We start from the raw sequence: 57,671 nt of genomic DNA, 5'->3' as shown, positions 1-57,671 counted from the left end.
GGCAGTGGTCTGATATGCGGCATTACCTGGTGCTGAAGCCCGGCGTCGATTACAAAAAGCTTGAAAGCAAATTCCCCGCGTTCAGCGAACGTTACTTCAAGGGCGACAAAGTTTCGGGCAGTGTTGAAAAATTCTACCTGCAGCCGTTGCGGGAGGCGCACCTGTACTCCGACTATGAATACGACATCGCCAAAAAGGCCAGTGGCAAAGCTGTTTGGGCTATGCTGGTGGTGGCCATTTTTATTCTCTTCATCGCCTGGGTGAACTACATCAACCTGACCACGTCACGGGCGCTCGAACGGGCCAAAGAAGTAGGCCTGCGGAAAGTAATGGGTGCATTGAAAAGCCAGTTGATCAAACAATTCATTTTCGAATCGATGCTGCTCAGCGTCATTGCCTTCCTCATCGCGTTACTCCTGGCGCAGCTCCTCCAAACATCATTCAATCAGTTGGTAGGCACAGAGCTCTCGTTGTGGAAGGTGATTGGAGAGGCCGATGCCTTCACCATCGCTGTATTATGCACGGTGCTCATAGCGGGCATCCTGTTATCTGGATTTTACCCCGCTTTCGTATTGTCCTCTTATCAGCCCGTTACGGTGTTGAAGGGTAGGTTCATACGGTCTTCATCAGGCAACCTGATGCGAAAGGCGCTGGTGGTGTTCCAGTTCACCGCTTCCGTGGCGTTGATCACCAGCACCCTTATTGTCTCAAAGCAGATAAAATTCATGAATGAAACGGACCTTGGTATCGACCTTGGCCAGATCCTGGTGGTGCGCAACCCTGAGCGCACGCCCTATGACTCCACTTTCATCAGCAGGGTAGAAAGTTTCAAGGACCGCCTTACGCAGCTCGACGGCGTTACCTCTGCCGCTACGTCGGGACCGCTGCCAGGCAGGAGGTTGGGAAGGACGTTCGACATCCGGTTGAAAGATGGTGCCGGAACGGAGCACTATACCATGAGCCAATTCCAATGCGACTATGACTTTTTCGATACGTATAAAATTCCGCTCCTGGCTGGCAGGAAGTTTCTGGCCAGTGACCACAACGTTAACTGGGACAAGATCAACACGGTGGTTGTGAACCGTAACGCAACGGCCCTGCTGGGCTTCGAACGCCCGCAGGACATCGTTGGGCGGCAGATGACTTTCTGGGGGCGCGACTGGAACGTGGTGGGTGTGGTCGGTGACTTTCACCAGGAATCGCTTCGCAGTCCGATGGAACCCTTGTTTTTTATACCTGCGTACGGAAGGAACGCTACGTCCATACGACTGAGCACCAATGACTATCAACAGCTGATCCCCGCCATCGAGTCGGCCTTCAAAGAATTTTTTCCCGATAACATCTTCGAATATTTCTTTATCGAGGACCGGTACAAGCAACAGTACAGCGATGAGGATCGTTTTGCCAAAGTGGTGAACATTTTTACAGTGCTCGCCATCATCGTCTCGTGCCTTGGTCTTATCGGGTTGTCATCATACGCCGCGGTGCAGCGCACGAAGGAGATCGGGATCCGAAAAGTACTGGGCGCGTCGGTAGCCAACATACTTTCCATGCTCTCGCTCGATTTTGTAAAGCTTGTCGCCGTCGCCATTGTGCTGTCGATCCCGATCGCCTATTACTTCATGCAGAACTGGCTCGCTACCTACGCCTATAAGATCGCGTTAAGCTGGACAGTTTTTATCCTTCCCATTGTGCTGATCCTGTCGATCACCATTGTTACCGTGAGCTCACAGATCATCAAGGTGGCGTTGTCGAATCCTTCCAGGAGTTTGAGGCATGAGTAAAAAAGAAGTCAGGAGCCAGGAGTAAGGAGTCAGGAGGCCTTCGAATTCAGTGTTGTGTGTGATAAGCTGCGGACTGCGAATTAAGCAGAATGCAGGAGCGCTCTTGAGACGCTGGTGGTCAAAATAAAAAGGGTGGAACCAGTCCACCCTTTTTATTTTCCGAAGCTTCTAAATTATTTCAAGCTAAGTTTTTTCACAAGGCTGCCGTGGTGATAGTTGTTGCTACCCCTCGCCATAGTGCCCTTCGAATCACGCGCAGTGCTCATCCTGCTTCCTGCAGTAGGTTTTGTGATAGGTGAAATATTGGAGTATGCTCCGCCGCTTGTGACAAAGGTCTGAACAACCTGTGTGGTGCTCAGGTCTGTCCACTTGTTCTTGTTGGCAGCAGTATAGCTACCGGTAAAGACCTGGAAGCCGGCTTCCGGTTCAATGGCACCGTTAACAAGGTCGATGAACCTTACGGTGAAATTAAGCGGGTCAAGTGTTCCATCATAATACGTATAGCTCATGCCGTATGCTGCATTGCCCCAGGCTTTGGGGAAGAACACAAACTCGGGCCCCGAGTTGGTTTCCTGCACCGATCCGTTGAAGATATCAGCTTCCCAATTGTTGACCGTGGCTCCAATCCTTACCAACAAGTCCATGTCAGCGTAAGCCGTACTGGTGGGTGCGGGCCAGTAAAGGGCAACGATCAAACCATCTTCCTGGTTAATGGTGATCTTTACTTCGTCGTCGCGGGTAAGCTCGATGCCTTCAGTGGCGCTTTCGAGCTGGATCTCGATCGTTTCAGGATCTTCGATAAACGAATCAGAAAGCAGGTCTATTTTTATAACACCTTTTGATTGGCCTTTATCGATATTGATCTCTCCCGGATCCTCGGTGATCTCATAATCGTATGCCTGATTGCCGCTGATAGTAGCCTTGTCGACGGCAGTTCCGTCAAGTGTATATTCGATCGATATATCTTTGGGCGCGGGCTTATCAAGTGAAACTTCGACTTCAATGGTTCCGTCGGATTCCTTCACCGTCATCGTGGCAGCGGAAACAGAGACCTTCGGCTTCACCGGCGGGTCATCATCCTTGCAGGACGACAGCGCTACACCCAACACAACGACCGTAGCCAGGGATGATAAATACGTAATTGATTTTTGCATGACTGTATGGTTAATATAAAAATGGAGACTATTCAATGTCTTTTCTGATGAAAGCAGTGTGTTTTTAATGCAAACAGGATCAGAAATTAGCTTATTTCAATTATAAGTTATTCGATTTCGGCCTATAAAACAAATCCGTCAATCACCATTAATTTTTTTATCAGATCCGCTGGAATGCAAAGCTCCATCCGCTGCAGGGGTTGTACAGCTCGTAGAACTGGTCGTCCAGCTTATATATATAGGCCTTTCCGCCCTGCATGAGCAGATCAAGATACTTCTGCATGTTGTTGACATCGGCGTCTGTATCAGGGTTCCGCACAAAGAAAACATCCGGGTCAAACACCAGCTCCACGGCATTGCCTGCATACGTTGCCGTATACCTTTTTACCGCGATGGAAGTTGTTTCGTCGTCGTTCTGGAACAGAAACCCGACAGCGCTCAGGTTTTCGGTGGTGGAGATCGCGTAATCATTGTAGATCACCATCACCAGTGCGCCTTTGAGATCCTGCACGATCTGGCTGGCTGCCCTCTGGCCGTTCTCGTTGATGATGTTCTGGACGTCGGCAATATAGATCTCGGCGCTTGTTTTGAACGAGGCACCGTTGTTGTTGAACAGGGTGGTTTCCATTGAAACCTTGTCGTTGGATGACGTCACGCCGCTGAACACCGGGGCCGCCTGGGTGGCCGGAGGGCAGTAGCTCGCCATGGTCTCCGTCAGTGTATTCAGGTACAGGCTCTTGAGCACAATGTTATTGCCGTTGAAAGTGGTGCGCAGGGGTGTATCGAACACAATGGAATCCCTCCTGAGGGTATACGGTGTGGTCAGGGTCAGCGCCTGGCCTGTTGCTGTGCTGCTCTTGAGCGATATGTAGTTGAACTCCGCCACGCGTTTGAAGGCATCGATGGAAAAATAGATGGCAAGGTCCTTATCGGTGTACGCTATTCTCACCGAAGAGAATGATCCGAAGAAATTCAGTGGCTCCCCGAACTTGTCGAGGTTGAGAGACATGTTTTTCGCCAGGAATGACTTTTCATTCTGGGCCGCTTGCTGGAAAACGATTATGGTAGGATTGGCGATGTCAGTTTTGCTTTTGAATACCAGGGCATTGTCAGGCGTCTTGTTCACGTAGTTGAATTCGTACTCGGCGCCGAAGGTTGCCTGCTCCTGCTCGAACAGGAAGCTGAAGAACGAATAGGTCTCGAAGATCAGCTCCAGGCCCAGTGAACTGTCGATGCGATAGCTGATGGTCTGCGTCTGGAATTCTCCACTGTTGGCACCGAGGTCGGTCTCGATGGTCACCTTATTATTGGCTTCGAACTTCATGATCACAAAGTATGACCCGGCACCGTCAACGGGCTTGTAGCTTACTTTCCATCCGTGGGGCGGTGCGATGAGGTCTGCCTTCAATGCAGCGATTGCTTCCGCGGCCCTTTCATCAGCGGTCTTGTCGAATACGTTGATGTCGTCATCATCATCGCACGAGATCATCATGATGACGGCAAACAGGAGGATATTGTAAATTACTTTCTTCATGACTATAATTTTGCCTGGATCAACGCTCTTACCTGCAGCAGGTCAACGCCGGTGTTGGTTTTGTAATGGGCAAGGATCGCGTTGTATTTTCTTCTCAGCTTGGCCCTTCCTTCGTTCCGCGCGATACAATCGACATCGGCGCAAACTTCATCGTTGATGAACCGGTCATAAAAATCGGGACGGAATAACAGGAAGGCCACTACCTCGGCGAAATCTTCGTTGAATGTGCTGGTGCCGTAGGGTGAAACAAAACCTCTTTCGAGCGCTTCGTCGTCAGTGAGGTTGTACCATGAGCCCAGCGACGTGTAGCCCTGGGGAGAGATCTCCTGCCAGTTGGGCGGCAGGTTGTAACGCTGGTGCATGATGTGTGCAAACTCGTGATAGATGGTGCCCAGCTGCCGGAAGATCCACGCTTCGTTATCCCTGTCGATAAAATTCACTTCCGTGAGCGTGATCCGCGCGCCCGCATCGGCGGTTCCCAGTGTAACGGTACCGTCGGCGTTGTAAATGGTAGAGCCGATGAAGATCACCTCCGCCGGCACGTGTGCCCTGAAGAATGCATTGCCGCTGGGAACGCTCACAAAAGGTTGCACCCAGAACTCCGTAAGGAAATTGAGCATGGGCTGCACCACCTCCAGTCGGGGAGGAGCTACCCGCTTGGTCTGGTCAACGTACCGGTCTACATATTTATAACGCACCGCCACACCATACTCATCGATAAAGTTGGTCTGTATGTACTGGTCCAACGGCTCTTCCGAGAAGGGCTGTTCCTTAACGGGACTCTCCACACTCTCATCAGGGTAACATGACATGGCCACGCCAAGCACCCCTATGAAGAACATTGATATAATCTTTCTTTTCATTTTCGTCTTCTCAATTTTTTTTAACAACAGCCCTTTGAGGGTTCGGAACCTCAAAAGGGTTGGTTTAGTTACCTCGGATTAGGTTTCAGCCCTCCGATATCAATAGCCGCCTGCGGGATCTGCAGCACTTTCCTTTCGTCGTCCTCTTCCAGCGTGATCGTGCTTCCATCCTGCAACACGTGTGTCACCGGGATCTTGAAACGTTTTAAGTCAAACCATTTCAAACCTTCGTGCATGAACTCCTTGGTGCGTTCACTGTAGATGTATTCCAGCGTAATGGCCCGGTCGAAGCTGCTGCTGCTACCGGCGCCGTAATATTGTCTTAGCCTCTGGATGGTGAGTGTAGGGACAGTGGTACCGTTGGGCCTGTAACGTTTGGTAGCCAGGTACTGAAGGTCAGCGATCGCCTGGCTCACCCGGTTTTGGTTCACGTAACATTCGGCCCTGTTCAGCAACACCTCTTCGCCCCTGAAGGCCAGGGCAATGGTGTAGTTCAGCCCTACGTTAGAGGTGAGGCTGGAGCGCTCGAACAGGAACTCGAATTTGGTGGCGGAGAGTCCGTTCTCCCCAGCAACCCATGCCGGATCCTGCCGCTCGTCTGTAAGGCCCCAGGGATTACTTTCGTAGATCTCCGAATACAGGTCGCGCGACGGCCAGTGGCCCAGGTTGGGCAAGTGGAAATTAGACACCTGCCTGATCAGTAAAAGATTGCTGTTGTCATTGGGAGAGTGATACAACCTGATGTAGTCTTCGGTGTTGATCCTTTGCTGCAGCAGTGCCGGAATGTCTTTTACGTAAATGCTGGGATCGGCGCCGAGCAGCTCGTTGCTGTACTTCAGGCAATTGGTGTAGTCAGCCTTGAACAGGTAGAAACGTGAAGCGAATGCCAGCGCCGCGTTGCGGGTGAAATGGTATTTACCGGAGTTGGCGTAATAGCTGTCGTCAACAAGGTTCAGGCCTTCCAGCAGGTCGTCTTCTATTTCGTCATACACGTCTTCTACGTTGAGGCGCGTATATTTTTTGATGAATTCCGTCTCGGGTTCTTTCACGTAAGGGATGCCGAGGTCGTCGTCTGCAGTCTGGCGGTTGAAATGTTTGGCGAAAAGATTCACCAGCATAAAATGTCCGTACGCGCGGGTGAGCAGCGCTTCTGCTTTTACAGCGTCTTTCCGTGCCTGGTCACCGGGCAGGTTGTCGATCACGGCCAGCACCTCGTTGGAGTGGGCAATGGCATCGTAGGTCGAGGTCCAGAAGTTGCTCGGTGTATCCTGGTTGATGCCGGTAAAATCCTGCCAGTTGAAAGCCTGGTTGTGCTCTACAAGCTTGGTGGTGCCAAAGGTGAAGGCAACGTTGTCGCTCATCCATTCGGTGAATGAATAGCTGGCGCTGGAGTATGCGTTGGTCAGCAACTGTGCCGCTTTGGTCACATTGTTCAGTTCCACGCGGTTATCCGGATTCTCTTCCAGATAATCACCACATCCGGCAAAAGCCACCAGTCCAATGATTACGAAGACTGTCTTTACGTCCCTCCTGAAGAGGGACCCGTTTTTCCTCCGGAAAAACGAGGGAGTTATGACCTTATCTTTCATCACCTCTTAAAATCCTATGGTTATTGCTGTTGTGATCAAACGGGGTTGTGGCAGCGCAACGCCTCCTGCCTGGAAAAACTCAGGGTCTTGCCCGTTCAGTTTTTTATCTGAATAGAGCAGGGCGAGGTTCTGTGCCTCAACGGTGATTGACGCGTTGGTAGCGCGGATCTTCTTCGCCCATGCGCCCGGAAGACCATATGCCAGCCGCACGGACTTGAGCCTCACGTAAGTACCATCAGCGATCCTTGCAGTACTCTTGTTATACAGATCGTAGGCGCTCTGGTAATCAGGGTTCTCGGTTGTGAGCACCCGCTGGTCGAGGATCACCGGTATGGTTGTATACCGTTCGTCGCCAGGCACCATCCAGCGGTTCACAAAACTTCTCGACAGTGAGCTGAAGTCTGTATACCGCGGGCTGAACGCATCGTCGAGCCTGATCTTGTAATCGAATTTGTACGAGAGGAATACGTTCAGGGTAAATCCTTTATAGCTGAAAGTGTTGTTCAGGCCACCGGCGCCCCGTGGCTCGGCCGGGCCTTCATATTTGAGGATATCCCTGAGGTTGTCCCGGTCCTGCAGATCGTAGTTGTATACTACTTCTCCTGTGCCATCATAGAAGGTGGGGATCCCGCGGGCATCGAGGCCGGCGAAGCGTGTGGAGAACAGGCCTCTTCTCGGACCTCCCAGTATCGCGGCACCACCCTGTACGATGGCGTCGCCGAGGCGGGGGTTGAAATCGAGCCGTGTGATCCTGTCGCGGTTGTAACCAACGTTGAAGCTGGTGCTCCAGGTGAAATCTTTCAACTTCACGTTTACGGTGTTGATGGCAAATTCAAACCCTTCTGTTTTCATGTCGGCATAGTTGCCGTATTTGTAAGCATTGCCACCCACGCCGCTGGTCTGCAGCAAACCGATGAGATCGAAACAATTTCTCCTGTAAAAATCGAGGGTACCAGAGACCCTGTTGCCGAAGATGCCGTAGTCGATACCGGCGTTGAACTCGTTCAGCTTTTCCCAGGTAAGGTTTGAGTTCTCGAGGTCCTGGATATAGAGGTACGACTCTACATCGGTAGGCCTTAACGTGACACCTGAGCGCAGGTTGAGCAGCGCGCTGGTGTTGGGACCGAGGTTGGCGGTTAGGCCGTAGGTAGCTCTCACCTTGAGATAATCGAGCCACGACAGGCTGATGAACGATTCTTTGTCTATGTTCCAGGCACCGCTCACGTTCCAGGTGGGCAGGTAGCGGGCCGTTTTACTTTTTCCGAGGCGGTTCGAGCCGTCATAGCGTACCGTTCCATTGAAGACGTATTTCTCATTGAAGGAATAGGCTCCGTTCAGGAACAGACCCGCAAAACGTTCGCGGTCCGTGCCGATGGCGTAAGTTCTGATACCCTGGCGGTTGAGGAAGTCGATCATGGCCGGATCGATGTTCACGATGCCACCGTTCTCATACACCACGCCGATGCCGTCAACCCTGCGGCCGAAACGGTTGGTGAACTTGATCTCCTGGCCCGCCAGCACGTTGATGCTGTGCACGCTGTTGAGGGTGTGTGACCATTCGAGACTGTTGCGGATGTAATAGTTTTTCAGCTCGTCTTCATTCACATTGTTGAAACCTCCTTCGGGAAGCACCACCTTGGGTTGCGAGCCCGGATCGTCCGGATCGCGGAACAGCAGCGGGTTGGCATCCTGGATGTACTGCGTATCATCTGCCCGGTAAGCTTCGGCCTGGTTCGAATATTCATGGATCACGTGCTCCCGACGCGTGGTGGCATAGCGGCCCTGCAGTGTGCTTCTGAACGTGAGGTTCTCCAGGATATTGAAGTTGAGATCGGCCTGGGTGGCGATGTCGGCCACCGTGATGTTGATGTAGTTCAGCTGCAGCTCGCGCAGGATGTTGAACGGCGCATAGTTACGCCTGAAGTATTCAAGGTTGCCATTGCTGTCGTACGGGCGTATGGAACGACTCGTGTTCAGCGCATAGCTGAGCGGATTGATATCGAAGTCCCTTCTGAACCTTCCGGTGATCGGATCGAAATCGCGGTTCTGTGTGCCGGGCACTTTCTGATCCCTGAAGTTGGCCGTGAGCTTGAGGTCGAGGTGGAATTTTTTCGAAAAGATAAAGCTGTTCTTGGCGGTGCCGGCATACCGTTTCACATTGTCGGCAATGGTCTGGCCGTTGTCGTGCAGGTAGCTGAGCGAGTAGTAGCTGTTGTGTTTTTCCGTACCCGAGGTGAGGCTCACCGCATGTTGCTGCTGCAGTGACATATCATTGAAGAGCACATCGAACCAGTCTGTATTGGCGGTCTCATACTGATTGAGGAATTGTTCGTTCAGCCCGCCGTTCGGTCCCCACGGGATCTGGTGGTCGGAGATCAGCGAGAACATCTTGCCCATGGCGCCGTAATTCTGCGCGCGTACCGAAGTGGTGATGTCGATCAATCCTTTCTCGTACATCTCCCGGTATACCGACATCTCGTCTACGGAGTTCATGATGTCAAACCGTTTGTAGGTAGGGCGCAGGTTAAAAGAAAAGTTGCCGGAATAGTTCACTTTGGTCACACCGCTCTTGCCACGTTTGGTGGTGATCACGATTACGCCGTTTTTGGCGCGGGTTCCATACAACGCGGTGGCAGAAGCGTCTTTCAGCACCTGGAATGATTCAATATCGTCGGGGTTGAGGCCTGCGATGGATGATGCCGTGAGCGTGTTGGCATTGCCGGTGATGATATCGTCTGCGCTCACTGCACTCAGGTCTTCGAGGATCACACCATCGATCACCATGAGCGGCTGGGTGTCGCCATTGATGGAGGTATTGCCACGGATGCGGATCTTCGGTGTTGTGCCGAAAGTACCCGACACGTTGTCTACGGTGACGCCAGCCACGCGGCCTTCCAGCATCCGGCCCGCATCAGACATACCGGGACTCCTGATCTCGCTCATTTTCACATTGGCCGATGAGCCCGTGAACAGCTTGCGCTCAACTTCCTGGAAGCCGGTGACCACCACTTCTTCCAGCACCTTGGAATCTTCTTCCAGCACAATGGAGAGTGATGTTTGGTTCGTGAGCACAACCTCCTGTGTTTTGTAACCCACAAAGGAGATCACGAGCGCGGCGCCAGGATCGGCCTCGATGGTGAACCTTCCGTCAACATCGGTAATGCTGCCCAGCGTGGTGTTCTTCACCACAACGTTTACACCCGGCAGACCGTCAGGGGCTGTGAGTGATGTTATCCTGCCGGACACCTGCCGGCTTTGCGCCAGGGTAACGGAGTAAAAAAGAACTATTAAAAAGGTCAGTAAAGGTCTCCTCATAGGCCAGAATCCAAGTAAGCTAAAGATAAATATTTAGAAAGAAAGAACAAGAAACCACATGGTAACTTCCGGGTTAAATTGAACTTTAAGCTGTCAGGCGATGGTTGGGGTACGAGGTACGGTTTGTGCTTCGCACTGTCTACGATCTGGAGCTACGTACCTCGTAATTCGTACCTTCTGTCTGTCCTGAATCAAAACGTTTGCAGTTCTAAGATTATATAATTTATGATGAAATAAAAGCAATTGAGACGAGCAACCGGTTTATACCCCTGATTGCGTTAAAAATGTCCATCAGTTGGTTGGTGTTGAGTAAAGTATAGCAATGGGCCCGTACGTGGCACTGTGGTGTGCTAACGATACTGTACAGATACAGATTTACCGGGCAAACACCGGATGAAGATGGGATGAATACTGAATGAAGATGGGATGAATACTGAATGAAGATGGGATGAATGTCTGTATAAGGTCTCTATAAGGACTGTATAAGGTCTTTATAAAGTCTGCACAAGATCGCTAAAAGATCTGTGTAGGGCCTGGGATTTTTTGTGGTATTGAATTGATATCCAGGTACTTTATGAAGCATAAGGTACAAAAAGAATTCCGTAAAGCCCGCTGGTATTGGGGAAATTTCCTGCCTTAAAAATTCTCTCCTCGCGCGGAAGTTTCTTCCGTGCGCCTTTAAAAACCTCGTTCGATAGCAAAGCCTCCGTTGGGGAACTTAGTTCCCGCCACCCGAACGCCTTAAGTTGATTCAGCATCCGAAAATTTGCTGCTATTAAATCAAAAAAATTGAAATAGTTTTGACCTTATGTGCTATCACAAATCCCTCTTTGCAACCTATGACGACCTGATGGAGCATTATGCGGCTTCGTTCGAGTCCATTACAGAAGAGCTGGAGATCATCAAAGAACGGTTCAGCATCCTGATGTCGAAGGATGTGAAAACGAGCCCCTTCACAAAAGAGGAGTCCGAAGAGCTGAAGTGGTGTGAACGATCGCTGAAAAGCTTTACGGGCAATGCCTATGAAAGATTTCACGAGAACGGCTACGAATACCTGCCTGCTCCCGTGATCACCGCCGGGGCGCCCGAAACGTTCAAGCTGTTCCGGTGGGGACTGATCCCCTTCAACATCGCCGACAGGACAACAGCCTACGCACTGCGGCAGAAGACGCTGAACTGTATCGCTGAAGAAATGTACGAGAAGCCAGCCTACATGCAGGCAGCAAAAAACGGGCAGCGGTGCCTGATCCCCATCTCCGGATTTTATGAGTGGCGATGGCTCGATCCCAATGGCAACAACAAGATCCCGTACTTTATCTCCCATCGCGAACGTTCACTGCTCTCCCTGGCAGGCATCTACAGTCGCTGGAAAGATCAGAGCACAGGGCAATACTATTATTCGTATTCTGTGCTCACCACCAAAGCCAACCCGATGATGGAGTACGTTCACAACATGAAGAAGCGTATGCCGGTGGTCATTCCCCGGGAGTATGAGAAGGACTGGCTCAGTCGCAATCTGTCGAAAGATGATGTGCTGGCGTTATGTCAGCCCGTACAGAACGATCTGCTGAAGGCGCACACCGTATCGAAGCTGATCACCTCGAAGAAAGTGGAGACGAATGTGAGGGATGCGCTTCGGTTCCATGAGTATGATGGGGTTGTGAGGGCAGAGCTTTGAGGTGGTTGCCGGTTGCCTGTTGCCGGTTTAAGACGTGCGCGGACTACACGATGCGTCTGCATATCAACGTGATGTGTAACACGTCAAATGACGCAGCACCCGCACCAACTGGCTACCGGCAACTGGCAACTGGTAACCATTTTGGTCGCGTGCGCACGATATTATCCGCAGGCGAACGCCAGGTATAGGCTCAAGTTGAATAGGGCGCAGATTCAACCGCTTTTAATGTGGCACCAATCTTGACATAGTGCCCGCACCGAAACCGGTAAATTATACCTATCTATATCTTAAGACCGACGATGATCTTCAATTATTTCAAAATCGCCTGGAGAGGCCTGCGGAACAATACAATCTTTTCTGTTATCAACATCACTGGGCTCGCCGCCGGCGCAGGCGTGGTGATGCTGATAGGCATGTGGATCTACGATGAATTGCATTTTAACCGGTATCACAAGAATTACGAACACATAGCCCAGGTGATGCGGCATTCCACCAGCAACGACGAGATCAGCACCCGCGAGTCAATGCCCATACCACTGCGTGATGCGCTTGGAAACAAGTACCAGGATGAATTCAAACACATTGTTCTGGCAACGCCAGTGGCAGATCACATTTTAGCGTTCGCCGATCAGAAGTTTACGGTGAAGGGACGGTTTATGGAGCCTGCAACGCCCGAGATGCTTTCCTTCGAAATGTTGAGAGGATCCTCCGCCGGCCTGAAAAACCTTTCGTCGATCATGCTTTCAGAGTCGTTATCGAAAACGCTTTTCAGCGACAGGGACCCAGTCGGCAAAACACTGATGATCGATAATAAAATGGAGGCCATCGTTACGGGAGTCTACAAGGACCTGCCTTACAATTCACGGTTCAGGGACCTCGCGTTCGTTGCGCCATGGCAGCTCCATCTTTCAAACAACGAATCGGCACAGAAAGCCCAGCAGAATTGGGGAAGAAACTCGTTTGAGATCTACGTGGAAATTGCTGGCAACGCCCAGATTGCAAGCATCAATGACAAGATCCGCAATATCGTACGCGACCACACAGACCCCAAGCTGGCGGAGATGAGGAAGCCCGAAGTGTTCCTGTATCCCATGAGCCGCTGGCATCTGCACTCTGAGTGGAAAAATGGCGTGAACGTCGGCGGGCGTATTCAGTTTGTTTGGTTCTTCGGGACCATCGCTGGTTTTGTGTTGTTGCTGGCCTGCATCAATTTTATGAACCTGAGCACGGCCCGTTCTGAGAAGCGTGCCAAAGAGGTGGGCATCCGCAAGGTAGTCGGCTCAGCCAGAAGCCAGCTGATGAAACAGTTTTTCAGCGAATCGATCCTGCTGGCCACGATTGGTTTTGTTTTCGCGTTGATCCTGGTGGAATTCACGTTACCATTCTTCAACGAGTTGGCCGATAAGCGGATGAGCCTGATGTGGTCAGAGCCGTGGTTCTGGATTACTGGATTGGGCTTTACGTTGTTCACGGGGCTGATCGCGGGAAGTTATCCTGCATTATACCTGTCATCATTCCGTCCTATCAAAGTGCTGAGGGGAACTGTGCACCTGGGACGTTTTGCTGCCACTCCCCGGAAGGCGCTGGTGATTTTGCAATTCACGGTTTCCACATCGCTGATCATCGGAACCATGGTTGTTCATAACCAGATCCAGTTTGCCAAAGATCGCCCTGTAGGTTACAACCGCGATGGCTTGTTGATCATTCCGATGTCGACACCCGAAACGCATAAGCACTACGAGTCGATCCGGAGCGAGTTACTTGAAACAGGGGTAGTGATAGACGTTGCAGCATCGCAGAATCCTACGACAGAAGTGTGGGATACGAGGAATGGTTTTATTTGGTCGGGCGATGATTCGAACCGCGAGACCAGGTTTGCAACCATGGCCGTAACACACGAATATGGAAAAACCGTAGGCTGGAAATTCAGTGCAGGCAGGGATTTCTCCAAAGACTTCTCAACTGATCTTTCCACGAGCCTGGTTTTGAATGCGGCGGCTGCCAAAGAGATGGGGTTTGAAAATCCGATCGGTCAAAGCGTGTGGTGGGGTGGGGGAGGTGATGAGCTGAAGATCATAGGTGTGATCGACGATATGCTCATGACTTCACCGTATGATCCCGTTGAGCCCACGATCTTTTACCTGAACTACGACAACGCGAACTTTATCAATGTAAAGATCGATCCCGCAGCAGGTGCGCATGATGCCCTCGCCAGGATCGGTAACGTATTCAAAAAATATAATCCTTCCGCGCCCTTCGATTATAAGTTTGCTGAGCAGGAGTATGCGCTGAAATTTGCCGGCGAAGAACGGATCGGTAAGCTTACCAACGTTTTCACAGCCCTGGCGATCTTTATCAGCTGCCTGGGCATTTTTGGCCTGGCCTCTTTTATCGCTGAACAGCGCACGCGCGAGATCGGCATCCGGAAAATTTTAGGAGCCTCCGTATTCAGCCTGTGGAAACTGTTGTCGCGCGACTTCGTATGGCTGGTGCTGATCTCATGCCTGATAGCCATACCGGTATCCAATTATCTGCTCGGCCAGTGGCTGCTCAAATATCAATACAGAACTGAGATGGGTTGGTGGATCTTCGCTATTGCCAGCGCCGGCGCGTTGACCATTACACTGTTAACGGTGAGCTTCCAGGCAATAAAAGCTGCGGTGGTTCATCCTGCCAGGAGTTTGAAGGTGGAATAGTCCAGTTGCCGGTTGCCAGTTGCCGGTTTCGGACGAGCACTGATTACACGATGTGGTTTTGAACTTCAGTCCCTTCAAAATGGGAAGATAATCACGAATGTATACTTGTCTATACCTAACAGCGTGTTGAAAGGAGTTATTTAGGTATTAGTGGTATACGCTTTATTACATGATAGCCATAACGTTGTGTCGTATCATTTTCCGAAAAGTAATAGCATCAATATGACAAAGTAATCTAAGGACGCTTGATGAAAAGCTTTAATACGGGCCCTCGTTTCTGATATGATCCTTTTGTTAAAATTTACCTTCTTTTAGCGCAGACGTAGAAATTATTACCTCGTTAAAAAACAGTAGCCATAGTGTTGTAACTTTTATTTCAATAAAAAACACAACACTATGAAAACAAAAAAACTACTCTTTATCGCCGGTGCAGCGATGATGTTAACTGGCCATCTTTACGCGCAGAATACTGATTATGGAACCGGTGCAGGTAATGCAGGCAATTTTAACACATCTATTGGTTATCAGGCTGGTGACGTTGTAACTGGAACTAACAATACGTTCGTAGGCCATGAGGCGGGAAAGGCTAATACCACAGGATTCGCCAATTCATTCATTGGATTTAGGGCTGGTTTGAAAAATACTACGGGATCAAATAATACCTTTTTTGGGTCTTCAACCGGTATGGAGAACACGACCGGGCAGAACAATTCTGCATTTGGTTCTGCTGCCGGCGTATCGAATACAACAGGGATCGAAAACGCCTTTTTTGGATTTTCTACCGGTACTTTGAATCAAACCGGCAATTGGAATGCATTTTTTGGGATGAGAGCGGGGTTTTTGAATATATCTGGGTCCTATAATGTATTTCTGGGGCGCTATGCTGGTTTTAATAATAATGGAGATGGAAATGTGTTCATTGGTAACGAATCTGGCTACAATGAGACCTCAGCCAATAATCGGCTAATTATCAACAATGGCCCGTCATCCGTTAATCCTTTAGTCTACGGTAATTTCAGCACGGGGCAGTTGGGTATTGGTACAAGTACGCTTGGTACTTATGCATTAAGTGTAAACGGAGATGCTTTTGCTACAGGATTATGGGTAAGTTCAGATAAACGTTTTAAAAAGAATGAACAACGCATTACGCATGCGCTCGAAAAGATCAATAGCGTACAAGGAGTTAATTATGAGTTCAACAAAGAAGTCACGGCTTCGCGGAAAGTGGCAGATGGGATTCAAGCTGGGTTTATAGCGCAGGACCTGCAAAAGGTATTTCCGGAACTGGTCCACGAGGACGGACAGGGATATTTGGCAGTCAATTATCAAGGCATGATCCCGGTACTCCTGGAAGCGATCAAGGACCTGTCTAAAGAAGTGGATGCGTTAAAATCTGAACTATCCGTAAAAGGAGAATTGTCATCATTGAGGCAGGTCGGTACCGTGTTACAGCAGAATCATCCCAACCCGTTCAATCAGAGTACCCGAATTGAATATGAGTTTCCGGAAGGCTCACAGGGCACACTTTACATATTTGATCTGCAGGGCCGCCAGATAAGCTCTTATCCGCGTCTTAGCCCAGGCAGGGGCGAACTAACCATCGAAGGTAGCACGTTACAGCCGGGCCTTTATTATTACAGCCTTGTAGTAGACGGAAAACAGGTGGACACTAAATCTTTGATGCTTACTAGATAATTCTTGGAACGTGTAGTTGCTTGAAAGACACCGAACTAACCGGCCAACCGGCAACCGGCAACCGGCAACAAAAAAGAGAGGCCGCCTTTCGACAGCCTCTCTTTCTCTATAATCACTGATCTTCTTACGCAAGCTCCCTCAGATCCACCGGCACAACTCTCGAGATGCCTTTCTCCACCATGGTGATACCGTAGATCACGTCGGTAGAAGACATCGTACGCTTGTTGTGGGTCACGATCACGAACTGGCTGTCTTTGCTGAAGTTGCGGATGATGTTATTGAACTTGTCGATGTTGGCATCGTCGAGTGGCGCATCCACCTCATCAAAGATACAGAACGGTGCAGGTTTCAACAGATACATGGAGAAGAGCAGGGCCGTGGCCGTGAGCGTCTTTTCCCCTCCTGAAAGCTGGTTGATGGTCAGCGGACGTTTTCCTTTAGGCTTCGCGATGATGTCGATATCGGAATCAAGCGGTTTGCTTGGATCGGTAAGCTTCAGGTCGCATTCGTCGCCTTCGGTGAACAGCGAGCGGAATACGCGGATGAAGTGTTCCTTGATCTTGTTGAAAGCATCCAGGAATGTCTCGCTGGCCACACCCTCGATCTCGCTGATGGTATTGTAAAGTGACTCCTTCGCTTTCAGCAGGTCTTCTTTCTGCGCGAGGATAAAGTCGTTGCGTTGTTTGATCTCCGTATAAGCTTCCATGGCCATGGGATTGATGGGGCCCATGTTGTCGAGCTTCTCACGGATCTTCTTCACGTCGCTCAGCAGCTTGTCCTCGTCGAGTTTGGCGAGGGCTTCAGATTCTTCCGGTGAGCTCTGGCCCATAACGGAGTCGAGGTCCACATTGAACTCAACAGACAACCTTTCTTTCACGGAGTTGAGCTGCAGCTTGCTTTCGTTGAGGGAGTTCTGAAGCTCCATCAGCAGGCTGTCGATGCTCTGGCGGGTATGCGATACTTCGCGCAGCTCTTTCTCCACCGTGTCGATGGTGCCGCGTGATTCGTAGTATTCTTTTTCTGCTTCGCTGAGGCCTTTTTCCATTTCCTCCTTCTCCTCGTACATGCCCAGCAGCTCGTCGTCGTTGGTCTCGGTGCTGTCAGCGATCTTCCTGATCTCCTGCTCGTTTTTGGTGAGCTCTTCTTCGTTCGCCTGCACGCGCTGGCTGCTCTGGTCCATGGACTCCTGCTTGAAGCGGATCTCCTGGTCGATGCTCTTCACGCGGTTCTCCTGCTGGTGGAAGAAGATATTCTGCTCGTTGAAGGCCGCTGATTTCTGGCTCAGCAGCTCGCTGTTGGAGGCCAGCCTTTCCGTGAGGGCTGAAAGTTTGTTCTCTGCTTCCTGGAAATCGTGCTGCGCTTTCTGCGCTTTCGGTTTCAGGTCGTCAAGCTCTTTCAGCAGCGTGTCGATCTTTTCGAGGATATCTTCGCGGCGCAGGTCGGCGTTGCTGAGCATTTGCGAGAACTGCTCGCGTTTGGTGCGCACAGAAACGTATTCTTCATTTACCTGGCGGATGGTGTTCTGCAGCGCTTCGATCTCGTGGCGCAGCTTGTTGTTGCGCAGCTTCTCCAGGTCGCCCTGCTTTTCTACCAGGCTGATCCGGATCTCGTCGAGCTTTACAGTAAGCTCTTTGATCTCTTTCTCGAGCTTCTCGAGGTTCTTCGCGCGGCCGATCTTCTTACCTTCGAACAACCCTACGGAACCACCGGAGATGCTGAACTTGCGGCGTGTGAGCTTGCCGCTCTTGGTGATGAAGGTATTCTCGTCGGTAGCGGGTATGTTCTTGATGTCGCCTTCATAGATATAAACGCGATCGAGAATATACGTCATCAGCTTGCGGTACTTCGGATCGAACTCGATGATCTGCGTGGCCGGGAAAGCGTTGGAATAGATGCGAGACGAGCTCGATTCGAATTTTTCGAAAGCATCCAGGATAAAGAAGTGCGCTTTTCCCTTGGAAGCATCGCTGAGGATGTTGATGGCCTCGTACGCTTCCGATTCGTGTTCAACGATATAGTAGTTAAGGTAGGGCTCGAGGTAGTTCTCGATGGCCACCCGGTATTCTTCTGATGTGGTGAGGATGTCTGAGAGGAGCGGCGCATTCTTGGCCACTTTCTTTTTGAGGAACTTGATGGCCTCGGGAAATCCTTCCAGGTTCTCTACCAGTGATTTGGTGAGGTTGTATTCGTTCTGGCGCGCATCCAGCTTGCGGCTGGTCACGTTCATCTCCTCGCGGATCATGTCGATGGTCTTCTCCAGCGACAGGGTACGGTTCTGCGCTTCCTCTTCGGCCTTCTTCAGGTTTTCGAGCTCTTCGGTCCTGGTGTTGACGTCTTCTTGTAACACTACCAGCTTCTTTTCAAACTCCATGAGGCTGGCGCTCTGCTGGCTGGTGTCGGTGGCGGTGCGTTCGAGCTCTTGCTTGAACGACGACACCTGGATCTCGCGGATCTCCACGCCCTTGTTGATCTGGAAGCTTTCTTCCTGGCGCTCGCGCTGCACCTGACGCAGGCCATCAGACTCTGCCTGCAGCGAAGTGGTCTTCAGCTTCTGCTCTTCGTATTCCGCTTTCAGGTGGTCGAGCTTCTGGTTGATCTCGTTGAGAATGTCCTGGGCGGAAGCTTTCTCAGCTTCAAGGCTCTGGATGCTGAAGCGTGCGCGTTCGTTGCTTTTCTTGTCTTGTTCGATCTGCTCGCGCAGGCCGTTGGCACGGTCGTTCAGGTATTTCAGCCTTTCGTTCTTGATCTGCTTTTCGCTTTCGTAAGCACGGATCTTCGAGACGAATTCGTTGATGGCCTTCTGCCGTGACGACAGTGTTTTCTCTTTAAGGATGAGCTCGGCTTTTGCTTTTTCGATGGCAGCTTCCTTTTCTGCGATGCCCGAAGTAAGCGCAAGCTTGCGGTCGTTCTCGGCTTCAATGCGCTGGCTGATGGTATTGAACTTGTCTTTCTGCTTGTTCACCACCACCTTGGCCAAGTTGATGCTTTTCTCCTTGTAGTCTTCTTTGATCTTGTAGTAGTTCTCGGTCTGCTTGGCCTGCTTCTCGAGACTTTTCATGTTCTTTTCGATCTCGAAGAGCAGGTCCTCCACGCGCTCCAGGTCGGCGTCGGTATCTTCAAGCTTCTTGAGTGTTTCCTTCTTGCGTTTCTTGAATTTCGAAATGCCGGCCGCTTCCTCGAACAACGTTCTGCGGCTGTTGTCACGGTCGTTGAGCAGGTCGTCAACCATGCCGAGCTCGATGATGGCGTAGCTGTTGGAGGCAACACCGGTATCCATGAACAGGTTGGTGATATCCTTGAGACGGCACACCACGCCATTCAGCAGGTATTCGCTTTCACCCGAGCGGTAGAGACGGCGCGTGATGGTGATCTGTGAATATTCTGTTGGAAGGATGTTCTTGGTGTTATTTATGGTCAGCGCTACTTCGGCCATCTGCTGAGGCGAACGCTGGCTGGTGCCATTAAAAATGACGTTCTCCATCTTCTCCGATCGCAAGGCACTGGTCTTCTGCTCACCCAATACCCAGCGGATGGAATCAACAACGTTTGACTTCCCGCAGCCATTGGGCCCGACAATTCCTGTGATCCCCTCGTCAAAATTGATAACAACTTTGTCGGCAAAACTCTTGAAGCCTTTAATCTCCAGTTTCGCTAATTGCATGCTCTTAAGTGGTTGTAGTGGTTAAAAAGTTCTCTGTGAATGTGCCCGCCCTCCGATCCCGTGAAGCACGGAATCTTGCGAGATTCCCGGCTACTTTCTAGAGATAAGTCGGCAAAGATAAGTCACTGCCTCCGGCAATTCAAAATAAAAATCCGGGATTCCGAAACTTGGTGGAAAATCGGCGATAGAATCCAGGAAATAGCGTTTTTCAATTATTTTACTAATTTTGTTTAATGGAACTTCAGCATTGGATATACCTGATCATAGGCATCATCTATCTGGTGAGCAGGGCTTTAAAGAAGTCGCAGGGGCAGCAGCCCTCTGATGTTCCGGACTACAAGCCTGACCGTCAGGTCAATTACGATTCAACGCCACCGCCAAAACCGGTTAATCAGCCCAAGGCGTTAACCTTTGAGGAATTGTTGCGGGAGATCACGGAGGCAAAGCAACCCAAACCACCTGTTTTTGAGCCCGCCCAGCTGAAGCCGACACCTGCCTATGTCGATTATGATGATCAGGTAGGAGAGGAGGAGCAGGACCTGGAAGATGTCAATTACAACTATCGCAAGAAAGACAGGTTGTATGCTGACTATGAAGAAGCAAAACGCCAGGCTTTCTTACGTCCTTCGCTGGAAGAGACGATGAACATCAAAGATACGAAGGTTGAGTTCGGTAAGTTCAAGGTCTTTGAACAAGTGCAGCAACGCAATTTATTGGAAGAATACACAAAAGATTTTCAGGATCCTGAGGGATTCAAGAAAGCGGTCGTCATGAGCGAGATCCTGAATAGAAAGTTTTCGTACTGAAAAACTTATTTTTTAAACTAAATATTACCTGAAACAGAGTAAGGTACTTTTTAAAGGCGGCATGCTGTCAGCAGTGTCCATATTTGGATGATAACCGGTTACTATATTTTTTAATTGGATATCTATCAGCATGCCTGAATAGGATCATGGCGTCAATGTTAACATACCAACTACCAATGGCATCTTGCGTTCGTAAGAGACTTTTTCTACTGGCTGCATTTTTTCTTCTATGGGGCGCAGCGAGGAGTCAGACGATTAATTATAAGAGTTCAACAATGAACATTGACATAACTGTTTTGAATCCCTGCGACGGGTCTTCAAACGGTTCTGTTATTTTTAAAGTAAATGCTGCGAATGGTGGCGTGGCTACATTGGCCTTTGTTTTTGACGGAACGGATGAGTCCACAAGTTTCCCCGTAGCAAGCATTCCTGTTGGAAATTCTTTTACTTATAACCCAGGAACTTCGATAAGCGGTAACTATGATTTCTTTATCTCAGACAATGCGTCAGTAATTCGAACACCGCGCTACGGTGGCAGTTACCCAAGATTTCCATTGGTTAATCTACCAACAATTACCTCTATTACCACAGGTACCACTGACTTATTCAACGAGTCCTGCTCCCCCTTGTCAGGTCAAATAGAGATTCAATTCTCGGGTGGGTCGATCACTTATCCTGGCTTTACACCTCCAGCCATGACACCACCCGCAGCGGTTACTTCAGTTCCTGCTGGCGGATCATTTAAGGTAACATGGAGTTCAGACAATTCACTGACGGGTCTCCCGTTGGTCTCGAACTCGGTTACGGGTACAACGCCTATCACGCTTAACCTCGCCAATCAGCTCACTGCCGCAGGATTTCCGACAACAGCATTGCCAGGCGGCGTCTACACTGTATTGATCGAAGACAACTATTCCGACTGCTCATACACCCAAAACTTCACTGTGGTGGATGACGTGCCGAACCCGTTCACCATCTCAACAGCAGACGCAGCCCTTTGTGAGGGTGAAGACTTTTCGATGCAGATCGATAACCCTTCAGACCCGGGCGTAACGTACGAAGTACTGGATGGAACAGGTCCTTCCGCACCGGTCATTGCCACGGTTATGGGTACAGGCGGCGCAGTGGTTGTGCCTCCGATCTCAGGACTTTCCGTAGGCACGCACACCATCCGGGTAAAAGCTTCCTTGTCTTCCTGTACACCAGTTTTCAATGACGCACCGAATATCACCGTAGTAGTTACGGCGCTTCCCACGGTAGCGGCATCAGGTGCCACCATCTGTAGCGGAGACGCAACCAATATTGCCATCACCACCCCCAACGGCCTGGCGACAAGCTTTGACTGGATCATTCAAAGCAACCCCGGCGGTGTAACGGGCGCAGTTGCCGGCTCCGGCAGCACCATCGCGCAGACGCTGACCAACCCGACCACCACGGCGCAAACCGTTACTTACAGGATCACGCCCCACAGTGCAGCCTGTAATGGTACACCGATCGATATTAATGTGATCGTTAATCCGAGACCCACGATACTGGCTACTCCCGCCGCACAAACGATCTGCTCTGGAGATGCTACCGCCATTGCACTGAGCAACCCCAACAGCGTACCGGGTACTACCATCAGCTGGACTGTGGTACAGTCTGGTGTAACGGGTGCAACCGCGGGTACTGGCACATCCATCGCACAGACGCTGACCACCACAGGAGCGGCTCAAGGCACAGCCACGTATACTGTGACCGCAACTGCAGGAACGTGCAGCAGCTCGGTGAATGTGGTTGTAACCGTAAATCCGATTCCGAATGTTGCAGCATCCGGCGCGACGATCTGTAGCGGAGATGCGACCAATATTGCCATCACCAGCCCGAACGGCCTGGCCACAAGCTTTGACTGGATCATCCAGAACAACCCGGGTGGTGTAACTGGTGCTGTCGCAGGCTCGGGGAGCACGATCGCTCAGACACTGACGAACCCGACCAACGTTGCGCAGACCGTGACTTACAGGATCACGCCGCACACTGCTTCGTGCGCTGGCGCTCCACTTGATATTAATGTGATCGTGAACCCCAGGCCCACGATACTGGCTACCCCGGCCGCACAAACGATCTGTTCAGGAGATGCTACCGCCATTACGTTGAGCAATCCTAACAACGTGGCAGGTACAACCATCACCTGGACTGTAGTACAGTCTGGTGTAACCGGTGCCACCGCAGGTAGTGGTACCTCGATCGCACAGACCCTTACCACCACAGGAGCGGTTCAGGGCACAGCAGCGTATACTGTGACTGCTACCGCCGGAACCTGCAGCAGCTCAGTGAACGTAATTGTAACGGTGAATCCGTTGCCGAACGTTGCCGCATCAGGCGCTACTATTTGTAGCGGAGATGCAACCAACATTGCCATCACCAGTCCGAACGGTCTTGCCACAAGCTTCGATTGGATCATCCAGAATAATCCGGGTGGTGTAACGGGTGCCGCAGCAGGTTCGGGCAGCACCATTGCCCAGACGCTGACCAACCCGACCAACACAGCACAGACCGTCACTTACAGGATCACACCCCACGTCGGCTCGTGCAACGGCGCGCCACTCGATATTAATGTGATCGTGAGCCCGCGGCCTACGATACTGGCCACACCCGCAGCACAAACCATTTGCTCCGGCGATGCTACTGCCATCACGCTGAGCAATCCCAACAACGTAGCAGGAACAACGATCAGCTGGACGGTAGTACAATCCGGCGTGACCGGCGCCACGGCAGGCAGTGGCACCTCTATTACACAGACATTGACCACCACCGCCGCGGTACAGGGAACCGCTACTTATACGGTTACAGCTACTGCAGGATCTTGCAGCAGCACAACGACCGTGATCGTAACGGTAAACCCGTTGCCGGATGTTGCCGCCTCTGGTGCTACGATCTGTAGCGGGGATGCAACCAACATTGCTATCACCAGTCCGAACGGCGTGGCCACGAGCTTCACGTGGGTTATTCAAAACAACCCGGGTGGTGTAACGGGCGCAGCAGCCGGCACTGGCAATACCATCGCGCAGACACTGACCAACCCTACTAATACAGCACAAACCGTTACTTACAGGATCACGCCACACGCGGGCTCCTGCAACGGCGCTTTTATAGACATCAACGTGATCGTGAGCCCGAGGCCTACTGTACTGGCTACGCCGGCCGCACAAACGATCTGCTCTGGAGACGCTACTGGCATCACGCTGAGTAACCCCAATAACGTAGCGGGTACCACCATCAGCTGGACGGTAGTACAATCCGGCGTGACCGGCGCAACCGCAGGCAGTGGTACCTCTATTGCACAGACATTAACAACCACAGGCGCAGCGCAGGGAACGGCAACTTATACTATTACCGCCACCGCAGGAACCTGTAGCAGTACAACTACAGTAGTGGTTACGGTTAACCCGATTCCGGATGTGGCCGCCTCCGGTGCTACCATCTGTAGCGGAGATGCCACCAACATCGCCATCACCAGCCCGAACGGTGTTGCCACAAGTTTCACCTGGATTATTCAAAGCAATGCTGGTGGTGTAACAGGCGCGTCAGCCGGCACCGGTAACACCATCGCGCAAACGCTGACCAATCCTACAAACACAGCGCAAACTGTTACGTACAGGATCACACCGCATGCAGCAGGATGTGACGGTACTTTTATAGATATCAACGTGATCGTGAACCCGAAGCCTACAGTTCTGGCTGCCCCCACGGCACAATCGATCTGTTCGGGAGATGCTACAGCCATTACCCTGAGCAATCCCAACAACGTGGCAGGTACTACCATCACCTGGACTGTAGTACAGTCTGGCGTGACCGGTGCAACAGCAGGTAGCGGTACTTCGATCGCACAAACATTGACCACCACAGCTGCAGTTCCAGGTACAGCGACGTACACGGTTACCGCCACCGCGGGAACCTGTAGCAGTACAACGACAGTAATTGTTACCGTTAATCCGATCCCGGATGTTGCGGCTTCTGGCGCTACCATCTGTAGTGGAGACGCTACCAACATCGCCATCACCAGCCCGAACGGCGCAGCCACAAGTTTCACCTGGATTATTCAAAGCAATGCTGGTGGTGTAACAGGCGCATCCGCTGGCACCGGCAACACCATCGCGCAAACGCTGACCAACCCTACGAACACGGCGCAAACCGTTACCTACAGGATCACGCCCCATAGCGCAACCTGCGATGGTACGTTCATCGACATCAACGTCATTGTTAATCCCAAGCCAACCATACAGGCTACGCCCACCGCACAGACCATCTGTTCCGGAGGCAGTACCAACATTACCCTGAGCAATCCTAACAACGTAGCGGGTACCACCATCACCTGGACGGTAGTACAATCCGGCGTGACCGGTGCAACAGCAGGCAGCGGCACCTCGATCGCACAAGCGTTGACTACCACAGGCGCCGCACAGGGAACAGCAACGTACACGGTGACGGCCACTGCAGGTACCTGCAGCAGCTCAACCACCGTTACTGTAACCGTGAACCCGTTACCGGATGTAGCTGCCTCGGGCGCCACGATCTGTAGCGGTGATCAGACAAACATCGCCATCACCAGCCCGAATGGACTGGCCACAAGCTTTACATGGACCATCCAAAGCAACCCCGGAGGAGTAACGGGTGCGGTAGCAGGTTCGGGCAACACCATCGCCCAGCTCCTCGTGAATCCTACGGGCACGGCACAAACCGTTACCTACAGGATCACACCGCATAATGCAACCTGCAACGGTGCGTTTATTGACATCAATGTTATTGTTAATCCCACGCCGACCATCTCGGCAGTTCCCGGCGCGCAGACTATCTGCTCGGGAGCTAATACCGGCATCACATTAAGCAATCCCAACAACGTAGCGGGTACCACCATCAGCTGGACAGTAGTACAATCCGGCGTGACCGGCGCCGCGGCAGGCAGTGGTGCTTCGATCGTGCAGGCACTGACTACCACAGGCGCGGCGCAGGGAACCGCGACGTATACGATCACTGCTACGGCAGGAACGTGTAGCCGTTCTACCACGGTGATTGTCACTGTTAACCCGATCCCGGATGTTGCAGCTTCAGGCGCCACCATCTGTAGCGGAACAGCTACCAACATTGCGATCACCAGTCCCAACGGTGCCGCCACCAGCTTTACATGGATCATCCAGAGCAACCCGGGTGGTGTTACCGGTGCCGCAGCAGGTACAGGCAACACGATCACCCAGACATTGGTGAACCCAACTGCAGTAGACCAGACCGTAACGTACCGGATCACTCCCCACGCGGCAGGTTGTAACGGTACGCCAATCGATATTAATGTTGTTGTAACACCTGCGCCTGATGCCGGAGCGGATGGCGCGGTCACGGCTTGTAACACGGAGACTGCCCTCGATCTTTTTGCTGAGCTGGGTGGCACACCGGATGCAGGCGGAACGTGGACCGACCTTGACGCCAGCGGTGGCGTGATGACAGGTGACAACATCGACCTCACGGGTGTGACTTCAGGCAACAGCTACAGGTTCCGGTACACAGTGACAGGCACGGCCCCTTGCGCCAACGCGACTGCCATTGTAACGGTGAATGTTGTCAACGGAACACCTGATCCAGGCTCCAATAGCACGGTTTCGGCATGTAATAATATAACAAACCTGAACCTGTTCACCAGCCTGGGCGGTACGCCTAACGGTGGTGGCTCCTGGACTGACCTTGACGGCAGCGGTGCTACAATCACGGGCAATCACGCTAACCTGACCACGGTAACTACGGCAGGCGCCTATCGCTTCAGGTATACTGTAACGGCGGGTTCTTGCGGCACTGCGAGTGCTATTGTAACAGTAGATGTATCCCTTTCACCGAACGCGGGTACGATGGGTAGTCTTACTCAGGTATGTAACAGTAACACAGCATTCGATCTGCTCGCCGCCATGGGTGGTTCGCCAGACAATGGTGGCACCTGGACTGATCTCGATGGCAGCGGAGCCGTGATCACAGGCAATATGGCCAACTTCACGGGTGTGGCCGAAGACTCTTATGCTTTCCGGTACAGCATCACGGTAGGCAGCTGTACAGACATGGCTATTCTCGTCGTGGAGGTGACCGATGCGCCCAATGCGGGTACAGACGATGCTACTTCTGCTTGTAATACTGTGACCGCCCTCAATCTTTTGGCAGAGCTGGGTGGCACGCCTGATGCAGGTGGCGCCTGGACCGATCTCGATGCCAGCGGTGGTGTGCTGTCGGGCAATAACGTGAACCTTACAACGGTAACACCAGGTACTTACAGGTTCCGGTATACCGTTACAGGAACAGCACCTTGTGCCAACGCTTCTGCCATCGTAACAGTCACGGTGGTCAATGGAACACCTGACGCTGGTACAGATAACACTGCTTCGGCTTGTAACAATGACACTTCATTCGATCTGTTCGGCAACCTCGGAGGCACGCCTGATCCGGGCGGCGTCTGGGCTGACGATGATGGCAGCGGTGGTACCATCACCGGTGACAATATCGATCTCACGGGCGTTGCAGCTGGCACTTATGACTTCACCTATACCGTGACCTTAGCGGGATGTGGTACTGCAAGCGCAACTGTTACCGTAACCGTAACGGATGCTCCTGATGCGGGAACAGGCGGAGGTGTTGCCACTGCCTGCAGTACGCAGACCGCGCTCAATCTCTTTAACCTGTTGACCGGAAGCCCCGACACTGGCGGCACCTGGACTGATCTTGATGGCAGCGGTGCTGTGATCACGGGTAACAACGCCAACTTCACGGGTGTAGCAACGGGTAGTTATGATTTTCAATATACTGTGACGGGTACAGGTGGTTGTGCCAACGCAACTGCGATCGTGACCGTCAATGTTACTGCAGCGCCTGATGCCGGAACTCCCGGTGGGGCTACTGTCTGCAATACAGAAACTGCGTTTGATCTTTTCAGCGAGCTCGGCGGTACACCCGATGCTGGCGGCGCGTGGGCCGATCTGGATGCCAGCGGTGGTGTGATCACCGGAAACGCTGTTAATCTTACAGGTGTTACTACCAGTGGCAATTACAGGTTCCGGTATACTGTAACAGGAACCGGACCTTGTGCTAACGCAACGGCCATCGTAACCCTGAACGTGATCATCGGAACACCGGACCCCGGCACCGACAACACTGTTTCGGCTTGCAACACCAACACGGCGCTCAATCTTTTCACCAGCCTGGGCGGAACCCCGGATGCAGGTGGTACCTGGTCTGACGATGATGGCAGCGGTGGTGTGATCACTGGCAATACCATCGACCTGACCGGCGTTGCCGCCGGCACCTATGATTTTACTTACACAGTTACTGTTACGGGCTGCGGAACAGCAAGCGCTACCGTTACGGTGCAGGTGACCAATCCTCCGGATGCAGGTGCGGATAACACGGCAGATATTTGTAGCTCGGAGACGGCTTTTGATCTGCTGGCAGCCCTCAATGGCACACCTGATACGGGCGGAACCTGGGCGGATCTGGATGGCAGCGGCGCCGTGATCACGGGTAACGCGGCAAACTTCAGCGGCGTAACGACGGCAGGCACTTATAATTTCAGATACACAGTGCCTGGCGCAACCGGATGTGCTGATGCTACAGCTGATCTCGCCGTGACCGTTACGATCGCTCCTGATCCCGGAACCCCCGGCAATGTTACCGCTTGTGTTTCAGCAACCGCCTTCGACCTGTTTGGCAACCTGGGTGGCTCACCTGACACTGGAGGAACCTGGACTGATCTGGATGCCAGCGGTGGTGTGATCACCGGAAATAGCATCGATCTGAGTGGTGTTACGCCGGGAACATATCGTTTCCGGTATACAGTGACCGGCACAGCGCCTTGTGCCAATGCTTCCGCCATTGTCACCATTAACGTCATCAACAGTACACCTGATGCAGGATCGAACAACAGTGTTACAGCATGTAACAATGATACTGACTTCGACCTGTTCGCAAGCCTGGGTGGTTCACCTGATCCGGGTGGAACCTGGTCAGACGACGATAGCAGCGGCGGTACGATCACCGGCGATGAGATCGATCTCACCGGCGTAACAGCAGGAACTTATGACTTCACTTACACCATCACCGTGGCAGGTTGTGGAACCGCCAGCGCCACGGTAACGGTAGCCGTTTCCAACGCTCCCGATGCCGGCTTAGACAATACTACTGCGAGAGCTTGCGGCGACGATCCTTCATTTGATCTGTTCGCAGCGCTCAATGGCACCCCCGATACAGGTGGAGCCTGGGCAGACCTCGATGGCAGCGGTGCTGTGATCACCGGCAATGTGGCAGACTTCACAGGCGTTGCTGCAGGAACCTATGACTTCAGATACACGGTAACCGGTACAGGCGGATGTGCCAATGCAACAGCCGTGGTAACTGTAACGATCGGATCCAAACCTGTTCCGACCATCAACACCGGCAGTGCAGCATGTAATGGAACGAACAATGGAAGCATCACCATCACGGGTGTTACCGGTGGTACCGCTCCTTACAGATACTCCATCAACAACGGAACAAGCTTCCAGGTCGGTAACTCCTTCACCGCACTGGCCGCCGGAAACTATACGGTGGTTGTCAGGGATAATAATGGATGTGATTCCGACCCGGTGCCGGTGACCGTGACGGCTAACGTGACCATTATTCCTACTATTGCTAAAACAGATGCTGCCTGTGCTGGTGTTGACAACGGTGTGATCACAGTCACTGCGGTTTCAGGCGGCGTTACACCTTATCAATATTCAAAAGATAACGGCGCGTTATTCCAGACGTCGAATGTCTTCAATTCACTTCAGGCCGGCTCCAACCATACCATAGTGGTGCGCGATGCCAATGGCTGTCTTTCTTCCGTAAGCTCTATCATCATCAACGCCGGAACCACGATCAGTGGCACGATCAATAAGACGGATGCGTCTTCTTGCGCCGGTACCAACGGATCTATCACCGTCACCAGTCCTACGGGAGGCGTGGCCCCTTATCAATACTCGATCGACGATGGTGCAACCTTCCAGGGCAGTGGTACTTTCAACCCTGTGTCGCAGGGAAGCTATAAGGTGGTGATCAAAGATGGCAACGGATGTACATCTTCGGCAGTGACAACCAACGTGGGCACCGTCAGCGGAATAGTGCCTGTGATCGCCAAAGTGGATGCGGGGTGCAACGGACTGAGCAACGGAAGCATTACGGTGACGGGCGTTACCGGAGGACTGGCACCTTATATGTACTCCAAAGACAACGGTACAACCTTCCAGGGGGGTAATTCATTTACGAACCTGGCAGCAGGCAGCTATGCGATCATTGTGCGTGATGCGGCATTGTGCGTCTCGTCTGTGGCTACCATTTCGGTCAATAACGGCGCCACCATTTCAGCTACGATCAACAAGACGGATGCATCTTCTTGCGCCGGCACCAACGGATCCATCACGATCACCAGCCCCACGGGCGGAACAGCTCCTTACGATTATTCCGTCGATGACGGTGCAACCTTCCAGGGCAGCGGCACATTCAGCCCGCTCACGCAGGGAACCTATAAAGTTGTGATCAGGGATGCCAATGGCTGCTTGTCTTCCTCAACCACTGTTAACATCGGCACCGTCAGTGGCATAGTGCCTGTGATCGCCAAAGTGGATGCAGGCTGCAACGGACTGAGCAACGGAAGCATTACAGTGACGGGTGTTACCGGAGGACTGGCCCCTTATATGTACTCCAAAGACAATGGCGCGACCTTCCAGGGTGGTAATTCATTCACGAACCTGGCTGCGGGCAACTATGCGATCATTGTACGCGATGCTGCATTGTGTGTCTCCTCGGTGGCTACCATTTCAGTCAATAACGGCGCCACTATCTCGGCTACCATCAACAAGACGGATGCATCTTCTTGCGCCGGCACCAACGGATCCATCACGATCACCAGCCCCACGGGTGGAACAGCTCCTTACGATTATTCCGTCGATGATGGTGCAACCTTCCAGGGCAGCGGCACATTCAGCCCGTTGGCACAAGGAACTTACAAGGTTGTGATCAGGGACGCCAATGGCTGCTTGTCTTCCGCAGTCACCATTAATATCGGCACGGTCAGCGGTATCCTGCCTGTGATCGCGAAGGTAGACGCAAGTTGTAACGGCCAGACCAATGGAAGCATCACCGTGACAGGTGTTACGGGAGGACTGGCTCCTTATACTTACTCCAAAGACAATGGCGCGACCTTCCAGGGTGGTAATGTGTTCACGAATCTGGCTTCAGGCAATTACGCGATCATCGTGCGTGACGCATCATTGTGCGTATCTTCCGTGTTCACGATCGCGATCAACAACGGCATCACCATTTCTGCATCGATCAATAAAACAGATGAATCTTGTACCGGTGGCGACGGAGTGATCACCATCACGAACCCCGCCGGTGGAGCCACACCTTACCAGTTCTCTATCAACAACGGCACGTCGTTCCAGGCTTCCGGCACCTTCAATAACCTGGCGCTGGGAGTTTACAGCGTCGTTGTTAGGGATAACAACGGATGTACGTCTTCGCCTGCTACCACTGCCATTTCCAAACCTTCAAACTGCAATGGCGGCGGAGGCACAGGTCTATGCTCAACGGTACGCATTGTTCCTGATCCCTCACCGGCGCAGTGTACGTTGTCTAACGGTAGCATTATCTTCCGCATTAGGCCATTTGTGCCCGCTGTGAATAATACCGGGGTCAAGATCTCCATTGTCGGAACATCCACTACCAACCAGACCATTGCACGTACACAATACAACGATTCTGTGTTCACCGCATTGCCGATCGGTACTTATGCCTACGCCATTGAGTACGGTGACGTTTCATGTACTAAAACAGGTCAGGTTACCATCGATCAGTCGGGCACTGTCGGTACACCTTTGGCCAGCAATATCATCGGCCCTGTTTGCGCCGGAGCATCCACAGGTACTATCATCCTGGATGTGCCCGGTGAGACCGGAAATATTCTCGAGTGGTCACTGGATGCAGGCATCACCGATCCGTTCAAGCCGTTTGTTGCCGGAGGATTGGTGAGCGGTATTCCCGCAGGACCGGCACCGACTTTTGAAAGAGTGATCAGCGTAAGACGAAACTCAGCCGATCCATGCTATGCATCGGTACGCATAACGATCCAGGATGCCAATCCTGCCATCAACGCTACGTTCAACATCACGGCAGCTACCTGCAGTGGTAATGACGGCGCCATCACTGATATCGCCGCGTCAGGTGGTTCGGGAAGCGGTTACCAGTATTCCATCGATGGTGGTGTGAACTTCCAGAGTGGCACGAGCTTTACAAACCTCACCGGCGGTGCGTATATCCTGAAGGTGAGGGATGGCCTCGGCTGCGAAAAGGATATCAACGTGAATGTTACATTCCCTGGCTTTATCAACGCCACCATTACGCAGACCAATGCCAGCTGCTCTAACAACGCTACCAGCGGAACGATCACCGTGACGATCACCGATCCGGGAGCCTTCAAGGTGGCGCTGAGCACAGACCAGTTCAATGAACCGGCAGATGCCGATTACCAGAACTATCAGAATCCCTCGGTTACATTCAAAGACCTTTCGAGAAACCAGTACTTTATTTATATGAAGTCGGTGGCAGCGGCATGTCCTACACGGAGCGCGCCGATCACGATCAGTGGCGCATTCGCCCTGTCGTTTGTGGCTGAGCCAAGATGTTCCGGAACCGATCTTTCACTGGCACTGACAGACATCGTTGGCGACCCGGGTGGAGCTTTTGAAGTATGGGTGTACAGGAAGTTCACCAATGTGGTGGTAGAAAAGATCCAGCCGGGAGCAATCCCTGCAACGGGAAGCCTGTTCCTTTCCGGTGCCGATCATTCGTTCCTGACCACGCCGGATGAATACCAACTCCAGATGGTTCAGATCAGTCCTTCGGCGTTCTGCGAGATCAGGTCTCCGCTGGTAGATTTCACCACACCTGACAGGCTCTACTCGCCATTTGCCAAAACACAGGAGTCGTATCCGGATATCCCGACAGGAACCATCCAGTTCACCAACTTCGAAGGTGGAACAACGGCTTACGATATACGCATCGAGCTCGACTCAGCGGCTTCTCCGGCATTGCCGTTCTTCGAAACCAAATGGGAAGAAGTGACCCTGAACAACGATCAGCGTTACGAGAAGATCTACAGGAACCTTCCTCCGGGCCGTTACATCGTTCAGGTGGTAGACTCCTTCGGCTGTAGCATCGAGAACATCGCGCGTGTGAAGCTGGACAAGAACATCTTTGTCCCGAATATCTTTACCCCTAATGATGACGATATCAACGACGTGTTCTTCATCCGTAACCTCCCGCAGGATGACAACACCCCGGTGAAGCTTGTGATCACCAGCCGCTGGGGCAAGAGTGTCTATACCACCGATAAATACAAGAACAACTGGAAGGGTGAAGGTGCCGTAGATGGCGTTTACTTCTACCAGCTGAAAGTTGGAAACGCCGAACCTCTGAACGGTTGGGTGGAGATCCTGAGAGGACAAAAGCCTTAGTTGTGAGTTATGAGCTGCGAGCCGCGAGAAATTTTAGTTTCTCCCAGCTCGCAGCTCACAGCTCGTGGCTACCTTAGCTAGTTCAAGCTACTGAGAAACTTCAACGTATCAACCTGGTCTGCATAGTCCCACAGGGCAGGGACCTGCGCTTCACCAAACGGCACTGCGCCCGGAGTGGTGTGGCCTACAATACACTGGATCTTTTCCCTGGCCTCCGTAAGCTTCAATGCCAGCGCGCCCTCATCTTCATAAGTTTCATAATAGACAACGGCGATCGGCGATACCAGCTTTTCGCTTTCCTGCAGCATGACAAAGCCTGAATCAAGGAAGGAAGTTCTGTTCACCAGCAGGATGGACTTCTGGTAATCGTAGTTGTTGTGGTATTTGTGATGATGGATGATGTCGTGGAAAGGCTCCCAGCTTTTCAGTAGCTGCGGCAGGTCATAGTGGAGGGGTACAAAGATCTTGGAAACATTGCGGCAGCCCAATCCGAAATAGCTGAACACATCACGGCCGAGGGCCTGCAATTCTTCGCGCGTTTCACGGCCATTGAGAACAGCGCACGAGGTTCTGTTCTTGCGGATGATGTTGGGATACTTGCCGAAGTAATAGTGAAAATAACGCGCCGAATTATCACTGCCCGTGGCGATCACCGCATCGAAGTTCTTCAGCTGCTCGGCAAAGGTGATGCGTGTGGCGAAACGTGGCTCGATCTCACCAAGCTTTTTGGCAAGGTGGGAGAGGAGCACCGAATCTTTTGAGCTCGGTTTGATGAGGATGTTGTGACCGCTGATGAGCACCGCGAGAAAATCATGAAAGCCTACCAGTGGAATGTTACCGGCCATGATCACAGCCACGGTCTTTGGATTAACGACCGTTAGTTCATAACGCGAGACCCATTCGCGGAGATGCCCGGGCCTGAGGTAGTGGGCGAGCCCATGGAAGGCAGACCGGATATTTTCTTCCGTAAACCACGAGTTTTCATTTCCTGCGCTGATGGCCAGGTTTTTAAACTCATCTTTATCGATTGCGGAGAGATATTTGCCCAGTTTTTCGAACGCTTCAACTCTATCTTCTGTATTCATAAACTTTTAAACAGCCTGTGGTGTTTTGCAGGATGACATTTTGAAAGTATTTTTGTATTTAGTGATTCAAAAGTAGGAAAAGCATGGCAATAATGATCACGGACGAATGCATCAACTGCGGTGCATGCGAGCCGGAATGCCCCAACACAGCGATCTACGAGGGAGGCCGGGAATGGAACTGGGCTGGTGGCACCAAATTGGAAAAAGTTGAACTGGAAGATGGAACAGCCGTTGATGGCAAATCGCCACAGACGCCGGTTTCCAATGAATTCTATTATATCGTTTCAGGAAAATGTACAGAGTGTACCGGCTTTCACGAAGAACCACAGTGTGCGGCTGTTTGCCCCGTTGACTGCTGCGTGCCGGATCCTGATTACGTAGAGTCTAAAGAAGAGCTTCTTGCCAAAAAAGCGTGGCTTCACCAGGAAGAAGAAGTAGGCAATTGACAATAAGCAGTAGGCAAAGGCAGGTGCCAGTTTTGGTGACCCCGCTATGAAGGAATTGAGAGCCGGTATAATATATCGGCTTTTCTTGTTTCATTCTGACTCACAGCTCGCAGCTATCCTATTACCGCATTTTCGTTCGTTTAATGAGGTAGGTTTGTAAGATCACATTGAAGCTGCTTTGCACATCCGCTTCCACAAAGTCGATCTTGTATTGATTGCATCTCATCTTCAGGCTCTTGTGGAACTTATCTGCTTCGGCCCTGTAATGCGTTTTTACGTCGGCCGGGTTGAGCCTGATCTTTTCTCCTGATTCAAGGTCAATGAATTCCATGGGACGGTCCTCGAAGTCGAACATCAACTCTGTCTGGTTATCCATCACATGGAAAACGATCACTTCATGTTTGTTGTGCTTCAGGTGCTGAAGCGCCTTAAAAACTTCCTCAGGTTGCTCACTGTCAAACATATCGCTGAAGATGATCACCAGTGAGCGCTTGTGGATCTTCTCGGCGATCTCATGCAACACCTGTCCTACACGTGTAGTGGTGTTGACCTGCGCGGGCTGCCGGCCGGTAACGTTATTGAGCACGGTAAACACCTTGTCCAGGTGCGTGGGCGTTGACTTCACCGGGGTCAGCGTTTCAATCTTATCAGAGAAGAGGCAAAGCCCTACAGCATCGCGCTGGCGGTTCAGCAGGTAGCTCAACGCAGAGGCTGCATAAACACTGAATTTGATCTTCGATCGCGACTGCTCCGGGTAAAACATAGAAGGCGAGGTATCCAATGCGATCAGGCATCGCAGGTTGGTCTCTTCTTCATAACGTTTGGTAAACAACCGGTCTGTACGCGCGTATACCTTCCAGTCTATGTGACGGGTGCTTTCGCCCTCGTTGTAGAGGCGGTGCTCCGCAAACTCAACGGAGAAGCCATGGTAAGGTGATTTGTGCAACCCCGTAATAAACCCTTCCACGAGCTGTCGGGCCAGGAATTCGAGGCTAACGTTTTGATGTATTTCACTCAGTTTCGTGCTCACAATAACTTGGAAAATGACGGTAATGATGTACTTTTCGCTTCTTATTGAAGGAAATGTGCCTAGGATTCAAACTAAAATATTTAGCAGTTAGTTTGCAATCATTTGTCAAAATAGTATCTTCGATAGAACCAAACGTCAACCTAACTCTAAAATTGAAGGATTGTGGAAGAAAACAAGACAAACGGCAGGGATGAAATTTACTCAGCGAAAGTAAAAGCTGGAAAAAGAACCTATTTTTTTGATGTTAAATCAACGCGCTCGAATGACTATTACCTGACGATCACTGAGAGCAAGAAGCGTTTTAAGGAGGATGGATTTACGTATGAGAAACACAAGATCTTTCTCTATAAAGAAGATTTCAATAAATTTCTGGAGGCACTCACAGGCACTATCAACCACGTTAAACATGAGTTGATGCCGAATGTGGACTTCTCTCAATTCGATCATGCCCACGAAAGGGAAGAAGCAGAAGCTGCAACCCCCGAAGGCCGCCCCACAGAAATTGACACTGAATTGAAATGGGACTGAAACCTTTTTGTATTTAAACCTATACCTAAAAGAGCCCTTGAGCAATCAAGGGCTTTTTAATGACCACGATTGACCAGGATTGACCAAGGTTAAGGGATTGGCTGGATTAACAGGATTTAACAGCTTTAACTCCGGCTTGCGATGATTCTGCTTATGTCAATCCAATCCTTAAATCCTGTAAATCCCCTCATCCTGATACAATCCTGCCGGATCACAAATCCACATTCCTGTAAATCCTTTAATCCTGCTTAATCCTGTAGTCTCATCGCATCAAAAAATCCAGTAAATCCTGTAAATCCTTTAATCCTGGTTATATTTGCGCCCTTAAATCTTTTATCTGTTTTATGGGACTTCAAGTCGGAATTGTCGGGCTGCCGAATGTTGGAAAATCAACGCTGTTCAATGCCATTTCAAATAACAAGGCGGAAGCGGCGAATTTCCCTTTTTGCACCATTGAGCCCAACGTGGGAGTGATCTCCGTACCTGATACCCGGCTGAAGATCCTGGAAGAACTGGTGAAGCCCCAGCGTGTGGTTCCCACCTCCATTGAGTTTGTTGATATTGCCGGTCTCGTAAAAGGCGCCAGCAAGGGCGAAGGACTTGGCAACCAGTTTCTTGCCAATATCCGCGAAGTTGATGCCATTGCGCACGTGGTGCGCTGCTTCGAGAACGATAACATTGTTCACGTAGACGGCCGTGTAGACCCGGTGGCCGATAAAGAGATCATCGACACTGAGCTGCAGCTCAAAGACCTCGAATCCATAGACAAGAAAATATCCAGGGTCGAAAAAACCGCAAAAAGCGGCGACGCCAAAGCCCGGAAAGAGCTTACCATTCTCCAGTTGTACAAAGAAACCTTGCTGTCGGGCAAGAACGCACGCGCCCTGCAGCTGACGGACGAAGAAGATAAAAAAGCCGTAGCCGATCTGCAGCTGCTCACAGCCAAACCGGTGATCTACGTAGCCAACGTAGACGAGGCTTCTGTCAACACCGGCAATAAACATGTGGATGCGCTTCGCAATCTGGTGAAAGAAGAGAACGCCGAAGTGGTGGTCATCAGCGCCGCCATCGAAGCGCAGATCGCCGAGCTCGACAATGAAGCTGACCGTCAGGTATTTTTACAGGAATACGGCCTCACAGAATCGGGCCTGAATAAACTTTTAAGAGCTTCGTATCACCTGCTTGACCTCATTACCTATTTCACCGCCGGTGAAAAAGAGGTGCGCGCCTGGACCATAAAAAGAAACTGGAAAGCACCGCAGGCAGCCGGGGTTATCCATACCGATTTTGAAAAAGGTTTCATCCGGGCAGAGGTCATTAAGCTCGCTGATTATCAACGTTATAAGAGCGAACAAGCCTGTAAGGAAGCCGGCAAAATGTCGGTCGAAGGCAAGGAATACGTGGTGGAGGATGGAGACATCATGCATTTTCGGTTTAATGTTTAAAGATTCCTTACGGAAGATTACAACCTTTCTGATTTTTTATTAGTTTTATAAACCGCTCAGTTTCAGTCTAAAGCGGGGTTAGAGGTTGAGCATTTTTTTTGCCCCATAAATTTTTTCAGGTTTGAGAACCAGGATCATTTTTTCGCTTAAGAATAGGGGAGCTTATGTTCCGTTCCATCACCAATATTTGTTAGCGCAGGTGATCAAAGGTTTGCTCGTTTTTGGTCCTGAAAAATCTTATCTCGAGTTCAATCAGTTCAATTTCTCCGGTCTGAAAGGCCAAACCAAGGTAAGCCGCAAAGGACTTCACTACTACTCCTCGAAGGTCACCCTGGTGTTTGCATGCTCCGACAAGAAGTTCATGGATTATTTCACGGAGCAGTTGTTCAGGCAGAAAGAGATCATCGTAGGAAACCTGCATCTTGTTCCTGAAAGCGTTGAAGCCGAAGAACCCGTACAGATCGGCGACGAGGCGAGGTTCCTGTGTATTTCACCCATTGTTCTTATCCAGGCTGCCTTCAATGACGAACGTGGAAAAAAATTCGTTCCGCCAGACAGTGATGAATTCTCAGACCTGCTGTATGAGTCGACGCTGGCAAGAATGGAAACTGTAGGCAAGTACACCCCCGAGCAGCTGGCATCGTTCTACAAATTTCAGATCGTGCCTGACCGCGATTATATCCAGCGCATTCAGTCATCGCATAAAAAATTTGCCAGGATTTATCCCCTGTTCGATAACGATATCAAATTCGAAGTGCGCGGTTATACTTTCCCTTTTACGCTGTACGCCGCCAAAGAAGTGCAGCAGTTCGTGTACGACAATGGCCTGGGATATTTTACCCATAAAGGTTTCGGTATGCTCGACATCTCCAGCAACGACTCCATTCATACCACGGCGGAGCAGGAAATGACCTACGCATAACATCTGTTCATTCGATCCAGTCATTCCGCTACGCTTAACGTTCATTCTTCTCCAGCCGGATATACCCGATCAGCAGGTCGGCCCGCGGCTGAAAAGCCTTGTAATACACAAAGATCTCGTAGCTGTTCTCGGTCTCGAAATGACTGCCCTCGAGATAGTAGGGTGGAAGGGTTTTCGACTTGACCACATACTGGTAGTCATACCATCCCTGTTTCAGCAATACAGTGGCCTGATATTCCTGGTGCGCGCTGTCGAAGGTCATCTTATTTTGCTCGTCCAGGTTCCATTGTGAGAACTTGCCCGTCACGTATACGTCGCCTGGCAGACTTTTCGAAGCCAGCGTAAAGTTGATGTTGGCGTAATTGTTAAAGCTCTCGCTGTTGTAATCGAGGTTCGCAGGAATAAACCCTCCGTTGTAATCGACATATTGTGAATAGGCTTCGCCGGCCCTCGACTTGTCGCGTGCAACGAACACGTCTACCGGTTTGGTCATCTTGTTCACCGACGCAATATTCCTTCCGGGAGAGTTCAGCGAACGGATGTCGAAGAAACGGAACTCGTTGCCACCCTTGAACATCTTGGTTTCGTCGAAGAAACGGTACTCGAGCTGTTTTTCGATCTCGCGCACAAAGCTGGGCTTGATGTCAGTAGCGATGTTATCCCAGCGCTGGTTCTGCCGGATGGCCACGTTCACACTTTCAAGCGGGTTGATGATGTCAAGGTTCTTGTAGCTGAGCGTAAAATTGATCTGCTGATTCAGCGATGCAATGTTGCCTGCGCCGATGAGATTGCGTTCGTTCTCAAAGCTCACGCGTGTGTCGTACACCATAAAACGTTTGCTGAGAATGATGTCGTTCTTGTCACCTCCGCGGTAGGCCACCACCAGGTAGTTGCCGGGCAGCTTCACGGCGGGAAGGTTGATCCAATAGTGAACATAAGGGATGTAGGTATCCACGGAGAATTCGGCATTGTTGATCGGCAGCTCGTTGAAGTCGGTCATGAAGTCGAGGTCCTGCAGGTCTGATTTTGTCCAGTCGCGGTTACAATGCACCAGGCGGATATAGTAATTGTCGCGGGCTGTGTGCAGGTCATCGAATTCCAGCATCAGGTTCCATTGCCCCAGGCGGGTAACAGCGGGTTCAAGAAAGGCCTGTGGATCGCCGTAAGCCGGCCGTACTACCACGGTTTTGATCTGCGGCTCGTAGGCATAGTCGATGTTTCTCAGTACTTTCGTAGCTGCCCCGGCGTTGCCCTGGTACTGCGCCAGAGGTGTACAGGCTCCTAGCAGCCAAAGTGATATCAGGGTAAGAAATATTGTGCTTTTCATGATTTTCAGGGCAAAAAGATAAAAAACAATTCCAACCTTTTTAAGTAAGGGTGTATCTAATACAATGGAAAACGGCCGTATATACGGATTCATGCTCAGCGAACAGGAGCTTATAGATGGATGCCGCAAGGGTAACGGGAGCTTTCAAAAGGCTCTGTACGACCGCTATTGCCGAAAAATGACCACCGTATGCCTGCGTTATTCGAAAACAACGGCCGAAGCGGAGGATATATTGCAGGAGGGATTTGTGAAAGTGTTTCAGGGCCTGAAAGATTTCCGCCAGGAAAGCAAGCTGGAAACATGGATCACCCGCATCATGGTGAATACCGCCTTAAACCTACAACGGAAAAAGTTATACCTGTTCCCCATGGTTGACGTGGAGGAGCTCGATCTGCCGGAAGACGAGACCAGTGTGTCCGGCATCCATTTCACACAATTGCTGGAGATGATCCAGTCGTTGCCGCAGGGATGCCAGATCGTGTTCAACCTCTTTGCCATCGAGGGATACAATCATAAAGAAATTGCAGAGCTTCTGGGCATATCAGAAGGAACATCGAAGTCACAGTATGCGCGCGCCCGGAGTCTGCTGCAACAAAAATTATTGAAGGAGTCATCGTACTATGCGAAATATGGAGAGGCGAAAGTTTGAAGAATCGTGGAAGGAAGCTTTTGACCAGGCCGAGATAAGTCCGTCTGAGAACGTATGGACTAACATCGAACTGGATCTTGAGAAAGCCAAGGCCCGCAAGCTCAAACGCAGGCTGGTGTTCTACCAGTTGCTGGCCGCGGCATCAGTGATATTTGCCCTGGGCATAGGGCTGGGCGTATATATCGGAAACACCAACAACCCGGGAAACACGCTTGCATTACAGCAACCCAATTCAGGAGCATCAGCCGATGATCTAACCACCCGGTCTGCGAATCCTGCTTCGAACAATCCGTCAGACAAGAATCAAGAAAACGCCGGAACACAGCGATCAGCAGTAGATCCCGGCACTTTACAGCAAGGCGACGAACAAAACAGATCTGCTGATGGCAACGTTGCTGAAGATATGAACCGGAAAGACCTGAACAGAAGAAATGATCAGCCCATCGCGGCAAGCACAGAATCGACCGCGCCGTCAAATAACAACCCTGCAAATACGGCAGTGCAGCAGGATAACCGTGGCCAGCAGGCATCACAGGTTGATGCACGAAGATCACAAACGGGTATCGCCCGGGCAGAAACGAAGAACGCAGATGGATCGCAACGAAATGCATCCGGTACTGCAACACAGAATAACACATCGGATGTCACCTCATCTCATATCGCTGATAAGCAATCGCGTGAATTGATCGCAGACAACAGTACGCATCGCAATGGCCTGCAAAACAATGCTGCAGCGGATCAGGCATCAGTCACAGAAAGGGACAATGGCAAAGCTGCGTTGTCTACTGTCAATGGAATGACAGCTTCACCCACCGACGTTTCACCGAAGGAGGTTGTAGCCATCTCGGAACATCCATCAAAAGATGAAAAAGAATCCACGGGTGTATTTCAACCTGCTTTTGAGCGGAAGCTGCCGCCCCTGGTGGTGGAAAGAAAACCTGAGCTCATCGTTGCCCAAAAAGAAGCCGAAGCAGACCCTGTGGCGCTGATGCTGGCAAGGCTGGAACGCCGTGAGCAGGAGGTAAGAGCGCAGGACGAAAAACAGGAAAAGCAAAGTGAGAAAGACAAACACGGCGGAAGTGAAAGGCTCTGGACTTCCGTGGGATTTGCAGCGGGATCGTTCAACCCGGTTGTGACAAAAACCTCACCCCCCATGCTGATGGCGGCGAGTAATTTTGCCTCTACCAATGCCAGTAAAGAGATGCAGGCCAAGGGCTCAACCTATTCGGTAGGTGTCAACATGGGAAAACGTTTGTCTGAGCGTTGGGTATTGCAGGGAGGTGTGAATTACCTCACCCAGGCATCTGATTATACACAGAATGGCCTGGTTCCTGATCCCAACAATAGTATGCTAAAGGCACCCTCCAATTTTAGGCAGGACGCCTTCATGAGCTCGGAAAGCGATATCAGGCAAGCTGTGGTGGATACACCGCCGTACAATGTGAATAATAGTGTGCGCTATCTGAGTGTGCCGATGCAGGCAGGTTATATGCTTGTAAACAGGGATTTTGGCTTACAGTTGAACGCCGGGGTGTCAACAGACCTGTTGTTGCAGAATAACATCAGCACCAGCGCTGTTGTGGAAGGGCAGGCAGTAGATGCTGATTTTGAAGGCAGTGCGTACCGTCAGGTGAATTTAAGCGGTTTGATGGGCACGGAAGTGAGCTACCGGTTCGGCAGGCGCTACCGCATTGCCCTGAACCCTGGAATGAGATATCCTTTCACAAATATTTATAAATCAGACGATTTCCGGGCTACCCGCCTGTCTTTTGATGTGGGATTAAGATTCCGGTATATTTTTAACTAGGCTTCCAACCCTTTGACCGGATGTGGTGTCTAACCATCGAAACGGCCCACTATGGAAACATTAGAAACAAGATTGGAAAAACGGCTCCACGTATCTCTGTACGCGCTCCTGTTTCTTACTATCCTGCTCGGAGTCAGCGTGATACTGGAGGGATGTACGGACAAGGGCGGGCCTGCCACCAAATATTCGTACGGAAAACCTGCTGCTAAAACTCCCACACAGGAGGTAAAACGAAACGATAAATAATAGCCTCAAGATATTGCTCTGTGAATAATAGGGCAGTTTTCGATAAGAGTGCAGCCATTGCTCCGGGGAAAGGCTCTGTCCCCGGAGTTGGCGCCTCTGATAAGGATGTCATCGTTATTTATTCAGCTCGTCGATGGCGGTTGCCAGTTTCTCCCATTGTACATTGGCCACGTTAAGCTCACCATTCACCTTTTCAAATTCCTTCTGCGTTTTCTTCAACCGCTCCGCATCGGCATAGATCTCCGACGAAGCCAGGTCGAGCTCGAGCTGTGCTTTCCTGTTCTGAAGGGTCTCGATCTGATCTTCAACCTTCTTGAGATCCTTCTCCAATGTCTTCAGCTGTGTGGTCTGCGTAGGCGTTTTGGGTGCCGTCTCCTGCTTTTTTTCCACCTTTGGTTTCGGAGGTTCCGGTTTTGACGCAGCCGCAGCCTCGTTCTTCTTTTTCCAGTACTCGTATTCTTCGTACGTGCCGGGATATTCCTTGAGCTGCTTGTCTTCGATATACCAGATCTTGTTGGCGATCTGACTCACGAAGTGACGATTGTGCGATACCACCACAAAACTTCCCGCATATTGCTGCAATGCCTGGATCAGAATATTTTCAGAAATAAAATCCAGGTGGTTGGTAGGCTCGTCCAGTAGCAGGAAGTTTGCTTCAGAGATCAGCGTTTTCGCCAGGGCTACCCGCGATTTTTCTCCTCCCGACAGCACCTTGATCTTTTTGAACTGGTCTTCATCCGAAAAAAGAAAACATCCCAGCACATTCCTCAGCTCCTGCTCCGTTTTGCCGGAGCCGGCTTGCTTGAGCTCTTCAATGATCTCGTTTTCTACATTCAGTGACTCCAACTGGTGCTGCGCATAAAAGGCGCGGATCACATTGTAACCCATGGTGCGCTCGCCTTCAACAGGCTCTTCTCCCGCAATGATGCGCAGCATGGTGGATTTACCTTTGCCGTTGGCACCGATCAGCGCGATCTTGTCTGTACGCTCGATGGAGGCCGACGTATGTTTTAAGATCTCCAGCGGTCCGTATGACTTCGAGATATCCTTGAGGTTGATAATAAAACGCCCGGGCTGCTGGCTGAACCTGAATTTGAAATTCACCGCCGCAGTGTCGTCAGTGACTTCCTCGATCATGTCAAGTCTTTCAAGCGCTTTCACACGTGATTGCACCTGGCGTGCCTTGGTAGCCTTCGCTTTGAAACGTTCGATGAACCGCTCGGTTTGCCTGATCTTCTGCTGCTGGTTCTCATAAGCATTTTGCTGGATCTCCTGCCGCAGTTCTTTTTCCTGCAAATAAAAAGAGTAATTACCCTCGTAGGTGACCAGCTGCTGTTGTGTAACGTCCACGATCTTGGTCACAACATTATCCAGGAACCGGCGGTCGTGAGAAACAATGACCACAGCCCCTTCGTAATCGCGCAGATAATTTTCCACCCACTCGATAGAAGGAAGGTCAAGGTGGTTGGTAGGTTCGTCAAGCATGAGCAGCGATGGCTTCTCCAGCAGCAGCTTGGCCAGCATCACACGCATGCGCCAGCCGCCGGAAAACTCTTTTAAGGGCCTGTGCAGATCGCTGGTAGAAAAGCCGATACCCTCCAGCACTTCTTCCGCTTTTGCCTGCATGGAATAGCCGTCGAGGTGTTCGAATTTTTCTTGAAGCTTGGCCAGCCGCTCTACCAGCTCATCAGAATACTCGGTCTCCAGCTTGTGTAATATTTTTTCTATCTGCCGCTGTGTATCAACAGCATCCTTGAAAGCTTCCATGGCCACTGTTACAATGGCATCTTCTGTTTGGTATGACAGCAGATCCTGGTTGAGGAAACCGATGGTGCAATCATTACTCTTGCTGATGGAGCCGGCGTCGGCTTTATAATCTCCGTTGATCAGCTTCAGGAGGGTGGATTTTCCGCGTCCGTTCAGCCCGATCAGCCCGATCTTGTCTTTGGGCTTGATGAACATACTGGCGTTCTCATACAGCGCACGGCCACCGATAAAATATGAAAGATTGGTGATTGAAAGCATGTTTATTTAATTGAGGATCAGAAGGTTAATGTAAAAGCCAAGGGATTGACCAGGACTGGCCTCCATTCCCTCATGATCAAACCACAAAAATAGCTACTTCGCATGATTTTTTCAGGTTTGTTTCCCGCAGATTGCGCAGATCCACGCAGATAAATTCATGACCTTTGCGCAAACCTGCTCCCGATAGCAATCGTGGCGCGGGAAAGGAATTAATGACTCTGTTTGAAGATAAAAATCTCTTAATTTAAGGATGTTAATTACCAGCTATGCATCATCTCAAACATTTTACATACCTGCTGGCGCTGTTGCTGCTGGCCTGCGGCAATGATGGCTCTAATAACAAGGAGAGCCAGGATTCAGATACGATCAAAACCGAAGACGGAAGCGTGGCTGCCCTGACTGACTACGCGAAGTCACTGCCACTGGACAAGATCAAACTTCCTGCGGGTTTCAAGATCGACGTCTATGCCGAAGTTAACAATGCAAGGTCCCTGGCGATAAGCCCTTCCGGGATCATCTATGTAGGTAACAGGGATGGCGATAAGGTTTACGCCATCAAGGATACAGATGGCGACTTCAAGGCCGATAAGAAGTGGACCATCGCATCGGGTCTCAACATGCCTAATGGTGTGGCCTTCAAAGACGGTGACCTGTACGTGGCCGAGATGACCCGCATCATCAAATTCCCTGGCATCGAATCGAAGCTGAACGATCCGGGCCAGCCCGTGGTGGTGAACGATCAGTATCCAAAACAGGATGGTCACGGCTGGAAATACATCGCTTTTGGTCCTGACGGAAAATTATATGTACCTGTTGGCGCGCCGTGCAATATCTGCGAGCCGAAGGAAGAGATCTACGCCAGCATCACACGCATCAACGCTGACGGATCGGGGCGCGAGATCTTCGCCCGCGGTATCAGAAATACAGTAGGCTTTACGTGGCATCCTGAAACACATGAGCTGTGGTTCACGGACAATGGCCGCGATATGATGGGTGACGAGATCCCGAACTGCGAGCTCAACACCGCCCCGAAGGCCGGTATGCACTTCGGTTATCCATACTGTCACGAGGGAGCCATCAAAGATCCGCAGTTCGGCAGCAAGAGACCCTGCAGCGACTTTACCCCGCCCGTTCAAAAGATGGGACCACACGTTGCACCGCTGGGGCTGAAATTTTATACCGGCAGCATGTTCCCGGCGTCATACAAAAATCAGCTCATCGTTGCCCGTCATGGATCGTGGAACCGTTCGAAGAAAAGCGGGCATGACCTCAGCCTCGTGAAGATCGTTAACAACAAATCGGAGGGACTCGAAGTTTTTGCCAGCGGCTGGCTCGATGATGCAACGCAGAAGGTGTGGGGCAGGCCTGTGGATGTGCTGATCTTGCCTGATGGCTCGATGCTGGTTTCTGATGACCAGGCCAATGTCATTTACAGAATCACCTATCAGGGATAAATGAATATCATATGAAAAAGACCTTCTTTGCAGCGATCTTGCTGACAAGCGCAGCTGCGGCATTCGCGCAGCCTCCCGCTGATCACAACACCTTCACGATTGTTAAAAAAGTGGACCATACGTCGGTGAAAGACCAGGCGCATACAGGCACCTGCTGGAGCTTCTCCACCACTTCACTGGTAGAATCGCAAGCCATGCTTGCAAAAGCAGGTGTGTTTGATCTTTCTGAAATGTTTACCGTGCGCAACATCTACACAGATAAAGCGCGCAATTATATCCTTCGCCAGGGAAAGGCCCAGTTCAGCTCCGGCGGGCTCGGCAACGACGTGATCAATGCCATGGCGCGGTATGGTGCCGTGCCGGAAAATGTCTACTCAGGACTTTTGCTCGGTAAAAAGCAGCACGACCACCGGCAGCTCGATGTGAGATTAAAATCTTATCTCGACAGCCTTCTGAAATACAGGCCGGTACCCGCAAACTGGATGGAGGGTTTCCAATCCATTCTCGACGATCACCTGGGCAAGGCTCCTGAAAAGTTCACCTACAACGAGAAGGTCTATACGCCACAGACCTTTGCATCGGAAGTGCTGAAGTTCAAAAAAGACGATTACGTTTTCATCACGTCATTCACGCATCATCCGTTCTATGCGCCTTTTATTCTTGAGATCCCCGACAACTATGGGAGCGAATCTTACTATAACATTCCCCTGAACGATATGATGTCGCTGGTGGAGCTCGCCATCCAGAAAGGTTATTCCGTGATGTGGGATGCCGATGTGAGCAACGCCAACTTCAAACAGGCCGATGGTTTTGCGCTGAACTGGAACGATGGCAAAAAGGTATCACGCCCCATCGATCCGGACGCTGAAGAAGGTGCTTACGATCAGCAGGTCAGGCAACAGCTCTTCGAGACGCTGGTCACGCAAGACGATCACCTGATGCACCTGGTGGGATTGGAAAAAACTCCGGCTGGTAAAAAATTCTTCCTGGTGAAAAACTCGTGGGGGGAGGAGGGGCCGTTCAAGGGATACATCAATGTGTCGGAAGCATATTTTGCCATCAACACCATAAGCCTCGTAGTTCCTAAAGCAGCACTAGACAATACGTTGCGGGCGAAGCTGGGATTGAAATAGTCGCCGGACCACTGCGCTCCATCGGCGTGAAGACAGTGGTCTGACGATTAAGGCTTACAATTCTCTTACCCAGATATTTCTGAAGCTTGTGGGATTGTTATGGTCCTGCAGCTTGATCGATGCTTTGCCGTGCGCCACCACTTTCGGTTTCCCGATGTATTCGGTGGTGCCCTGGATCTCGGTGTTGTTCTGGATCAAGACACCGTTATGGAATACGGTGATCCTGCCGGCGGATTTTAAAGAGCCATCGTCATTGTATTTAGGTGCGATGAAGATCACATCGTACACCTGCCACTCGCCTGGTCCTTTGCTGGCGTTCACCAGCGGAGGCGTTTGTTTGTAAATAGAGCCAGCCTGTCCGTTGGAATAAGTGCGGTTCTTGTATGAGTCGAGCACCTGAAGCTCGTAACGTTCCTGCAGAAAGATACCGCTGTTTCCGCGGCCCTGTCCTTCACCTTCCACTTTGGCGGGTGTTCTCCATTCGATGTGCAGCTGAATATCGCCAAAGGTTTGTTTGGTCTTGATATCGCCTTTGCCTTTTACGGCAGTCATGGCGCCATCTTTCACAAGCCATTGTGCTGCTTTGTTGTCTTTGTCAAGCCAGTTGCTCAGGTCTTTGCCATCGAATAACACAATGGCATCCGAAGGTGCAGAACCGTTGGTTCCCGGTGTAACCACTTTCGGTTCGGGCTCCCAAACCTCGGTTACTTTCGGGTCTGTGATCTCCTGTGAAAAACCATGTGTCATACCTGTCAGAACAAAAACGGCGATCAAAAAATTTCTCGTCATCATATAAGGGTTGGATTTATAAAATGGAATCAATTAAAAGTCATCGGCTATATCCTGTACTTTTTTTCCTTTATCTTCTTTCATGAGGCCCAGCACCTGCATGGAAGTATAGATCATCTCCAGCTCGTTTCTCGAGTAAGACTTGAACTTCAAAACAATGTCCTGGCCTTTCCAGAAATAAGTTTCCTTCTTCATGTCGTAGTTCGATCTTCCATAGATGGATTCCAGCGCTTTCATCAGGCGCGGATCTTTGTCTGTAACAATGTGGATCTGGTAGACGAGGTCCTTGTAGGTCTTCACTTCCACCTTGTTCACATTTACTTCTCCGATCTTGGCGTAGGCGGGATTGTCTACTGTAAATAGCTTGGCCGGGAACTCGTCCAGCTCCTTGAATTCTTTTTTGAGCTTGGAGCCCTTCAGCGAATCGATGAGCATACCCAGCTTGATGTCTTTAAAGCCGTTTCTGCGTTCCAGCTCGGTTGTATTCTGGCCCCGGGCTGTATGCACAAACATTACAATGGAAAAGAGTAAGAGAATTCGCGTCGTCATTTCGGCTAGTTAATAAATTTAAAGGGTACGGAGAGTTTTACAGTATCCCACATTATCAAAAGGTCTGCCAGATCGTTTTTCTGGTCGAACAACATGGTAAAACCTTCAAAAAACACATTATTCCGCTGCACCGGAACGTCAAACCTCATCACGTCGAACCTGGGGTTATAGTTATAGGAGCCCCATAATCCCACGTCGGCGTTTATGATGATGGTCCACCGGTCTTGCTGTGGTATAGTAAATATAGAGTATGTGCCGCTTTTTAATAACTGGTTGTTTACCATAACATCTCCGGTAAGGGTGATCTCGGTGGCTTCATTGGCCCCGGTTCTCCAAACCTCTCCGTAGGGAACCAGCTTGCCGAAGGTTTCGCGCCCCCGTTTTTGCGGCTGAGAGTACGTTATTTTAACATACGTGTTCTGGTACCGCATCTGTGTGAGGGCCAGCGGGCTCGATCGCGTTTTGAAAGTCTCCTGCGCGCAAAGCACTTGCGCTCCGGTTAAAAGGACGACCAATCCCAGCATGCTTATTTTCATACCAGCTTAAATATAGTAATTTAGAATACATCTGAATACTAACATTATATTAATCCACCGCCGCAGGCCAAAGTCATAACTCTTTCAGCAATAGTAGCTTGGCCGGAAGCCATGGAGACCGGGCATGGTGTATGTTAATGATCTGATAAACTCGGCGTGAACACGGGTTAGCACTGGCGCTCTAATTTCGGGCATCAACTAACCTAACTCCATGAATAAATCATTCACGCATTATCTCTTTGTTTCTGCCCTGACGCTGACGGCACTGAACGCATGTGACGATTCAGACGAAGGTTCAGGTACTAATAAGAAGATCGATTTTACAGACAAATCCGTAAACCCATCTTTGGTTTATGCGATGCCCGGATTTGAGAGCAAGCTCAAGATCTCCACGCTGATCAGCTCGGATGATGTATTGCCTGAAAGCCCTGGTTTTATCTTCGGTGCACAGCCCGATGGCGCCGGCCTGATGAAGAACCCCGATGGTAAGGGTTACATCATGATCAACAACCATGAGATCCACTGGGCTGTTTCCAGGATCTATCTCGATGAGACCTTCAAGCCCGTAAAAGGAGAGTATATCATGGATGCCGACGGCGGTGGTTTCCGCCTTTGCTCTGCAACCCTGGCAACACCTGATGAGCATGGCTTTGGTCCGCTGTTCCTCACAGCAGGCGAGTCGAGTGAAGAGTCGCTCGTGCATGCCATCGATCCACTTGCCGCTGCCGACAAGAAGACCTCGAGAACAAAACCTGCATTGGGCAGGGCTAACATGGAGAACGCAGTGCCGCTTCCGAAAGCAGCTTACCCCGGCAAAACGTTGGTTTTTATGGGCGAAGATCAGTCTTTCACCTCAGCGCATCAGAGCGCAGGACAGCTGATCATGTATATGAGCAACACGGTCGGAGATCTTGACAATGGCGATCTGTATGTATTGAAGCGTACCGATAACAACACCACAGAAACAGATATGGTCAAAGGCCAGCAGTATGATGTGCAGTTTGTGAAAGTCAATGCTACCAAAGCTACCAAAGACATGTCAGGCAAGGATATCAATACGGCGAACATCGCGCTGAATGCCATCCGCTTCTCACGTGTTGAAGATGTGGATTACAGGAAGGGAAGCGCCGCCAACAACAGGCAGGTATATTTTACAGCAACCGGACAATCACCTGACAGGGTGAACCCTCAGCCGGGCTTTACCATGTGGGGCCGTGTATACCGTTTAACGATGGATGCTGCTGACCCGTTGAAAGGTAAGCTTGAACTCGCCATCGATGGAGACGCCGACGCAGGAAACGGTCTGATCAACCCCGACAACCTTTGTGTTACGGAGAACGTCGTTTATACGCAGGAAGATGGAGACTCATTTTATACCAATGCGCAGCATGATTCGTACATCTGGCAATACAGGATCTCCACAGGCGAGAACAAAGCGTGGCTGAACATGAACCACCGGCGCGACGATGCCGCGTTCAACGCCAAGTACAATACCGCGGGTGTGAACGTGCAGACCACGAAGGGCTACTGGGAGTTCGGCGCTATGTACGACATCTCCGATATCATAGGCGTACCTGAGACTTTCATTGTCAACATACATCCACACTCGTGGCTTGACAACAAATTCAAGAACCCTGATGTTGATGGAGCGAATAAGCTTACCAACAACACGGAAGGAGGGCAGATTGTTATTGTGAGAGGAGTAGATAAATAAAAAGAAGTAAGGAGCCAGGAGTAAGGAGTCAGGAGGGGTGGTGTGTTGGATGAGGATCGTGTTCTGAATTAGTCACTGGTTGTTACCTAAGTATTTTAAGAAAAAAAAGGCTTCCTGGAAAACACAGGAAGCTTTTCTCTTTAAAAAGAATAGCAATGAAAAATATTCTGATAGTTGTGGGTCTTGCGGTCATTCTTGTTTCATGTCAAGCGCAGCGGGAAACACCTTCGCAGCAATACAAAAAGATAGTGGCGCAGCAGATCGATTCGCTTCTTTCATATACGGAGCATGATTTTCTGTCTTCAGCAAGATCGTCGCAGAATAGTGAAGCGCTTCAGGAAGTTTTTTTTGGGTTGCGTAAGAAGTACAAGCGCGTGGAACTTGTTACGGAATATTTTATGCCTGTCACCAGCAGGTTTGTCAATGGCCCTGCGTTGCCCGTGCTGGATACGGAAGAGCATAAGGTGCAGGATCCACAGGGCCTGCAGGTGATGGAGGAATTTATTTTTCCACAGGTGGATACCGCTTCGAAGGAGGAGCTGGTGCGGCATACTGAAATATTGCTTGTGAACCTGAAACGGATGCGGTCACTATGGAAAACCACGTCTCTAACCGATACCCTGATGTTCGACGCAGCCCGCCTTCAGCTCTTCAGGATCATCACGTTGGGAATAAGCGGCTTTGACTCGCCCGTTGCCCACCACTCCATGCCTGAAGCCGCGGCATCATTGAAAGCCGTGAACCAGATGCTCGGTCTTTTCAAAATACATCAACCTTCCGTACAGCTCGAAGCCTTGCGCGAAAAGCTCACGCAGGCGTCGGCATACCTTGAGCAGCACAACACCTTCGACACTTTTGACCGGGCTGCGTTTATCACGAAACATATTCACCCTGTGCTGAAGCAACTTTCATCTGTGCAGGCCGAGCTTGGTATTCCCTTCGTGAACGATGCCCGCATGTTGAAAACATCTGCTACCACATTGTTCGATCCCGATGTTTTTATACCCGACTTCTTTCTTCCCGGCGAAAAATACCAGTTGACCGATGAAAGGATCGCGCTGGGCAGAAAGTTATTTTATGATCCGGTGATCTCCGGCGATGGCAAGAGGTCGTGTGCCAGTTGTCATCGGCCAGAAAAAGGATTTACAGACGGACTTAAGCGCAGCCCGGCACTTGGTGGAGGCCTGATCGCACGAAATGCGCCCACATTGCTGAATGCTTCACTTCAGAACTCACAGTTCTACGACATGCGGGCAACCACGCTCGAAGTGCAGGCACGTGATGTTGTATCGAACAAAGACGAGATGCACAGCTCCGTTCAACTATCCGCGGAGCGGCTGCAGCGTAACCCTGCATATCGCACGCTGTTCATAGATGCTTACAAAGAGATTGGCAATTCTGTCACGGCCGATATGGTTCAGAACGCGCTGGCGAGCTACGTGAGAAGCCTCGTTTCGCTCAATTCGCGGTTTGATCAGTACATGCGCGGCGATTCGTCACGCCTTTCACGAGAGGAGATCGCGGGATTCAACCTGTTCATGGGCAAAGCTCAGTGCGGCATCTGTCACTTCATGCCCCTGTTCAATGGTACCGTGCCGCCTTCATTCACCCAAACGGAATCGGAAGTGATCGGTGTGCCTGACCGCGTGCAGTGGCAAGATGCTGCCGTTGATCCAGACGAAGGACGTTACAAGATCCATCCCCTGGCGCCACTCCGGTTCGCCTTCAAGACGCCTACGGTCCGCAATGCTGCGCTCACGGCACCGTACATGCACAATGGCGTTTATGCCAACCTCGATGATGTAATGGAGTTCTATAACCAGGGTGGAGGCGCCGGCATCGAGATCGAACTACCGAACCAGACGTTGCCGGATCAGAAGCTCAACCTTTCTTCCACAGAAAAAGAGCAGGTGATCGCTTTCATCCGGTCTCTGACGGATACTACGACATTACAGCGGCCGTAGATATGGCACGTTGCTGTGTGGAGTGCGGTCGCGTCCCACCATGACGGGCTCTTAATGGAGGGATGATGACTTAGATTAAATTAGTCAATAACTTTTGAATTGGGATTATTGTGCGTTTCATTTTTCTGAAATCAGCAACTAAACTCTATTTTTACCGCCTATGAAACGTCCTGCGTTTGATGATATCTACATGGAGCTGGCGGTAAACCTGGCCAGACGTTCACACTGCATCAAGAGACATGTGGGGGCAGTGCTGACCAAAGACACGCGTATTATCTCCATTGGATACAACGGTCCGCCTTCAGGCACACACAACTGTGATGAGGAGTGGCCCGACATCGGTTGCCCCAGAGATTCAAAGGGGGGATGCTCACTGGCGATCCACGCGGAGCAAAATGCTATACTTTATGCGGTGAAGAACAAGACCTCCGTGGAAGGAGCGACCTTATACGTGACACTTTCGCCCTGCCTGGCATGTGCCCGCATTATTTATTCGATGAAGATAGAGCGGGTGATCTATCTTAACTCGTATGCCGAGCACAAAGGCCTCAGCTCAGACGAGGGAGTGGATTTTTTGAAAAAATTTGGCGTGGAGGTTGTCCGTTATGGCGGGCAACTTCAAAATGTCACACACATGATATGACCTGGTCAGCGGCTTTGCACTGCTTTTTCGAGGTCTGATACCAGTTTCGCGGTAACGCCCTTCGTCTTTTTTGCCTGCTCCGCCTTTAAAACACTCAGTGCGCGCTCGGCCATGGCGTACAATCCAACCGGATTATGGTCTGCGCGGTAGCTGCCCAGACACCACTCAATGTCGTTCTGCAATTCCTGTTCAATACCCAGCGCCTGGAGTTTCTTCAGGGCTTCTACACTGGCTTTTTCGATCTGACCCTCCGATGAGGAAATGGTTTTTGGTTTAGCAGAAGATTTTTTTGGTGCCCTTGCTGCTGATTTGGATGCTGTTTTTGCCATAGATGAACTGTTAAAACTGATTATTATAAGAAAGTTACAGGTGCGCGTCAGGTAAGACAAGCACATCAAACACAATATTTATGCAACCGTATGAAAAAATTCTTGCCAATAGTGCCGTTTCAAGCAGGTATCGGGTTAAAATCAGGATAAAAGTTACAAAAGAGCGTGCAGTAGGCGACTGTTTGTGTGGCGATGGACGAGAGATCGGGTGGGTTTGTTGGTGAAGGAACACTGGTAAAGGCAAAGTGTAGGTGATTTGCTGGTGAAGAAACACCAACAAGGGTGGTTGAAACATCGGTTTGTTGTGAAGAACACCAACAAAAGGCGGCTGAGAACACCAGTCAAGGTGGTTGAAGGCAAGTTTGGTTGGATAAGGCGAGACGGAAAGTGATTTGTTGGTGAAGAACACCAACAAAGGCAGCTGAGAGCACCGACAAAGGCGATTGAGAACACCAGCAAAGGCCTTCGTGATCGGTTTGTTGTTGGATTTTGTTCAGTAGTTGATGTTACTGATAAGACTTTGTTGGATGACTGGACCTTGTTTGGGTGGTGAACACCAGTGAGGGCCAGGTAAGTGACACGAATGGGAGGGAAGTGCTCTAAAAAACGAAAGGGAAGTAATTCCAAATTACTTCCCCTCGCAAAGTTTTTAGGATCTACCTAATTACTTCTTCTTCTTAGCAGCTTTCTTAGCAGTCTTTTTTGCAGACTTCTTTGCCGCTTTCTTCGCTGATTTTGCCATAGCGTTTTTAATTTTAGTTTAAAATTTTATTAAACGATACGAAAAGTTATAACAAAATTTTTATTCCCAAAAATTTTTCGCAAAAAATTTTTTTAAGCGAAGATTTCTTCGTGATGACAAGCGCACAAAATTCTGCTTCATCAACGCTCATATGATGTTCACTTCAGCGTGTAACTTGATGTTGAACTTCGCTTCAACACTCGCCTGAATGTCGCGCGAGAGTTGCTGAATTTTTTTTCCATCACCACCTCCGTAGTTCACGAGCACAAGTGCCTGATGCTTGTGAACCCCAATGTTTTCAAGGGTTTTGCCCTTCCATCCACATTGTTCGATCAGCCATCCGGCGGGAATTTTGATCAAATTATTTTCGCCAGGGAAGGAAGGTATCGCTGGAAAATTTTTTTTCAGCGCTTCAAAAACGTGTGGATCGACGGAAGGATTTTTGAAAAAACTGCCCGCGTTTCCGATCAAAACGGGATCAGGAAGTTTACTTTTCCGGATGAAAATAATTGCGTCGCTGATCGCCTTAACACTGAGGTCCCGGACATTTTTTTCCTTCAGAACATCGGTGATGGCACCATAGCTCGTGTTGAACCGATGGTTCCTTTTGGTCAGAGTTAAAGTAATACTTGAGATGAAATACCTGTCTTTGAGTTGTTGCTTGAAGACACTTTCGCGGTAACCGAAGGCACATTCGGCCCGATTGAACACGTGAATAGCGCCTGTGCTGAGCTCGATAGCCTCTACATTGTGGATAACTTCCTTGATCTCGACGCCATAAGCACCAATATTCTGCATCGGAGCGGCACCAACCGTGCCTGGAATGAGCGAAAGGTTCTCTACACCACCCAGATCGCGGCTCACACAGTACATCACAAACTCATGCCAGTTCTCTCCGGCGCCCACGCGGAGGGTTATAACGTCGTCATTTTCATCTACAATGTCGATTCCTTTGATCTCATTCTTGATCACCAGCCCGTCAAAGTCTTTCGTCAGCAACAAATTGCTGCCGCCACCGAGGATCAGCGACTTGTTTTGCCTGAATACATCCGACTTGAAGAGATCTTTCGCTTCCCGCACCGAGGTTACTACCGTAAAATACCTGGCGTTGGCTTTGATCTTGAATGTATTGAAGGGAAGAAGGTCAATATTCTCTTGTACAGCGATCATATCTGCTTGGATTCATCGCCAAAAGTGAGAAAAAATGTTGAGAGCAGCGCGTTGTCGCCTGATCACGTGTTATATTTCGCGATTTTTTTGCCACAGGAACGCCGGAAGATCGTTCAGTCCGCGTCTAATACCTCGCGTGCAGGTTACAAAAGCTTCGCGCCAGGAATAAACGGATCGTGATGGTGCCTCTGAAGTGATCCTGTCTTCTTCTATTTGATCACGGTGCCGGATTCTTCTTCCGATAATTTGATGATGCAGATCCTCGGGAAACGACCAGCCAGGTAGGTGGTTCCGCATACGGCTAGTCCGTTATCGGTGGTTTGCATGACACCGGCCACCTCAAAAGGATTGGAGAACCCAAGGTAACGGCTGCCCAGAAACTTTCCGGTGGCTTCGTCATAAAAGAACAAGCCGATCTGCTTAGACCTCGTATCGCTCGCGTAAACTACCACATTCTTTTTCTTCACCACCGCTTTGATGATCCTCACAGGCGCGTTGCTGACAAGCTCCGGCAGCGTATTTCCACCCATGAGCTCACTCATGCTCGTACCTGTGGTCGATAAATTGACATTCGGCAGAAAGTAGTTGTCGCCAAAATTGAACCTGGAGGCCGCAAACTTGTTACCTCCCAGCGGATAGACAGCGCTGAACCCTCCGTTCTCCTGTTGTCCATTCACAACGCCATCAGCCCCGTCATCGGCAAGGTCTGTGAACACAAGCGAGAAGGTATAATTCTCGAACCCGTTGAAGTAGTACAGGCCTCCAGGGATCCTTCCAACCTGAAAAGGAAATCTTTTACCGGTACGCAGAAAGTGGTTCATGATGGGCTCGTCAACCTCATCGCCGGCGCCGATGCTGAATTTTCTGGGCTCATCCATGCCTGATAACGCGCCGCTGACGTCGTGTCTCGATACCATTGATAACTTATCTACATGGTTGAAGCTCAGCAGCAGCAGGCTGTTGCCGTCCTGTGAAGCTGCCGAAGGATAGGTGATACCTCCTGTCACAGGTATTACAGTAGCCGTTAACGTGGCAGCATCCACGCTCACCAGCTGTGCCTGCTGATCGGAAGCATTCATGCAGAAGAAATAATACAGGTTGCCCACATTGATCAGGTCTCCTACAGGATGAACGTATTGCACATCCATCTCGAGCGCCTTTTCAAATTTTCCGAACTTATCCGTTTTCAGCAGGTAAACACCCCTGAAGTTGGGACCGTCCAGCCTTCTTTCGCCCAGCACAATGTACCCACCGTCTGCGGTCTGTTTGAAATCGATGGGCGTAGTGGCTGCCGAGAACTGGTCGTTATCGTAGATGGACGTAAAGTTCTGGCTGTCGTAATCCGGGTCAGACTTTTCCGAACAGGAGCTTAAAACGGCAAGAGTACATATAAAAACGAAGAGATATATTATCTTTTTCATACTGTCTGTATTGAGTTACGAGCTATAAGCTTCGCGCTACGATTCTTCTCGCAGCTCCGTAGCTGGCGACTCGCAGCTATTTATTGATATCGGTTGACCTGAAGTTCCGGCCGAGAAACCGGAGGGGAAATAAACAACCAGCGGTGATCGACACACTGCTCAGCTTCATATCGTCCATGGTGTCGCCCACACCGGAGAGCCTGTCGCTTCCGAATCGGTTCTTGGTTGAAGCGATGTTGCTCATACTCTGCTTGTACATGATGTCGAGGTTGAAGCGTACATTACCCTGGTTGAGGTAGATGCCCGCGCCGCCCAGCAAACCCCAGTGCTTTTTGGCAAACAGGTCTGATGCGCCTACAATGATACGTTCATTCTTGAACTGGTTCTCACCCCCGGAGGCATA

Annotated in this window: 35 protein-coding genes (2 of these 35 only partly in view); 18 read left to right on the top strand and 17 right to left on the bottom strand. The window is 50.7% G+C overall.

What is annotated here, in order from left to right:
- Positions 1-1,784: the 3' portion of an ABC transporter permease gene (locus KK083_RS13195; RefSeq protein ID WP_254163711.1), read on the top strand. The gene continues 889 nt to the left of window position 1, outside the view; 1,784 of the gene's 2,673 nt are visible here — the last part of the coding sequence; the start codon falls outside the window, past its left edge; it ends in the stop codon at positions 1,782-1,784.
- 173 nt (positions 1,785-1,957) lie between these two features.
- Here KK083_RS13195 and KK083_RS13190 read toward each other — a convergent pair whose 3' ends face one another.
- The 5 genes from KK083_RS13190 to KK083_RS13170 form a co-directional block, all read right to left on the bottom strand.
- Entirely contained in the window at positions 1,958-2,938 is a 981-nt protein-coding gene (locus KK083_RS13190) for a Calx-beta domain-containing protein (RefSeq protein ID WP_254163710.1), read from the bottom strand.
- Between the two features lie 160 nt (positions 2,939-3,098).
- Positions 3,099-4,472, bottom strand: a complete 1,374-nt coding sequence (locus tag KK083_RS13185) for a DUF4302 domain-containing protein (RefSeq protein WP_254163709.1) — start codon at positions 4,470-4,472, stop codon at positions 3,099-3,101.
- Between the two features lie 2 nt (positions 4,473-4,474).
- Positions 4,475-5,335, bottom strand: coding sequence for a substrate import-associated zinc metallohydrolase lipoprotein (locus KK083_RS13180; RefSeq protein ID WP_254163708.1), 861 nt, complete (start codon positions 5,333-5,335; stop codon positions 4,475-4,477).
- A gap of 68 nt (positions 5,336-5,403) precedes the next feature.
- The gene (locus tag KK083_RS13175; protein WP_254163707.1) at positions 5,404-6,828 is read right to left on the bottom strand and encodes a RagB/SusD family nutrient uptake outer membrane protein; all 1,425 of its coding nucleotides are present in this window, start codon (positions 6,826-6,828) and stop codon (positions 5,404-5,406) included.
- 102 nt (positions 6,829-6,930) lie between these two features.
- Positions 6,931-10,239 (bottom strand): SusC/RagA family TonB-linked outer membrane protein, encoded by a 3,309-nt coding sequence (locus tag KK083_RS13170; RefSeq protein WP_254163706.1) that lies wholly within the window; start codon positions 10,237-10,239, stop codon positions 6,931-6,933.
- A gap of 808 nt (positions 10,240-11,047) precedes the next feature.
- Here KK083_RS13170 and KK083_RS13165 point away from each other — a divergent pair.
- The 3 genes from KK083_RS13165 to KK083_RS13155 all read left to right on the top strand — a co-directional run bounded on the left by KK083_RS13165 (position 11,048) and on the right by KK083_RS13155 (position 16,308).
- Complete coding sequence (locus tag KK083_RS13165) at positions 11,048-11,917, top strand: SOS response-associated peptidase (RefSeq protein WP_254163705.1); 870 nt, start codon at positions 11,048-11,050, stop codon at positions 11,915-11,917.
- 299 nt (positions 11,918-12,216) lie between these two features.
- Positions 12,217-14,613 (top strand): ABC transporter permease, encoded by a 2,397-nt coding sequence (locus KK083_RS13160; protein WP_254163704.1) that lies wholly within the window; start codon positions 12,217-12,219, stop codon positions 14,611-14,613.
- 396 nt (positions 14,614-15,009) lie between these two features.
- Complete coding sequence (locus KK083_RS13155; RefSeq protein WP_254163703.1) at positions 15,010-16,308, top strand: tail fiber domain-containing protein; 1,299 nt, start codon at positions 15,010-15,012, stop codon at positions 16,306-16,308.
- Positions 16,309-16,432: 124 nt separating this feature from the next.
- Here KK083_RS13155 and smc read toward each other — a convergent pair whose 3' ends face one another.
- Positions 16,433-19,969: a chromosome segregation protein SMC gene (smc, locus tag KK083_RS13150; protein WP_254163702.1), complete on the bottom strand. Its 3,537-nt coding sequence runs from the start codon at positions 19,967-19,969 to the stop codon at positions 16,433-16,435.
- Between the two features lie 233 nt (positions 19,970-20,202).
- Here smc and KK083_RS13145 point away from each other — a divergent pair, with 233 nt between their 5' ends.
- The gene (locus KK083_RS13145; RefSeq protein WP_254163701.1) at positions 20,203-20,775 is read left to right on the top strand and encodes a hypothetical protein; all 573 of its coding nucleotides are present in this window, start codon (positions 20,203-20,205) and stop codon (positions 20,773-20,775) included.
- 695 nt (positions 20,776-21,470) lie between these two features.
- Entirely contained in the window at positions 21,471-33,314 is an 11,844-nt protein-coding gene (locus tag KK083_RS13140) for a PKD-like domain-containing protein (RefSeq protein WP_254163700.1), read from the top strand.
- 77 nt (positions 33,315-33,391) lie between these two features.
- Here the strand turns inward: KK083_RS13140 and KK083_RS13135 are convergent, their stop codons facing one another.
- Positions 33,392-34,399: an acyl-CoA reductase gene (locus KK083_RS13135; RefSeq protein ID WP_254163699.1), complete on the bottom strand. Its 1,008-nt coding sequence runs from the start codon at positions 34,397-34,399 to the stop codon at positions 33,392-33,394.
- 83 nt (positions 34,400-34,482) lie between these two features.
- Between KK083_RS13135 and KK083_RS13130 the strand changes: the two genes are divergently transcribed.
- Positions 34,483-34,845 carry a 4Fe-4S binding protein gene (locus tag KK083_RS13130; protein ID WP_254163698.1) on the top strand — a complete coding sequence of 121 codons (363 nt, stop codon included), beginning with the start codon at positions 34,483-34,485 and terminating at the stop codon, positions 34,843-34,845.
- Between the two features lie 121 nt (positions 34,846-34,966).
- Here the strand turns inward: KK083_RS13130 and KK083_RS13125 are convergent, their stop codons facing one another.
- The gene (locus tag KK083_RS13125) at positions 34,967-35,875 is read right to left on the bottom strand and encodes a DUF58 domain-containing protein (protein ID WP_254163697.1); all 909 of its coding nucleotides are present in this window, start codon (positions 35,873-35,875) and stop codon (positions 34,967-34,969) included.
- Between the two features lie 162 nt (positions 35,876-36,037).
- Between KK083_RS13125 and KK083_RS13120 the strand changes: the two genes are divergently transcribed.
- The 3 genes from KK083_RS13120 (at position 36,038) to cas6 (ending at position 38,770) form a co-directional block, all read left to right on the top strand.
- Positions 36,038-36,403: a DUF3276 family protein gene (locus KK083_RS13120; RefSeq protein WP_254163696.1), complete on the top strand. Its 366-nt coding sequence runs from the start codon at positions 36,038-36,040 to the stop codon at positions 36,401-36,403.
- Positions 36,404-36,747: 344 nt separating this feature from the next.
- Positions 36,748-37,848 carry a redox-regulated ATPase YchF gene (ychF, locus tag KK083_RS13115; RefSeq protein ID WP_254163695.1) on the top strand — a complete coding sequence of 367 codons (1,101 nt, stop codon included), beginning with the start codon at positions 36,748-36,750 and terminating at the stop codon, positions 37,846-37,848.
- 121 nt (positions 37,849-37,969) lie between these two features.
- Positions 37,970-38,770, top strand: coding sequence for a CRISPR-associated endoribonuclease Cas6 (gene cas6, locus KK083_RS13110; protein WP_254163694.1), 801 nt, complete (start codon positions 37,970-37,972; stop codon positions 38,768-38,770).
- Positions 38,771-38,804: 34 nt separating this feature from the next.
- Here the strand turns inward: cas6 and KK083_RS13105 are convergent, their stop codons facing one another.
- On the bottom strand, positions 38,805-40,097 hold the full coding sequence (locus KK083_RS13105) for a type IX secretion system plug protein (protein ID WP_254163693.1): 1,293 nt from the start codon (positions 40,095-40,097) through the stop codon (positions 38,805-38,807).
- Positions 40,098-40,161: 64 nt separating this feature from the next.
- Between KK083_RS13105 and KK083_RS13100 the strand changes: the two genes are divergently transcribed.
- The 3 genes from KK083_RS13100 to KK083_RS13090 are packed head-to-tail and all read left to right on the top strand — an operon-like array spanning position 40,162 to position 42,799.
- Positions 40,162-40,746, top strand: a complete 585-nt coding sequence (locus tag KK083_RS13100) for an RNA polymerase sigma factor (RefSeq protein WP_254163692.1) — start codon at positions 40,162-40,164, stop codon at positions 40,744-40,746.
- Entirely contained in the window at positions 40,727-42,553 is a 1,827-nt protein-coding gene (locus KK083_RS13095) for an outer membrane beta-barrel protein (protein WP_254163691.1), read from the top strand. Before KK083_RS13100 ends, KK083_RS13095 begins: the two co-directional genes overlap by 20 nt.
- Before the next feature lie 51 nt (positions 42,554-42,604).
- On the top strand, positions 42,605-42,799 hold the full coding sequence (locus KK083_RS13090; RefSeq protein ID WP_254163690.1) for a hypothetical protein: 195 nt from the start codon (positions 42,605-42,607) through the stop codon (positions 42,797-42,799).
- 114 nt (positions 42,800-42,913) lie between these two features.
- Here KK083_RS13090 and KK083_RS13085 read toward each other — a convergent pair whose 3' ends face one another.
- Positions 42,914-44,824, bottom strand: a complete 1,911-nt coding sequence (locus tag KK083_RS13085) for an ABC-F family ATP-binding cassette domain-containing protein (RefSeq protein ID WP_254163689.1) — start codon at positions 44,822-44,824, stop codon at positions 42,914-42,916.
- A 266-nt stretch (positions 44,825-45,090) separates the two neighbouring features.
- Between KK083_RS13085 and KK083_RS13080 the strand changes: the two genes are divergently transcribed.
- Together KK083_RS13080 and KK083_RS13075 are read left to right on the top strand one after the other, a co-directional pair.
- The gene (locus tag KK083_RS13080) at positions 45,091-46,278 is read left to right on the top strand and encodes a PQQ-dependent sugar dehydrogenase (protein WP_254163688.1); all 1,188 of its coding nucleotides are present in this window, start codon (positions 45,091-45,093) and stop codon (positions 46,276-46,278) included.
- An 11-nt stretch (positions 46,279-46,289) separates the two neighbouring features.
- The gene (locus KK083_RS13075) at positions 46,290-47,411 is read left to right on the top strand and encodes a C1 family peptidase (RefSeq protein WP_254163687.1); all 1,122 of its coding nucleotides are present in this window, start codon (positions 46,290-46,292) and stop codon (positions 47,409-47,411) included.
- Positions 47,412-47,465: 54 nt separating this feature from the next.
- Here KK083_RS13075 and KK083_RS13070 read toward each other — a convergent pair whose 3' ends face one another.
- The 3 genes from KK083_RS13070 to KK083_RS13060 all read right to left on the bottom strand — a co-directional run bounded on the left by KK083_RS13070 (position 47,466) and on the right by KK083_RS13060 (position 49,285).
- On the bottom strand, positions 47,466-48,158 hold the full coding sequence (locus KK083_RS13070) for a 3-keto-disaccharide hydrolase (protein WP_254163754.1): 693 nt from the start codon (positions 48,156-48,158) through the stop codon (positions 47,466-47,468).
- 75 nt (positions 48,159-48,233) lie between these two features.
- A complete protein-coding gene (locus KK083_RS13065; protein WP_254163686.1) occupies positions 48,234-48,749 on the bottom strand; it encodes a hypothetical protein in 516 nt (171 codons plus the stop codon).
- A gap of 5 nt (positions 48,750-48,754) precedes the next feature.
- Positions 48,755-49,285, bottom strand: coding sequence for a DUF2911 domain-containing protein (locus tag KK083_RS13060; protein ID WP_254163685.1), 531 nt, complete (start codon positions 49,283-49,285; stop codon positions 48,755-48,757).
- Between the two features lie 211 nt (positions 49,286-49,496).
- Between KK083_RS13060 and KK083_RS13055 the strand changes: the two genes are divergently transcribed.
- The 3 genes from KK083_RS13055 to KK083_RS13045 all read left to right on the top strand — a co-directional run bounded on the left by KK083_RS13055 (position 49,497) and on the right by KK083_RS13045 (position 53,606).
- Complete coding sequence (locus KK083_RS13055; RefSeq protein ID WP_254163684.1) at positions 49,497-50,999, top strand: PhoX family protein; 1,503 nt, start codon at positions 49,497-49,499, stop codon at positions 50,997-50,999.
- 155 nt (positions 51,000-51,154) lie between these two features.
- Positions 51,155-52,963 carry a cytochrome c peroxidase gene (locus tag KK083_RS13050; RefSeq protein ID WP_254163683.1) on the top strand — a complete coding sequence of 603 codons (1,809 nt, stop codon included), beginning with the start codon at positions 51,155-51,157 and terminating at the stop codon, positions 52,961-52,963.
- Between the two features lie 160 nt (positions 52,964-53,123).
- Positions 53,124-53,606, top strand: a complete 483-nt coding sequence (locus KK083_RS13045; RefSeq protein ID WP_254163682.1) for a deoxycytidylate deaminase — start codon at positions 53,124-53,126, stop codon at positions 53,604-53,606.
- A 5-nt stretch (positions 53,607-53,611) separates the two neighbouring features.
- On the opposite strand, the gene KK083_RS13040 is transcribed toward KK083_RS13045, so the two are convergent.
- The 4 genes from KK083_RS13040 to KK083_RS13025 form a co-directional block, all read right to left on the bottom strand.
- Positions 53,612-53,935, bottom strand: a complete 324-nt coding sequence (locus KK083_RS13040) for a hypothetical protein (protein ID WP_254163681.1) — start codon at positions 53,933-53,935, stop codon at positions 53,612-53,614.
- An 889-nt stretch (positions 53,936-54,824) separates the two neighbouring features.
- Positions 54,825-55,847, bottom strand: coding sequence for a UDP-N-acetylmuramate dehydrogenase (gene murB / locus KK083_RS13035; RefSeq protein ID WP_262899514.1), 1,023 nt, complete (start codon positions 55,845-55,847; stop codon positions 54,825-54,827).
- A 209-nt stretch (positions 55,848-56,056) separates the two neighbouring features.
- The gene (locus KK083_RS13030) at positions 56,057-57,268 is read right to left on the bottom strand and encodes a hypothetical protein (protein ID WP_254163680.1); all 1,212 of its coding nucleotides are present in this window, start codon (positions 57,266-57,268) and stop codon (positions 56,057-56,059) included.
- Positions 57,269-57,344: 76 nt separating this feature from the next.
- On the bottom strand, positions 57,345-57,671 hold the 3' portion of the coding sequence (locus KK083_RS13025) for an outer membrane beta-barrel protein (protein WP_254163679.1). It continues 567 nt past the right edge of the window; 327 of the gene's 894 nt are visible here — the last part of the coding sequence; its start codon lies beyond the right edge, outside the window; its stop codon occupies positions 57,345-57,347.

Source organism: Chryseosolibacter histidinae (assembly GCF_018598225.1).
Taxonomy (GTDB): domain Bacteria; phylum Bacteroidota; class Bacteroidia; order Cytophagales; family Cyclobacteriaceae; genus Chryseosolibacter; species Chryseosolibacter histidini.
The sequence above is the reverse complement of the archived record's forward strand: the minus strand, read 5'-3'. Positions and strand labels throughout refer to the sequence as shown.

Coding starts and splice junctions, on each gene's coding strand:
- KK083_RS13190 (WP_254163710.1), bottom strand. CDS start 2,938: ATGCAAAAATCAATTACGTATTTATCATCCCTGGCTACGGTCGTTGTG.
- KK083_RS13185 (WP_254163709.1), bottom strand. CDS start 4,472: ATGAAGAAAGTAATTTACAATATCCTCCTGTTTGCCGTCATCATGATG.
- KK083_RS13180 (WP_254163708.1), bottom strand. CDS start 5,335: ATGAAAAGAAAGATTATATCAATGTTCTTCATAGGGGTGCTTGGCGTG.
- KK083_RS13170 (WP_254163706.1), bottom strand. CDS start 10,239: ATGAGGAGACCTTTACTGACCTTTTTAATAGTTCTTTTTTACTCCGTT.
- KK083_RS13165 (WP_254163705.1), top strand. CDS start 11,048: ATGTGCTATCACAAATCCCTCTTTGCAACCTATGACGACCTGATGGAG.
- KK083_RS13160 (WP_254163704.1), top strand. CDS start 12,217: ATGATCTTCAATTATTTCAAAATCGCCTGGAGAGGCCTGCGGAACAAT.
- KK083_RS13155 (WP_254163703.1), top strand. CDS start 15,010: ATGAAAACAAAAAAACTACTCTTTATCGCCGGTGCAGCGATGATGTTA.
- smc (WP_254163702.1), bottom strand. CDS start 19,969: ATGCAATTAGCGAAACTGGAGATTAAAGGCTTCAAGAGTTTTGCCGAC.
- KK083_RS13145 (WP_254163701.1), top strand. CDS start 20,203: ATGGAACTTCAGCATTGGATATACCTGATCATAGGCATCATCTATCTG.
- KK083_RS13140 (WP_254163700.1), top strand. CDS start 21,471: ATGACACCACCCGCAGCGGTTACTTCAGTTCCTGCTGGCGGATCATTT.
- KK083_RS13135 (WP_254163699.1), bottom strand. CDS start 34,399: ATGAATACAGAAGATAGAGTTGAAGCGTTCGAAAAACTGGGCAAATAT.
- KK083_RS13130 (WP_254163698.1), top strand. CDS start 34,483: ATGGCAATAATGATCACGGACGAATGCATCAACTGCGGTGCATGCGAG.
- ychF (WP_254163695.1), top strand. CDS start 36,748: ATGGGACTTCAAGTCGGAATTGTCGGGCTGCCGAATGTTGGAAAATCA.
- KK083_RS13105 (WP_254163693.1), bottom strand. CDS start 40,097: ATGAAAAGCACAATATTTCTTACCCTGATATCACTTTGGCTGCTAGGA.
- KK083_RS13100 (WP_254163692.1), top strand. CDS start 40,162: ATGGAAAACGGCCGTATATACGGATTCATGCTCAGCGAACAGGAGCTT.
- KK083_RS13095 (WP_254163691.1), top strand. CDS start 40,727: ATGGAGAGGCGAAAGTTTGAAGAATCGTGGAAGGAAGCTTTTGACCAG.
- KK083_RS13090 (WP_254163690.1), top strand. CDS start 42,605: ATGGAAACATTAGAAACAAGATTGGAAAAACGGCTCCACGTATCTCTG.
- KK083_RS13085 (WP_254163689.1), bottom strand. CDS start 44,824: ATGCTTTCAATCACCAATCTTTCATATTTTATCGGTGGCCGTGCGCTG.
- KK083_RS13080 (WP_254163688.1), top strand. CDS start 45,091: ATGCATCATCTCAAACATTTTACATACCTGCTGGCGCTGTTGCTGCTG.
- KK083_RS13075 (WP_254163687.1), top strand. CDS start 46,290: ATGAAAAAGACCTTCTTTGCAGCGATCTTGCTGACAAGCGCAGCTGCG.
- KK083_RS13070 (WP_254163754.1), bottom strand. CDS start 48,158: ATGACACATGGTTTTTCACAGGAGATCACAGACCCGAAAGTAACCGAG.
- KK083_RS13065 (WP_254163686.1), bottom strand. CDS start 48,749: ATGACGACGCGAATTCTCTTACTCTTTTCCATTGTAATGTTTGTGCAT.
- KK083_RS13060 (WP_254163685.1), bottom strand. CDS start 49,285: ATGAAAATAAGCATGCTGGGATTGGTCGTCCTTTTAACCGGAGCGCAA.
- KK083_RS13055 (WP_254163684.1), top strand. CDS start 49,497: ATGAATAAATCATTCACGCATTATCTCTTTGTTTCTGCCCTGACGCTG.
- KK083_RS13050 (WP_254163683.1), top strand. CDS start 51,155: ATGAAAAATATTCTGATAGTTGTGGGTCTTGCGGTCATTCTTGTTTCA.
- KK083_RS13045 (WP_254163682.1), top strand. CDS start 53,124: ATGAAACGTCCTGCGTTTGATGATATCTACATGGAGCTGGCGGTAAAC.
- KK083_RS13040 (WP_254163681.1), bottom strand. CDS start 53,935: ATGGCAAAAACAGCATCCAAATCAGCAGCAAGGGCACCAAAAAAATCT.
- murB (WP_262899514.1), bottom strand. CDS start 55,847: ATGATCGCTGTACAAGAGAATATTGACCTTCTTCCCTTCAATACATTC.
- KK083_RS13030 (WP_254163680.1), bottom strand. CDS start 57,268: ATGAAAAAGATAATATATCTCTTCGTTTTTATATGTACTCTTGCCGTT.